40 protein-coding genes (1 of these 40 only partly in view) are annotated in these 44,213 nt (G+C 72.5%); 23 read left to right on the top strand and 17 right to left on the bottom strand.

Going from position 1 to position 44,213, the window contains the following annotated elements; all coding sequences use genetic code 11:
- The first annotated feature begins 424 nt into the window (after positions 1-424).
- Positions 425-1,009 (top strand): TetR/AcrR family transcriptional regulator, encoded by a 585-nt coding sequence (locus ACIBEF_RS16750; protein ID WP_396794162.1) that lies wholly within the window; start codon positions 425-427, stop codon positions 1,007-1,009.
- A gap of 19 nt (positions 1,010-1,028) precedes the next feature.
- On the top strand, positions 1,029-1,691 hold the full coding sequence (locus tag ACIBEF_RS16745) for a lysophospholipid acyltransferase family protein (RefSeq protein ID WP_396794161.1): 663 nt from the start codon (positions 1,029-1,031) through the stop codon (positions 1,689-1,691).
- Between the two features lie 13 nt (positions 1,692-1,704).
- On the opposite strand, the gene ACIBEF_RS16740 is transcribed toward ACIBEF_RS16745, so the two are convergent.
- The 3 genes from ACIBEF_RS16740 to ACIBEF_RS16730 all read right to left on the bottom strand — a co-directional run bounded on the left by ACIBEF_RS16740 (position 1,705) and on the right by ACIBEF_RS16730 (position 4,493).
- On the bottom strand, positions 1,705-2,829 hold the full coding sequence (locus ACIBEF_RS16740; protein WP_396794160.1) for a glycosyltransferase family 4 protein: 1,125 nt from the start codon (positions 2,827-2,829) through the stop codon (positions 1,705-1,707).
- Positions 2,826-4,085: a M48 family metalloprotease gene (locus ACIBEF_RS16735; RefSeq protein ID WP_396794159.1), complete on the bottom strand. Its 1,260-nt coding sequence runs from the start codon at positions 4,083-4,085 to the stop codon at positions 2,826-2,828. Before ACIBEF_RS16735 ends, ACIBEF_RS16740 begins: the two co-directional genes overlap by 4 nt.
- Positions 4,086-4,274: 189 nt before the next feature.
- Positions 4,275-4,493, bottom strand: coding sequence for a hypothetical protein (locus ACIBEF_RS16730; protein ID WP_357234041.1), 219 nt, complete (start codon positions 4,491-4,493; stop codon positions 4,275-4,277).
- Positions 4,494-4,821: 328 nt separating this feature from the next.
- On the opposite strand from ACIBEF_RS16730, the gene ACIBEF_RS16725 reads away from it, so the two are divergent.
- Positions 4,822-5,271 (top strand): hypothetical protein, encoded by a 450-nt coding sequence (locus tag ACIBEF_RS16725; RefSeq protein WP_396794158.1) that lies wholly within the window; start codon positions 4,822-4,824, stop codon positions 5,269-5,271.
- 194 nt (positions 5,272-5,465) lie between these two features.
- On the opposite strand, the gene ACIBEF_RS16720 is transcribed toward ACIBEF_RS16725, so the two are convergent.
- Positions 5,466-6,917, bottom strand: a complete 1,452-nt coding sequence (locus ACIBEF_RS16720; RefSeq protein WP_396794157.1) for an NYN domain-containing protein — start codon at positions 6,915-6,917, stop codon at positions 5,466-5,468.
- Positions 6,918-7,044: 127 nt separating this feature from the next.
- Between ACIBEF_RS16720 and ACIBEF_RS16715 the strand changes: the two genes are divergently transcribed.
- The 5 genes from ACIBEF_RS16715 to ACIBEF_RS16695 all read left to right on the top strand — a co-directional run bounded on the left by ACIBEF_RS16715 (position 7,045) and on the right by ACIBEF_RS16695 (position 12,578).
- Positions 7,045-8,799, top strand: coding sequence for a DEDD exonuclease domain-containing protein (locus ACIBEF_RS16715; protein WP_366608832.1), 1,755 nt, complete (start codon positions 7,045-7,047; stop codon positions 8,797-8,799).
- Between the two features lie 126 nt (positions 8,800-8,925).
- Positions 8,926-10,719, top strand: a complete 1,794-nt coding sequence (locus tag ACIBEF_RS16710; protein ID WP_396794172.1) for a RelA/SpoT family protein — start codon at positions 8,926-8,928, stop codon at positions 10,717-10,719.
- Between the two features lie 53 nt (positions 10,720-10,772).
- The gene (locus tag ACIBEF_RS16705; protein WP_396794156.1) at positions 10,773-11,315 is read left to right on the top strand and encodes an NUDIX hydrolase; all 543 of its coding nucleotides are present in this window, start codon (positions 10,773-10,775) and stop codon (positions 11,313-11,315) included.
- A complete protein-coding gene (locus ACIBEF_RS16700; RefSeq protein ID WP_396794155.1) occupies positions 11,312-12,181 on the top strand; it encodes an NDP-sugar synthase in 870 nt (289 codons plus the stop codon). Before ACIBEF_RS16705 ends, ACIBEF_RS16700 begins: the two co-directional genes overlap by 4 nt.
- Before the next feature lie 109 nt (positions 12,182-12,290).
- Entirely contained in the window at positions 12,291-12,578 is a 288-nt protein-coding gene (locus tag ACIBEF_RS16695; protein WP_124772802.1) for an Lrp/AsnC family transcriptional regulator, read from the top strand.
- 104 nt (positions 12,579-12,682) lie between these two features.
- Here ACIBEF_RS16695 and ACIBEF_RS16690 read toward each other — a convergent pair whose 3' ends face one another.
- The 5 genes from ACIBEF_RS16690 to ACIBEF_RS16670 all read right to left on the bottom strand — a co-directional run bounded on the left by ACIBEF_RS16690 (position 12,683) and on the right by ACIBEF_RS16670 (position 17,828).
- Positions 12,683-13,345, bottom strand: coding sequence for a DUF4142 domain-containing protein (locus ACIBEF_RS16690; RefSeq protein WP_396794154.1), 663 nt, complete (start codon positions 13,343-13,345; stop codon positions 12,683-12,685).
- A gap of 195 nt (positions 13,346-13,540) precedes the next feature.
- Positions 13,541-15,172: a cytochrome b N-terminal domain-containing protein gene (locus ACIBEF_RS16685; protein ID WP_396794153.1), complete on the bottom strand. Its 1,632-nt coding sequence runs from the start codon at positions 15,170-15,172 to the stop codon at positions 13,541-13,543.
- The gene (locus ACIBEF_RS16680; RefSeq protein ID WP_396794152.1) at positions 15,169-16,257 is read right to left on the bottom strand and encodes a ubiquinol-cytochrome c reductase iron-sulfur subunit; all 1,089 of its coding nucleotides are present in this window, start codon (positions 16,255-16,257) and stop codon (positions 15,169-15,171) included. Before ACIBEF_RS16680 ends, ACIBEF_RS16685 begins: the two co-directional genes overlap by 4 nt.
- Before the next feature lie 64 nt (positions 16,258-16,321).
- A complete protein-coding gene (locus ACIBEF_RS16675) occupies positions 16,322-17,158 on the bottom strand; it encodes a cytochrome c (RefSeq protein WP_396794151.1) in 837 nt (278 codons plus the stop codon).
- Between the two features lie 70 nt (positions 17,159-17,228).
- A complete protein-coding gene (locus ACIBEF_RS16670; protein ID WP_112582810.1) occupies positions 17,229-17,828 on the bottom strand; it encodes a heme-copper oxidase subunit III in 600 nt (199 codons plus the stop codon).
- Between the two features lie 108 nt (positions 17,829-17,936).
- Between ACIBEF_RS16670 and ACIBEF_RS16665 the strand changes: the two genes are divergently transcribed.
- The 4 genes from ACIBEF_RS16665 (at position 17,937) to ACIBEF_RS16650 (ending at position 20,961) form a co-directional block, all read left to right on the top strand.
- Complete coding sequence (locus ACIBEF_RS16665) at positions 17,937-18,857, top strand: cytochrome c oxidase assembly protein (protein ID WP_396794150.1); 921 nt, start codon at positions 17,937-17,939, stop codon at positions 18,855-18,857.
- Between the two features lie 107 nt (positions 18,858-18,964).
- Positions 18,965-19,360 carry a hypothetical protein gene (locus tag ACIBEF_RS16660; RefSeq protein ID WP_196925327.1) on the top strand — a complete coding sequence of 132 codons (396 nt, stop codon included), beginning with the start codon at positions 18,965-18,967 and terminating at the stop codon, positions 19,358-19,360.
- A gap of 92 nt (positions 19,361-19,452) precedes the next feature.
- The gene (gene trpD / locus ACIBEF_RS16655) at positions 19,453-20,502 is read left to right on the top strand and encodes an anthranilate phosphoribosyltransferase (protein WP_396794149.1); all 1,050 of its coding nucleotides are present in this window, start codon (positions 19,453-19,455) and stop codon (positions 20,500-20,502) included.
- A 258-nt stretch (positions 20,503-20,760) separates the two neighbouring features.
- Positions 20,761-20,961: a hypothetical protein gene (locus tag ACIBEF_RS16650; RefSeq protein WP_396794148.1), complete on the top strand. Its 201-nt coding sequence runs from the start codon at positions 20,761-20,763 to the stop codon at positions 20,959-20,961.
- A 122-nt stretch (positions 20,962-21,083) separates the two neighbouring features.
- Here the strand turns inward: ACIBEF_RS16650 and ACIBEF_RS16645 are convergent, their stop codons facing one another.
- Both ACIBEF_RS16645 and coxB read right to left on the bottom strand, forming a co-directional pair.
- Positions 21,084-21,509: a cytochrome c oxidase subunit 4 gene (locus ACIBEF_RS16645; protein ID WP_091407506.1), complete on the bottom strand. Its 426-nt coding sequence runs from the start codon at positions 21,507-21,509 to the stop codon at positions 21,084-21,086.
- A 9-nt stretch (positions 21,510-21,518) separates the two neighbouring features.
- Positions 21,519-22,490 carry a cytochrome c oxidase subunit II gene (coxB, locus tag ACIBEF_RS16640; RefSeq protein WP_266304854.1) on the bottom strand — a complete coding sequence of 324 codons (972 nt, stop codon included), beginning with the start codon at positions 22,488-22,490 and terminating at the stop codon, positions 21,519-21,521.
- Between the two features lie 289 nt (positions 22,491-22,779).
- Between coxB and ACIBEF_RS16635 the strand changes: the two genes are divergently transcribed.
- Positions 22,780-23,931, top strand: coding sequence for a cysteine desulfurase family protein (locus tag ACIBEF_RS16635; RefSeq protein WP_396794147.1), 1,152 nt, complete (start codon positions 22,780-22,782; stop codon positions 23,929-23,931).
- Complete coding sequence (locus ACIBEF_RS16630; RefSeq protein WP_396794146.1) at positions 23,928-24,161, top strand: sulfurtransferase TusA family protein; 234 nt, start codon at positions 23,928-23,930, stop codon at positions 24,159-24,161. Before ACIBEF_RS16635 ends, ACIBEF_RS16630 begins: the two co-directional genes overlap by 4 nt.
- A 312-nt stretch (positions 24,162-24,473) precedes the next feature.
- Here the strand turns inward: ACIBEF_RS16630 and ACIBEF_RS16625 are convergent, their stop codons facing one another.
- The 3 genes from ACIBEF_RS16625 to ACIBEF_RS16615 all read right to left on the bottom strand — a co-directional run bounded on the left by ACIBEF_RS16625 (position 24,474) and on the right by ACIBEF_RS16615 (position 27,329).
- A complete protein-coding gene (locus ACIBEF_RS16625) occupies positions 24,474-25,454 on the bottom strand; it encodes a carbohydrate kinase family protein (RefSeq protein WP_396794145.1) in 981 nt (326 codons plus the stop codon).
- A 186-nt stretch (positions 25,455-25,640) separates the two neighbouring features.
- Positions 25,641-26,009 carry an iron-sulfur cluster insertion protein ErpA gene (gene erpA / locus ACIBEF_RS16620; protein ID WP_091407494.1) on the bottom strand — a complete coding sequence of 123 codons (369 nt, stop codon included), beginning with the start codon at positions 26,007-26,009 and terminating at the stop codon, positions 25,641-25,643.
- 180 nt (positions 26,010-26,189) lie between these two features.
- A complete protein-coding gene (locus ACIBEF_RS16615; RefSeq protein WP_396794171.1) occupies positions 26,190-27,329 on the bottom strand; it encodes a glycerate kinase in 1,140 nt (379 codons plus the stop codon).
- 68 nt (positions 27,330-27,397) lie between these two features.
- Between ACIBEF_RS16615 and nadA the strand changes: the two genes are divergently transcribed.
- From nadA to ACIBEF_RS16585, 6 genes are all read left to right on the top strand, one after another.
- Positions 27,398-28,597: a quinolinate synthase NadA gene (gene nadA / locus ACIBEF_RS16610; RefSeq protein ID WP_396794144.1), complete on the top strand. Its 1,200-nt coding sequence runs from the start codon at positions 27,398-27,400 to the stop codon at positions 28,595-28,597.
- Between the two features lie 200 nt (positions 28,598-28,797).
- A complete protein-coding gene (gene murA / locus ACIBEF_RS16605; protein ID WP_247669761.1) occupies positions 28,798-30,165 on the top strand; it encodes a UDP-N-acetylglucosamine 1-carboxyvinyltransferase in 1,368 nt (455 codons plus the stop codon).
- 113 nt (positions 30,166-30,278) lie between these two features.
- Complete coding sequence (locus ACIBEF_RS16600) at positions 30,279-30,872, top strand: DUF3043 domain-containing protein (RefSeq protein ID WP_355007751.1); 594 nt, start codon at positions 30,279-30,281, stop codon at positions 30,870-30,872.
- Between the two features lie 174 nt (positions 30,873-31,046).
- A complete protein-coding gene (locus ACIBEF_RS16595; RefSeq protein WP_357202862.1) occupies positions 31,047-31,607 on the top strand; it encodes an XRE family transcriptional regulator in 561 nt (186 codons plus the stop codon).
- A 383-nt stretch (positions 31,608-31,990) separates the two neighbouring features.
- Positions 31,991-36,691 carry a WG repeat-containing protein gene (locus ACIBEF_RS16590; RefSeq protein WP_396794143.1) on the top strand — a complete coding sequence of 1,567 codons (4,701 nt, stop codon included), beginning with the start codon at positions 31,991-31,993 and terminating at the stop codon, positions 36,689-36,691.
- A gap of 44 nt (positions 36,692-36,735) precedes the next feature.
- Positions 36,736-37,734 carry an aldo/keto reductase family protein gene (locus tag ACIBEF_RS16585; RefSeq protein ID WP_396794142.1) on the top strand — a complete coding sequence of 333 codons (999 nt, stop codon included), beginning with the start codon at positions 36,736-36,738 and terminating at the stop codon, positions 37,732-37,734.
- A 103-nt stretch (positions 37,735-37,837) separates the two neighbouring features.
- Here ACIBEF_RS16585 and ACIBEF_RS16580 read toward each other — a convergent pair whose 3' ends face one another.
- Complete coding sequence (locus tag ACIBEF_RS16580) at positions 37,838-38,635, bottom strand: site-2 protease family protein (protein WP_396794141.1); 798 nt, start codon at positions 38,633-38,635, stop codon at positions 37,838-37,840.
- Entirely contained in the window at positions 38,635-38,835 is a 201-nt protein-coding gene (locus ACIBEF_RS16575) for a hypothetical protein (protein WP_007463228.1), read from the bottom strand. Before ACIBEF_RS16575 ends, ACIBEF_RS16580 begins: the two co-directional genes overlap by 1 nt.
- 270 nt (positions 38,836-39,105) lie before the next feature.
- On the opposite strand from ACIBEF_RS16575, the gene ACIBEF_RS16570 reads away from it, so the two are divergent.
- The 3 genes from ACIBEF_RS16570 (at position 39,106) to ACIBEF_RS16560 (ending at position 43,157) form a co-directional block, all read left to right on the top strand.
- Positions 39,106-41,028: a bifunctional adenosylcobinamide kinase/adenosylcobinamide-phosphate guanylyltransferase gene (locus ACIBEF_RS16570; protein ID WP_396794140.1), complete on the top strand. Its 1,923-nt coding sequence runs from the start codon at positions 39,106-39,108 to the stop codon at positions 41,026-41,028.
- A complete protein-coding gene (locus tag ACIBEF_RS16565) occupies positions 41,018-41,791 on the top strand; it encodes an adenosylcobinamide-GDP ribazoletransferase (protein WP_396794139.1) in 774 nt (257 codons plus the stop codon). Before ACIBEF_RS16570 ends, ACIBEF_RS16565 begins: the two co-directional genes overlap by 11 nt.
- A 67-nt stretch (positions 41,792-41,858) precedes the next feature.
- On the top strand, positions 41,859-43,157 hold the full coding sequence (locus tag ACIBEF_RS16560) for a DUF2314 domain-containing protein (protein WP_396794138.1): 1,299 nt from the start codon (positions 41,859-41,861) through the stop codon (positions 43,155-43,157).
- A gap of 141 nt (positions 43,158-43,298) precedes the next feature.
- Here ACIBEF_RS16560 and gcvT read toward each other — a convergent pair whose 3' ends face one another.
- Positions 43,299-44,213 carry the 3' portion of a glycine cleavage system aminomethyltransferase GcvT gene (gene gcvT / locus ACIBEF_RS16555; protein ID WP_396794137.1) on the bottom strand. 216 nt of this gene lie beyond the right edge of the window, so the window shows 915 of its 1,131 coding nt (coding positions 217-1,131); the start codon falls outside the window, past its right edge; its stop codon occupies positions 43,299-43,301.

The raw sequence follows: 44,213 nt of genomic DNA, 5'->3' as shown, positions 1-44,213 counted from the left end.
TTGGTCGTCTTGAAGGATCGACGCGATGGCCGTCTCTCATCTACGCAACACGCCCATCACGGGCAAGTCGTACACCACTCCCGTGGACGCAACCGGACAGAGCGCGGCCCGGACACTGCGTTGAGTGTGATGCCTGTGAGTCATCTTGATGACTCACAGGCATCATGCTGATCTGGGCACGGCACGGCACGGCACGGCGGCACGGCACGGCACGGCGGCACGGCACGGCACGGCACGGCACGGCGGCACGGCACGGCACGGCACGGCGGCACGGCACGGCACGGCAGGCCGCCGAGACACGCCTGCTTGAGCCAACCCCACCGCCGAGGTGGACGACGTCGCGGCTGGGCACTGCACCAGGCGTCGGAGGGCGACCCCTCACCCCGAGGTAGACACCGTCTACGGCGACTGGTAGACAGTGTCTATGGACGCGGACGAGACGGGGCTGCGGGCTCGGTTGGTGGCCGCCGGGGTGGACCTTGTGCTGCGCGAGGGCCAGTCGGCGGTGTCGCTGCGGGAGATCGCCCGGCGCGCCGGGGTCTCGCACGGCGCACCGCGCCGCTACTTCCCCACCCACGTCGACCTGCTCTCCGCCATCGCCCGGGAGGGCTTCGCCGACCTCACCGCCCAGGTCGAGCGAACGTTGCGCGACGTCGATCCGGACCCCCGTACCCGACTGACCGCGTTGGCCCGGACGTACCTGGACTTCGCGGCGACCCACCGCGGCATGTTCGAGCTGATGTTCCGCCACGACCTGCTGGACAGCGGCCGACTTCGGCTGCGCGAGACGAGCCTGCCGCTGTTCGCCATGCTGGCCGACCTGGTGGCGCAGGGACGCCGGCCCACCGACGCGCCGGCGGCGGTGCTGGCCGGCGCGCTCTGGGCGAACCTGCACGGCATCGCCCAACTCTGGGCCTGGGGCAGCCTGCCGCTGGCCACCGGTGCCACCGACGACGATGCCCTGCTGCACGCCGCGTTGGACGCGCACCTCGGCCCGACGCCCGCCTGAAAACCGACCCGGAGGACACGTGCCCCTGCTGTACGACGTCACCAAGCTGACCGTCGGCACCGCGCTACGAATCGGCTGGCACCCGCGGGTGGAAGGCCTGGAGCACCTGCCCCGACACGGCGGCGCGATCCTCGCCGGCAACCACCTGTCCGTCGCCGACGAGTTGTTCCTCGTCTGCTCGACGCCCCGACACGTCACCTTCTGGGCGAAGGTCGAGTACTTCAACGGCCGAGGTCCGGGCGGCTGGCTCAACCGGCGGATCGTCGCCGGCATGGGCGCCATCCCGGTCGACCGCGCCGACGGCCGGGCCGCCCTGCGCGCCCTCGACGCCGCCGTCCCGGTACTCCGCTCCGGCGGCCTGGTCGCCGTCTACCCGGAGGGCACCCGCTCCCCGGACGGGCGGCTCTACCGGGGCCGGGTCGGGATGACCCGGCTGGCCCGCGACGCCGGGGTGCCGATCATCCCGGTCGGCGTGCTCGGTACCGCCGAGGTGCTGCCGGTCGACGCGCGGCTGCCCCGTCGCCACCCGATCACCCTCCGGTTCGGCCCCCCGATCCCGGTCGCCGAACGGATCAACGGGCCGCGGGACATCCGAACGGTCACCGACGAGGTGATGGCGGCGATCCAGAAGCTCACCGGCCAGGAGTACGTGCCGCACTACGCGCCCGCCCGGGAGAGCTGAACACGGGCGGCGATCAGCCGGCGAGCAGTGCCGCCATGCGGTCCGCCTGCGTCTCCCAACGCCACTCCCGTTCCACCCAGGCCCGGCCAGCCGCGCCCAGCTGACGGGCCAGGTCCCGGTCGGCGAGCAGCCGGGCGAGCCGGTCGGCGAGCTGGGCGACGTCCCGGCCGCCCACGACGTAGCCGGTCTCCCCCTCCCGGACGGCGTCCGGCGCTCCCCCGGAGTCACCGGCCACCACCGGCAGGCCGGTCGCGGATGCCTCCAGGTAGACGATGCCCAGCCCTTCGACGTCGAGACCACGGTTGCGGGTCCGGCACGGCATCGCGTAGACGTCACCGGCCGCGTAGTGCGCCGGCAACTCGACCGACGGCACCGTGCCGGTGAACACCACATCCCGCTCCACACCGGCCTGGCGGGCCAGCTTCTCCAGAGTCGCCCGGTACGGGCCGCCACCGACGATCAGCAGCGCCGCGTCGGGCACCCGGCGGCGGATCTCCGGCAGGGCCCGGATCAGGGTGTCCTGACCCTTGCGCGGCACCAGCCGGGACACACAGACGACCACCGGCCGGTCGGTCAAACCGAGCCGGGCCCGGACCTGTTCACCGTCCGAGCTCGGGTGGTAGGTGTCCACGTCGACCCCCGGCGCGAGGCGGCGCAGCTCGGTCACCCCGTCCAGCACCCGGGCCAACCGGCTGCGGGTGTACTCGCCCAGATAGGTGGTCACGTCCACACCCCGACCGATGCGCCGCAGCGCCGGCCGGGCGGCCGGCACGGCCGCCCAACCGACCTCGTGGCCATGGGTCTGCGCCACTACCCGACGGATGCCGGCCCGCCGCCGCAGGCCGGCCGCGAGCAGGCCCAACGGGGCCGCCGCGCCGAACCACACCGTGTCGCAGTCGTACGCGCGAGCCAACCGGGCCGCCCTGCGGGCGATCAACGGGGTGGGCAACAACACCCTGGTGCGCTCCCGGATCACCTCGTACGGCTGGTCGGCGTCGAACTTCGCCGCCCCGCGCCAGTTCGACGCGTAGACGACCACCGAGCCGGCCGGTTGACGGACCGCGAGGTGGTGCACGAACGACTGGATCCCACCCGGGCGGGGCGGAAAGTCATTGGTGATCAGCAGGGTGCGGTTCATCGGCCGGCCTCCCGGGCGTACGCGCGGGCGGCGGCCATCCGCTCCACTGTGGACGGGTGCGAGGCCGAATAGAGGTATTCCCAGCGGGGCGGGTCGGGGTCACCGAGGTTGACCGAGCCGAGCCGGCGCTGCATCGACTCGAAGGACTCCGGGTCGTTGGTGAGCGCGAGCGCGTGCGCGTCGGCCCGCGCCTCCACCCGTCGGGACATCAGCGCCTGCACCGGAGCGGCAACCAGCCCGGCCACCGTGACCAGGGCGACCAGCAGCGGGAACGCGCGCGGTTGGGCCACCGAGTCGACACCGGCCAGCCGTAGCAGTGGCCCCCACGAGCCGAGCAGGTAGAGCGCCACCACGGCGGCCGCGGCACCCAGCGCACCGGTCAGCGTGCCGGCCGCCACGTCGGAGTCCTTCGCGTGCCCCAACTCGTGCGCCACGACGGCGGTCACCTCGGCCGGGGTCGCCTCGCGCAGCAGCGTGTCGTACACGACCACCCGTCGGGTCGGCCCGAGACCGGAGACGTACGCGTTGACCGCCCTGGTGCGCCGGGAGGCATCGGCGACCAGCACGTCACGCACCGGCACCCCGTCGCGGGCGGCCATGCTCATCAGCTCGGTGCGCAACGGACCCTGCTCCATCGGGGTGAACCGGTTGAACACCGGCTCCACCAGCACCGGCAGCACGAACGACAGCAGCACCACGAGCACGGCGGCGCCGGCCGCACCAAACGCCCACCACCAGCGTGGCGCGAGCCGGATGACCGCGTAGAAGCCGAACAGCGCCACCGCGCCGATCACCGCGCTGACGGCGTACGACTTGAGCAGGTCGACAGCCCAGCCGCTCCAACCGTTGGTGCTCAACCCGTAGCGGGTGAGCACGCTCTGCCGCCACGCGGCGAACGGGAGCGTCACCAGGTCGGCGACGAGCACCACCGCCAGCCCGCCGAGCACAGCCTGCGCTGCCCAGTGCCCACCGAAAGGCCGGCCGACCAGCTCGACCAGGCGACTGCCCAGCGGGGTCAACCCGAGCGCGAGCGCGATCAGCAACCCGACGGCGAGCGCGGCGTAGCCACCGGGACGCAGCGCGGCCCGGAACTCCCGCCCCTTGGCCACCTGCTCGGCCGGCAGGTCGCCCAGCGCGGCGAGCTGGTCAGCCCGGGGTGCCGGCGGGCGGTGCCACGGGATGAGCAGCGCGGCCAGCACGACCAGCACGAGGGCCAGCCCGGCCAGGGTCAGCAGCGCCCAACCCCGCGGGGTCACCGCGTCACCGCCCGGTGGGCCGGATCGCCGCCGCCGGACGCAGCGCCACCGGACGCAACGCCACCGGACGCAGCGCCGCCGACGAGCCCGCCGTCGTCCCGCCGTACCTCGCTCATCGCGCCGCTCCTCCCGCCGTGACCGCTCATCCTATGGCCCGCGAGAAGCCTGCTTCCGGGCGCGGTGTAAGGCTCAGGCGACCCGGCGGGCGGGGCGGCGGGGAGCGACCTCCGGGCGCGCGGGCGCGGCCAGCACCTCCACGTCGAAGCCGGCCCGGGCGAGCACCTCGATGGCCTCGACCTCGGCGGCGACCAACCCGGCCGCCGGGGACGTCTCGTCGAACAGGGCGGTCAGCGGGCAGCCGGAACAGCCGTCGGCCCGCTTCGCGCACCCGTCGCAGTCGATGAGCATCACGCCTCCTGATCGGCTCGCGGCGCACGGGCGACTCCGGTTGTCGCCGACCGAGCACCGTCGGTGACATCGACACTAACCACCGGGTACGACAGCAACCCGATCCGACCGCCTGTTTCAGGGCTAGATCCACTCCAGATCAGCGATATCGGGGTATCCCACCCGACCGGGAGCCCTTGACCAACGAACCCGACGAACTCATGCCGACCGAGCCAACGAGGGGCATCGTTTGGCCGACCGACCACCCGGGCACTGGGCGACCGTGGCCGATCCCGATGCGTCGTCAGTCGTGGACTTCAGGCACTCCCCGCGCCGGGTTCGCCTCGCCATGGCTCTCGCCGTGCTGGTCGGCGCGGCCCTCCTCACCTTCTACACGGTGGTGTTCGACGAGGCGTGGTGGAAGGTGCTGCTGCGCTTCGGCATGATCGGCGGCTGCGTCGGGCTGACCACCAACTGGCAGCTGCGGCATCAGCCTCGCCTGCCGCTGCGGTTGACCGACGAATCGCTGCGCCTGAGCGGACCGAAGGGGACCACACTCAGCATCGACTGGGTCAACGTGGCCAGCGCCCAGGTGCGGGGACGCCTGGACCCACGGCTGGTGGTCGTGACCCGCGACCCGCAGCAGACTAGTCCGCCCATGCGAGCCGGACAGTGGTCGACTCCCGGACGCGGCCCCTACGAGCTGGTCGTCCGGCTGACCTGGATGGAGCCGGGCACCGACGCACTGCGTCACGAGCTGACCCGCAGACTACCAACCACCGGACAGCGGCCCGAGTGAGGGCCAGGTGTCAGCGCTGCGCGTCGAGGTCACGCAGGGCGAAGCGCAGGTGCTGCCACTCCTCGTTCAGGATCACGTGAAGGCAGTGCCGGACGGACACGACTCCCGTCCCTCGGCGGTCGCGGCGATGCTCACGCGCGGATGCGACAGCCTGCGCGGCCACGCAGCGGCGCGGCAGAGCAGGACGTGTCCCCTCAGGAGCGGGCGAGCCGCCGCAGCAGCGAGTCCGCGCCCAGCGGGTACGCGCCGTGGCGGCGTACCCCGTCGGCGACCTCGCGGTCCGACGAGACCACGACCACCGGCCGGCCCGCCGGCTCGGCACGGACCAGTCGCCGGATCAGCTCGTCGGCGGTCTCACCCTTGCGGGAGAAGAGCACCCGTACGCCGCGCGGCGCGGGCGGCAGCCCGTGCATCCGCTCGGCGCCGTCGAAGACCACCGTGACCTCGTCGCCGGTCTGCGCGGCGATCCCGCCCAGCCCGGTGATCAGGCGTTTGCGCTGCTGCTCCAGGGACATCTCGCCGAAGCCACGCTTGGTGACGTTGTAGCCGTCCACCACGAGGTGCGCCCGGGGCAGGGCGAGCAACTGGTCGAGCCGGGCCGGGTCGTCGGTGTCGCGGGCGCGGGCGGCGGGGCCGGCCGGGGCGGTGCCGGGCTGCTCGGCGAACGCGTCGGCGACGAAGTCGGCCGGGAGTTTGTCCACCGGGTCGAGCGCCAACTCCCGGCGCAACCCGACGGCGGCCTGGCCGATGGTCTCCAGGAGCAGCCAGAGCCGGGCGTCGTCGACCGAGCGCGCCTCCTTGGCGCTGGCGCGGGCCACCCCGGCGGCGGCCTCGGCCTCGGCCAGCCGGGCTCGGGCGCGGCGAAGTTCGGCGTCCACGTCGGCGCTGGCGCGGGCCGCCCGGCCGCGCTCGGTGGCCAACAGCTCGGTGGCCTTGCGCTCGCGGACCTGGGTCTCGCGCAGGGTGCGGGCCACCTGTCGGGACTCCTCGCGGAGCTGACCCAGCTCCTCCCGGACGCGGGCCAACTCGTCGCGGAGCTTCTCGGCCTCGACCCGGGCCACCGCACGGTCGTGCTCGGCCCGGGTGGCCCGCTGCTCGGCCTCGCGGACCAACTCGGCGACGACGGCGCTGTCCGCCTCGGCGCGCACTGCCGCGCCGCTGGCGTCGATCAGCTCCCGCCAGCCACGGGGCCGGGCCAGGTAGGCCAGCGCGGCCACCTCGACCGGGTCGGCGGCGGCCGGCGCGGTGCCCTCGACCACCGCCGCACCGAGGTCACCGGCGTCGGCCAGGACCCGCGCGGTGACCCGCTGCCGGAACAGCGGGTCGGCGGTGAGCTGGGCGGCGATGACCGGCGCGCCGAGCCGGGCGCGTCGGTTGGGGGCGAACTTGGCCACCCGGCGCAACGGCACCGGGACCTCGTCGGTGGCGAGGGTGGGCAGCACCGCGGCAGTCAGCGTCACGATCCGCTGCCGGACCGGCTCGGGCAGGGTCGGCTCCGGCTCGGCGGCGGGGCCGTCGCCCGTTGTCGGGTCCGATGTGCCGGATGTGTCGGTGACTACGTTGTCGTCCGGGTTGCCCACAGCACCGTCGAGCGCGACCGGATCCTCCTGCGGGAGGTGGTCGTCGTACGGCTCGGTGAGGGGCATGTGGCAAGTCTCCCACCGCGACCGGGCCCACCGCCCGGTGAGTGAGCCGATCTCTCATCCTAGCCCCATGGTGACGGATGGGACGGCTGCGACGGGAGTGTCGGACCGGGGCGCTAGCGTGCCGCCGATGGCACAGGCGGAGTACGTCCAGGAGTCACTGGCCGGTCTCGACCCGGCGGTGGGCGGGGTGGACCCGGCGCTGCCGCTCTACGCGACGACCTTCGTGGTGGTCGACCTGGAGACCACCGGCGGCGCTCCGGACGGCGGCGGCATCACCGAGATCGGCGCGGTCAAGGTGCGCGGTGGCGAGCAGTTGGGGGTGCTGGCGACCCTGGTTAACCCGGGCCAGCCGATTCCGCCGTTCATCACGGTGCTGACCGGCATCACCCAGGCCATGCTGGTGCCGGCGCCACCGATCGAGCAGGTGCTGCCGAGCTTCCTGGAGTTCATCGACGACGCGGTGCTGGTGGCCCACAACGCCCCGTACGACGTGGGTTTCCTCAAGGCCGCCTGCGCCAGGCACGGCTACCGCTGGCCCAACCCCCGGGTCCTGGACACGGCGGCGCTTGCCCGCCGGGTGCTGACCCGCGACGAGGTGCCCAACCGCAAGCTGGGCACCCTGGCCGCCTACTTCCGCACCGCCACCCAGCCCACCCACCGGGCGTTGGACGACGCGAAGGCCACCGTCGACGTGCTGCACGGGCTGATCGGTCGGCTCGGCGGGCACCGGGTGGACACGGTCGGCGACGCCATCGAGTTCGCCCGCGCGGTCACCCCGACCCAGCGCCGCAAGCGGCACCTGGCCGAGGGGTTGCCCAAGGTCCCCGGGGTCTACATCTTCCGGGCCGCCGACGACCGACCGCTCTACGTGGGCACCTCGGTCGACATCGCCACCCGGGTGCGCAGCTACTTCACCGCCGGCGAGAAGCGCGCCCGGATCTCGGAGATGCTGGGCGCGGCCGAACGGGTCGAGGCGGTGGAGTGCGCCCACTCGTTGGAGGCGGAGGTCCGTGAGCTGCGGTTGATCGCCGCGCACGCCCCGCCGTACAACCGCCGGTCCAAATACCCGGAACGGATGGTCTGGCTCAAGCTGACCGACGGTCCGTACCCTCGGTTGTCGATCGTCCGCGACCTCTCCCCCACCGACACGGCATACCTCGGGCCGTTCACCTCCCGACGGGCCGCCGAGCTGGCCGCCGCCGGTTTCCACGACGCGGTGCCCCTGCGCCAGTGCACGCACCGGCTCTCGCTGCGCACCGTCACGCCGGCCTGCGCGCTGGCCGAGCTGGGTCGCTGCCCGGCACCCTGCGAACACAAGATCACCCCAGAGGAGTACGACGACAGCGCGGCCGCGCCCTTCCGCACCGCGACGGCCAGCGACCCTCAGCCGGTGGTGGACGCGCTGCTCGCGCGGATCGACGTGCTCTCGGCCGACCAGCGCTACGAGGAGGCCGCCGTGGTGCGGTCCCGGCTGGCCGCGGTGCTGCGGGCCACGGTGCGGATGCAGCGGCTGGCCGCGCTGACCGGAATCGTCGAGCTGGCCGCGGCCCGACCGGCCGCCCGGGGCGGCTGGGAGTTGGCGTTGGTCCGGCACGGCCGACTGGCCGGTGCGGGGGTGTCCCCGCCGGGCGTACACCCGCGTCCCACGTTGACCACGATCCGGGCCACCGCCGAGACGGTGTCCGGCGGGCATGGTCCGGTGCCGGCGGCGACCGCCGAGGAGTCCGAGCGGATCCTGTCCTGGTTGGAGCGACCGGAGACCCGACTCGTCGAGATGTCCTCCGGTTGGTCCTCCCCGGCGAGTGGCGCGGCCCGGTTCCGTGACCTGCTGGCGAAGGCCGAGGGCGGTGCGTCCCACCAACTCTCGACCGAACGCTCATGACCAACTGACCGATCGGACTACGTCGACTCGCTTAGGCTGTTAAGGAAGTGCAGTCCTGCCCGATTCGTGGGCCTGCTCCCCCGCCGGGATCCGGCGGTGTGGAGCCGGGGTGAGGAGGTGTCCCTCGTGGACGTCGACGCCGGACACGGCGCCGCCCTGGGGGGCGCCCTGCCGACACAGCCGGGTGAGCTGCCACTCGCCCGCCGGCTGCGGTCGCTGCTCAGCTGGCCGACCACCGACTCGGACCCGGTCACCCAGCTGGTCCGCACCCACCGGGGCATCCACGCCGGCACCGACCCCGCGGTGCTGCGCCGTGCCTACACGATCGCGGAGAACATGCACCGCGGGCAGTTCCGCAAGAGCGGGGAACCGTACATCACCCACCCCCTCGCGGTGGCGCAGATCTGCGCCGAGCTGGGGATGGACACCACCACCCTGGTCGCGGCGCTGCTGCACGACACCGTGGAGGACACCCGCTACACCCTCCAGGCGCTCTCCGAGGACTTCGGCGGCGAGGTGGCCCACCTGGTCGACGGGGTGACCAAGTTCGACAAGGCGTTCTACGGCAAGGCCGCCGAGGCGGAGACGGTCCGCAAGATGATCGTCGCGGCCGCCAAGGACGTCCGGGTGCTGATCATCAAACTGGCCGACCGGCTGCACAACATGCGCACGCTCGGGGTGCGCTCCGCGTCGTCGCGGGAACGGATCGCCCGCAAGACCCAGGAGGTGCTGGTCCCGCTCTGTGACCGGCTGGGCATCCAGACCCTCAAACGCGAGCTGGACGACGTGGTGCTGCTGCACCTCGAGCCCGACGAGCACGCCCGGCTGGCCCGGCACGTGCACGATCGGCCGGGTTGGGATTCGTACCTCGACTCGGTGGTCACCCGGGCCCGGGTGGCGCTGCGCCGCAGCCGGGTCGACGCCGAGGTGAGCCCCCGTCCCCGGCACCTCTACTCGATCTGGAAGGACACCATCGCCGGCGGCCACACCGCCCCGTACGACCTGCCCCGCATCGTGGTGGTGGTCGACGGCCCGGCCACCGACTGTTACGCCGCGCTGGGCGCGATCCACGGCACCTGGCGACCGGTGCCCGGCCGTTTCAAGGACTTCATCGCCTCGCCGAAGAACAACCTCTACCGTTCGCTGCACACCAGCGTCTGCGGCCCCCAGGACCGCACCGTGGAGGTGCTGATCCGCACCGAGGAGATGCACCGCTCTGCCGAGTACGGCATCGCCGCCGACTTCCGTTTCCCCAGCTCCGGCAGCGGCACCGCAGCGGCCCGTGCCGAGCAGTTGGACTGGCTGCGCCGGGTGCTCGACTGGGAGCCGGACGCCGCCGACCCGGCACAGTTCTACGAGTCGCTGCGTTGCGACCTGGCCGAGGGGCAGATCCAGGTGTTCGCCGACGGGCGGCAGGTCGTGCTGCCGGCCGGTGCCACGCCTGTCGACCTCGCGTACGAGCTGGGCAACGACCGGGGCGACCACTGCCTCGCCGCACGCATCAACGGCCGGCTGGCCCCGCTCAGTTCCGAGCTGGACGAGGGCGACGTGGTGGAGATCTTCACCGAGAACGACGGCGACAACGGCTTCGAGGCCGGCGTGGCGCCGCGCGGCCCCCGGCGGGATTGGCTGACCTTCGTCAAGTCGCCGCACGCGCAGATGCAGATCAACAGATGGTTCGCCGAGCACACCGAGCCGGGCATCACGATCAGCGACAAGGTGCGCCTCGGTCGGGCCACCATCGGGCTCGCCCTGCGCCAGCACAACCGGGGCCTCGCCAGTGACCTGCCGTTACTGCGCCTCTCCGAGGAGTTGGGCTACCCCGACCTGGAAACCCTGTTGGTCGCGGTCTTCGACCGGGTGATCGAACCGGACACCGTGGTCCGCCAGCTCATCGACCTGGTCGACCATCGACAGTGACCCGGCCGGCCCCAGCGCGTACGAAGGACATTCGTGACCACTAGCCTGGAGCCATGATCCCCCGCTCCCGCGCCACCGCTCGGGCCCTCTTCTACCAGGCCTTCTACCGGCTGCCACTGCCGGTGCGTCGGCGCCTGGTCCGGTTGGCGGTGCCCAAGTACATCGTCGGCGCGGTGACCCTGGTTCGGGACACCGAGGCGACGGGTGCGGGTCGGTTGCTCATGCTCCGCCAGCCTCCCGGCAAGGGTTGGTCACTCCCCGCCGGCCTGCTCAACCGGGGTGAGGCCCCGGTGGTGGGAGCAGCCCGTGAGCTGTTCGAGGAGTCCGGCGTCCGGCTTCCACCGTCCCGGCTGCGCCCGGCGGTGCCGAACGCGATAGTGCACGCCAAGGGCTGGGTGGACATGGTCTTCGAGACCGAGGTGCCAGCGTCCAGCACCCAGCTGACCGTCGACGGCGGGGAGGTCTTCGAGGCCGCCTGGCACCCCCTGGACGACCTGCCCAAGCTGACCTGGCCGACGGCCCGGCTGCTCGCCTACTACGACATCGGGCCACTCGCCGGGCAGTTCCCGCCGCCGGTGCCCGACGAGACCCCGTGACCGGCACGGCCGGTGTGCCGGCCGAGCTGTGCGCGGTGGTGCTGGCCGCCGGCGAGGGCACGCGGCTGCGCCCGCTCACCGAACGGCTGCCCAAGGCGCTCTGCCCGGTGGGCAACGTGCCCCTGCTGGATCGGGCGTTGGCGCGGCTGGCCGGCCTGGGCCTGACCGGTCCCGACCGCGTCGCCGTGAACGCCTGCTACCTCGGCGACCAGGTGGTGACACACGTCGGCGACCGCGCACACCTGTCGGTGGAGCCGGGCGACCCGCTGGGCACCGCCGGCGGGGTGGCCAACCTGCGGGACTGGATCGACGGGCGTCCGGTGCTGGTCGGCAACGCCGACGCGTACCTCGCCGACCCGGCTGCTCCCCCGGGCCCGGACGTGGCCGCCCTGCTCGACGGCTGGGACGGGCACACCGTACGCCTGCTCGGCCAGCCCGCCGCGGACCCGGCGGCGCCGGGCACCTTCGCCGGGCACTGCTTCACCGGCTTCTCGCTGCTGCCCTGGCGGCTGGTCCGGGACCTGCCGGTCGTCTTCTCGGACCTGGTTCGCGTCGTGTGGCGTCCGGCCGAGGCAGCGGGCGCCCTGACCGTGGTGCCCTACCCGGGCACCTTCTTCGACACCGGCACCCCGGCCGACTACCTGGCGGCCAACCTGCACGCCGCGGCCGGCGGTGTTCTCGTCGAGGAGTCCGCGACGGTGACCGGCCACTGCGTGGAGTCGGTCGTCGGCGCGGGAGCGCGGGTGGACGGTGACGTGTCCCGCACCGTGGTGTGGCCGGGCGCGACCGTGCGGGCCGGCGAGCGGCTGCGAGACGTGATCCGGGCCGGCAGCGACCTGACCGTGCCCTGCCCCGCCCAGGGCTGAGCACCAACGGCTCCCGCCTCCGGTCCCGGACCGGAACATGCTCCCGCCTCCGGTCCCGGACCGGAACATCTAGCATGGGCGACGACGCCGACGAACGGAGAAATGCCCCGTGATCACCGCGATCGTGCTGATCGACTGCGCCACCGATGCGATCCCCGAGGTGGCGGAGAACCTGGCCAACCTTCCCGGTGTCAGCGAGGTCTACTCGGTGGCCGGGCACGTCGACCTCATCGCCATCGTCCGGGTCCGTGAGTTCGACCAGATCGCCCAGGTCATCGCGGGCAGCATCTCCAAGGTCCCGGGGGTGCTCAACACCGAGTCCCACATCGCCTTCCGGGCGTACTCCCAGCACGACCTGGAGGAGACGTTCGCGATCGGTCTGGCCAGCGCCGACTGACCCGTCGCCGTTCCGGGGCCGGTGCCGGCCGCAGGGCGGCGCGTGGCGCACACAGGGCGGCCGGCCCACCGCGAGGGTGGGCCGGCCGTCTGCTTGTGGCTACGTCAGCTCTCGCTGGGAGCCGGTACCTCGGTGCTGCCACCGCCCGGAGCCGGCGACTCGGTGCCGGTGCCACCCGGAGCCGGCGACTCGGTGCCGGTGCCGCCCGGGCTGGGCGTGCCGCTGGCGCTGGTCTGCGGAACCGGGATGCCCAGCTTGTTGGCGAGCGCCACCAACTCGTCGTAGTGCGTCTGCAGCGTCGGAAGCGCCGTCTGCGCCAACTGGACCACCGACTGCTCGGAGCCCTGCGAGATCTCCGTCTGGGTGGCCTGGATGGACTGGACGTGACCGGCCAGCTCACTGGTCACCCAGAGCCGGTCGAACTCCGCGCCGCTGGCGTTGTTCAGCTTGTCGATGACCGCCTGCTGATCGGCGGTGGGCTCGTTCGGCAGTTCCACCCCGAGCTGCGACGCGGTCTGCTGCACCGTCTGGTCGAGCTGGGTGTGGTCGGTCTTCAGCATCGCGCCCAGGTCCTTGACCCCCTGGTCCTGACCCTTCTGCTGAGCCAGGTCACCAGCGGTGATCTCGAACAGGTTGACCTGGTGTACCGCCTGCAGGTACTGGGTGTCCTGCGTTGACGGCTGTGCCGCGGCCTGCGCGGCCGCGGCCGGCGCGACACCGACAAGTACCAGCGCGGCCAACAGGCCGAGGCGTTTGATACCCAACATGCTTCCCCCCCTTGAGACGTTGGACCGCACGCATACCCAGCTCACCGGGGTTATTCCTGCGATCGCCCGTCGCGCGGGGTCTACCGGTCCCGTCGGGGCCGTCCGACTCCTGGCCGGATGGGTCGGGAGGGGTGGATACGAAGGGGCGCCCACCGGAATCCAGCGGGCGCCCCTTTCGATGGTGTGACTGGGCGGTCAGCGGCGGCTCTCGCCGCTGCCGATCTCCTCGCGTTCGGGTCGGGCCTCGACCGGCGGGTGCCCCGGCGAGACCGGGGCCTCGACCGGCCGCTCGATCGGGTAGAAGAAGCCCCGGATGGCCGGGCCGAGGGCCCCCAGCCGGTTCATCTTCTTGGGTACGACCCAGCCGACGTAGTCCAGTTGGCCGTGACCGTCAGCGTGCCCGTTGGACGCGCTGAGCGGCTGGTGCACCTCGACGAACCGGCCGTCCGGCAGGCGCCGGATGATGCCGGTCTCCACGCCGTGCGCGAGCACCTCCCGGTCGTGCTGCTGCAGACCCAGGCAGAGCCGGTAGGTGACGTAGTACGCCAGCGGCGGGACCACCAGCAGGCCGATGCGGCCCGCCCAGGTCATCGCGTTCAAGCTGATCTGGAACTTGTCAGCGATCACGTCGTTGGCGCCGGAGAGCGTCAGCACGATGTAGAACGAGACGGCCATGGCGCCGACGGCGGTCCGGGCCGGAGCGTCCCGAGGCCGCTGGAGCAGGTTGTGGCTCTTGCGGTCCTTGAGCTGCCGGGCTTCCAGGAACGGGTACATCGTCGACAGGCCCACCAGGATGCCGGGCAGCACGACAGTCGGCCAGAACAGCGGCGGGATGACGTACCCGTCGCCGAGCGGGATGTTGATTTCCCAGGCCGGCATGAGTCGGGTCGACCCGTCGAGGAACATGACGTACCAGTCGGGCTGGCTGGCGGCCGAGACCACCCACGCCTCGTACGGGCCGAACAACCAGATCGGGTTGATCTGGAACAGACCGCCCATCAGCGCGATGACGCCGAAGACGACCATGAAGAAGCCGCCCTGCTTCAGCGCGTACCGCGGGAACATCCGCTCGCCGACCACGTTGTTGTTGGTCCGGCCGGGGCCGGGCCACTGGGTGTGCTTCTGCTTGAAGACCAGACCCAGGTGGACGCTGATCAGCGCGACCAGCAGACCCGGGATGAGCAGCACGTGGGCGATGAAGAACCGGCTGATGATGATCGTGCCGGGGAACTCGCCGCCGAAGATCGACGAGGTCACCCAGGAGCCGACGACCGGGATGGACAGCATGATCGCCGAGGCGATCCGCAGACCGGTGCCGGACAGGCCGTCGTCCGGCAGCGAGTAGCCGCTGAAGCCGGCCAGGAAGCCCACCCAGAACAGCAGCGAACCGATGATCCAGTTGGTCTCACGCGGCTTGCGGAAGGCGCCGGTGAAGAAGACCCGCAGCATGTGCACGACGATCGCGGCCATGAACAGCAGCGCCGACCAGTGGTGCATCTGCCGCATCACCAGACCGCCCCGGACATCGAACGAGATGTCCAGGCTGGAGGCGTACGCGGCGGACATCGGGGTGCCCTGCAACGGCGCGTAGCTGCCGTCGTAGACCACCTCGGTCATCGCCGGCTCGAAGAAGAAGGTGAGGAACACCCCGGTCAGCAGCAGCACGACGAACGAGAACAGCGCGATCTCGCCGAGCAGGAAGGACCAGTGGTCCGGGAAGACCTTGTTCAGCAGCTTGCGCAGCGGGGTGGCCACCTGGAAGCGGTCGTCCACTCCCACCGCGGCCTTGCCCGGCGTCGCCGCAAGGTCAAACTTTCGACGCTTCATGGCCGCTCCCAGAAATCAGGCCCGACGGTCTCGGTGAAGTCGGACTTCGCCACGAAGAAGCCCTCGGAGTCCACCTCGATCGGCAGCTGCGGCAGCCGCCGGCTGGCGGGGCCGAAGACTGGCCGGGCGTTGTCGGTGATCAGGAACTGGGACTGGTGGCACGGGCAGAGCAGCCGGTTGGTCTGCTGCTCGTACAGGCTGGCCGGGCATCCCGCGTGCGTGCAGATCTTGGAGAACGCCGCGTAGTTGCCCCACATGTAGTCGCCGTGGCCGATCTTCTCGTTGGCCCGGCGCGACTCCTGCGCGTCCGAGTCGCGGAGGTGGATCAGCAGCGTCGGCGAGTCGGCGTGCCTGTTGCTCACGCCGTGGTCGATGCCGGGGAAGACGGTGATCTGCCCACCGGTGCTGATGTCCGCCGGGCGGATCGGCCGGCCGTCCTCGCGGACCAGGCGGATCCGCTCGCCGCCCTCGGGCGTGGAGAACCCGGTGGTGAACATCTGGTTGTTCTTGTGCGGCTGCGAGATCAGACCGCCGACCAGCGGCGCCGCGGCGACCGCGGCGACCGGCGCGAGACCGGCCAGCAGCGAGATGCCGAGCAGGGGGCGACGCTTCACGCCCAGCTCGTCCGCCATGTAGAGCATGGTCTGGCCGGTGATGGTGCGGCCTTCGGAGTCCACCTGGCCCTCGTGCCGGTCCTGGATCGAGACCTCCTTGGGCAGCAACTTCTTGCCCCAGGTCAGGATGCCGAAGCCGACGGCGAGCAGGGCTACGCCGAGGGTGAAGCCGAGCAGCGGGGTGTAGAACTTGTCGCCGCCCCGGCCCGCCTCGTACTGCCACGGCCACCAGATGTAGATGGCCAGGAAGGCGGTCGCGGCCAGGCCGGTGATCAGGAAGAAGCCGGCGACCACCCGGGTCAGCCGACGCTCCGCCTTGGTGCCCGGCAGCACCTGCGGCTCGTAGTGGACGATCTCGATGTCGTCCCGACGAGCGCCCTCACGAACGATGTCGAACCGGGTGAGCCTGGGGTCGTTCACATCGAGCGGCTCCGGGCCCTCTGAGGCCTGGTGCTCGGGGTGGGTGCTCATGCCGTCACCTCGCTACGGGTGGCGCCGAGCGGCACCACAGCACTGAGTCGGATGGCCTGCTCGATCACGACTTACCCGCGATCCACAGGCTGGCGAAGACGAGCGCGACGATGCCGACCAGGAAGATCGCCAAACCCTCGGTGGACGGGCCGTACCGTCCGAGGTTGAACCCACCCGGGTCCTGGTCGTGCTTCAGCGTCTCCTGGATGTAGGCGATGATGTCGGCCTTCTGCTCGGGCCGGAGCTGGTTGTCGCCGAACACCGGCATGTTCTGCGGGCCGCTCAACATCGCCGCGTAGATCTGGCGGTCGGTCGCGGGGTGCAGGCTCGGGGCGAACTTGCCCGAGGACAGCGCACCGCCGCCGCCACCGAAGGCGTGGCACTGCGAGCAGTTGATCCGGAACAGCTCACCGCCGGAGGCGACGTTGCCGTCCTCGCGGAGGTCGTCGCCCTCGGGCACGACCGGGCCGCCGCCAAGCTCCTGGATGTACTGGGCCAGCTGACGGGTCTGCTCGTCGGTGAAGACCGGGGGCTTGCGGTGCGCCTGGGCCTCCTGGCGGGCCAGCGGCATCCGCCCGGAGCTGACCTGGAACTCGACCGATGCCGCGCCGACGCCGATCAGGCTCGGCCCGCGGCCCTCGACGCCCTGGGCGTTGCGGCCGTGGCAGGTCACGCAGCTCACGTCGAACAGCGCCTTGCCCTCGGCGGCGGCGCCGGTCAGCTGCGGGTTGTCCTGCGCCTGGGCGCCCGGGGCGAAGACGGTGTACGCGCCACCGGCGAGCATCAACGCGGCGATCAGCCGGACCGCGGCGCCCAGCCGGCGGCGGCCCCTGCTGCGCGCGGCGGGCCGCTCGCGCAACCGCGCGAGCAGACCGCGTCGGCGGTCGTTGTCAGAAGTCATGAGCGGTGTCCTTAACCGGTTGGACCTGTCTCAGGGGACGGAGCAGCAGCGCGGAATGTGACGCGCAAGATCACTGGAGCCAGTAGATCATGGCGTACAGCCCGATCCACACGACGTCGACGAAGTGCCAGTAGTACGACACGACGATCGCCGAGGTCGCCTGCGCCGGAGTGAACCGGCCCATGGTCGTACGGACCATGAAGATGATGAAGGCGATCAGACCACCGGTCACGTGCAGGCCGTGGAAGCCGGTGGTCAGGTAGAACACCGACCCGTACCCGTCTTCGTTGATCTTGATGCCGTCGGCGACCAGGTGCCGGTACTCGTTCAGCTGGCCGAGGACGAAGATCAGGCCCATCACGAAGGTGACGGTGAACCAGCGCCGCAGCGCGTGCACGTCACCCTTTTCCGCCGCGAAGACGCCGAGCTGGCACGTCACCGAGGACAGCACCAGGATCACCGTGAAGGTGGTCGCGTACGGGATGTTCAGCGCCTCGGTGTGCTTCTCCCATTGCTCCGGCGCAGCCGCGCGGATGGAGAAGTACATCGCGAACAGCGCCGCGAAGAACATGAGTTCACTGGAGAGCCACACGATCGTCCCGACGCTGACCATGTTTGGTCGGGTCAGAGAGTGGATCCGGCTCTTGTCAATGGCTGGGGCCGCAGTCACGCCGTCATTATTGCCCCTGACCGGGGCCGCCGATCAGCGGGGTGGCAAACCTGCGCCTTCCGTGGCCCGAGCGTCAGGGTCCGGTTCGCCTGGCCTAGCCTGAAAAGCGTGCTGCACGTCGATCCGATCTTCGCCGCCACCTCGGCCCCGCCGCCGTTCACCGTCGGCGCGGTGCTGACCGAGACCCGGCTGGACAGCTGGCTGGCCCTCGGCCTGGTGCTCGCCGCCGGCCTGTACCTCTACGGGGTGTACCGGCTGCGCCTGCGCGGCGACCGCTGGCCGATCGCCCGTACCGTGTTCTTCCTCGGCCCCGGCCTGGGCGGCATCGCGCTCGTCACGGTCAGCGGACTGCACGCGTACGACACCGCGCTGCTGTCCGTGCACATGATCCAGCACATGGTGCTGTCCATGGTGGCGCCGATCTTCCTGGCCCTGGGCGCGCCGATGACCCTGGCCCTGCGCACCCTGCCGGTCGGGCCACGCAAGCGCCTGCTCGCGATCGTGCACAGCCGTGTCGCCCGGGTCTACAGCTTCCCGCTGGTGGCGTTCGCCATCTTCGTGGTCAACCCGTTCGTGCTGTACTTCAGTGACCTGTACCGCTACACCCTCGAGCACGCCTGGGCGCACGAGCTGGTGCACGCGCACTTCATCATGACCGGCTGCGTGTTCTTCTGGCCGCTGCTCGGCCTCGACCCGCTTCCCGGCCGCTGGCCGTACCCGGCGCGTGCGCTGCTGATGCTGCTCTCCGTGCCGTTCCACACAGTGCTCGGCCTCACCATCATGCAGAGCAGCACGCTCTTCGGCGGCGACTGGTACCCGTCGCTCAACCTCGGTTGGGCCGACCCGTGGCAGGACCAGGTGGTCGCCGGCGGCATCCTCTGGGCCGGTGGCGAATTCGTCAGTGTGACCATGCTCGCGGTGCTGGTGGTGCAGTGGGTCAAGCAGTCCGAACGGGAGGCCCGGCGGGTGGACCGCGAGCTGGACCGCCAGGAGGCCCGCGAACGCGCCGCCGACGCCGCGCCCGCGTGAGCTGCCCGGACGGTACGCCCGGCGCGCGACGTCGGGCGGGATGTCGGCTACGTCACGCCGACCGGTACGATCTGCGGGCAGCTACGAGGTGGAAGCGGAGTCCTGGCATGACCGATCGTCTTTGCACCGTGTTGCTCTACAGCGACGACCCGCAGGTCCGTGATCGGATGCGGATGGCCGTCGGCACCCGGCCCGCTCCCGGTCTGCAGATCGAGTTCGTCGAGGCGTCGACCTACGCGGAGACCATCCGGCTGGTCGACGACTACGAGATCGACCTGCTGCTGCTCGACGGTGAGGCGAGCCCGGGCGGAGGCATCGGCATCGCCCGGCAGATCAAGGACGACCGGGACGACGCTCCCCCGACCTGCCTGGTGATCGCCCGCGCCGCGGACCGATGGCTCGCCGCGTACGCCGAGGTCGACGCGACGCTGGTGCACCCGCTCGACCCGGTGACCACCGGCGGCACGGTGGCCGAGCTGCTGCGGACGCACGCACCCGCCTGACGTCCCCCGCTCCTCCGGCACCCCCCACGGCGCCGGATCTCGTCGGCGCCGGTTCCAGCCCACCCGCACTTCGCATGCTCGGGAGGCCCGCCATGGGCGATCGGACCTGGCCGCACCTGCTCAACACGCTGCTGCGCGGCGACGAACTCTCCACCGCCGACACCGCCTGGGCGATGGACGAGATCATGACCGGCTCGGCGAGCGCGGCGCAGATCGCCGCCTTCGCCGTGGCGCTGCGGGCCAAGGGTGAGACGCCCGCCGAGCTGGCCGGCCTGGTGGAGGCGATGCTCGGTCGCGCGGTCCCGGTGGTGCTCCCCGAGGAGCTGCGCCGCACCGCGCTCGACGTGGTCGGCACCGGCGGTGACCTCGCCCACACGGTGAACATCTCCACGATGACGGCGCTGGTGGTCGCCGGCACGGGCGTCCGTGTCGTGAAGCACGGCAACCGGGCCGCCTCCTCCCTGTGCGGCACCGCCGACCTGCTGGAATTCCTCGGCATCCCGCTGGATCTCGGCCCGGAGCAGGTTGCCCGTTGTGTCGAGGAGGCCGGCATCGGGTTCTGCTTCGCGGCCCGCTTCCACCCAGGGATGCGGCACGCCGGCCCGGTCCGCCGCGAGGTGGGTGTGCCCACCTTCTTCAACTTCCTCGGCCCGCTGACCAACCCGGCCCGCCCCCGCGCCGGCGCGGTCGGCTGCTTCGACCTGCGGATGGCCCCGGTCATGGCCAGCGTGTTCGCGGCCCGTGGCGACTCGGCGATCGTGATGCGCGGCGAGGACGGGCTGGACGAGTTCACCACCGCCGCGCCCACCCGGATCTGGGCGGCCCAGGGCGGCACCGTACGCGAGGTCGTGCTGGACGCGACGGACCTGGGGGTACCCCGGTCCACCCTGGCGGACCTGCGCGGCGGTGACGCCGCGTACAACGCGGGTGTGGCTCGTCGCCTGCTAGCCGGCGAGAAGGGCCCGGTCCGGGACGCGGTGCTGGTCAACGCGGCGGCGGCGCTGGCCACCCAGGGCCCGCTGGACGGCGACCTGACCGAGGCGCTGCGCGCCGGCCTGGCCCGTGCCGCCGAGTCGATCGACTCCGGCGCGGCCGCCGCCACCCTGGACCGCTGGATCGCCACCGCCAACGCCGTCGCCTGACCTCAGCACCACCGGACCCGGCGGCACCGTCTCGGGCATGATCACCTCGGATTCCTTGAAGCCGTGGTGTCAGGGCCGCTCCAACGCCCCGACGTCATCGAAATCGGGTGGATCACGCGCGGATGCCGGCGAGCGGACGACGGTGCGCGGAGATTTGTCGGACCCGTCTGGGAAACTACAGCTGAGTAGTTTTCTGCTGCCGTCGGTGCGTCACTGTCGCATCCGGGGGCGGTTCGCCTCACGTGAGAGGAGACGCCCGTGTCGCACCGCGATCTCTACTGCGACGTCTGTGAGGGCGTGGCGCCGTTCGAGCCGCCGCCCTGCGTCGACGGCCACGGCGCCGACTGTCCCGAGCTGATCTGCACCGGCTGCGGTGCCGCCGTGGTGGTCAGCGCGTTCGCCGTCCCGGTCACCCGGTTGGCCGCCCGCCGCCGACCCGCCCACCGCCGCGCCGCCTGACCACAGGCACCGCCCGACCGCAGGCTCACCCCGGCGGGGTGGCGCATGACCGAAGGCCCGCTCCCCCACTCGGGGAACGGGCCTTCGTCGTGCCGGGTCGGTCGCGACGGCGACCGGGTGGGTCAGTGCTCGGCGGTACGCCGGGTGCCGCTGTAGTACTCGAACAGGAGCCCACAGGCGGAGAAGACGACGGCCAGCAGGCCGGCACCGATCAGCCAGTACTGCCAGAACACCATGCCGAGCGCCGCGATCGCGGCGGCCAGCGCCAGACCGAACGGCCAGTAGCTGCCCGGGCTGAAGAAGCCGACCTCACCAGCGCCGTCGGCGATCTCGGCGTCCGGGCGGTCCTCCGGGCGCAGGTCGATGCGGCGGGAGACGAACCAGAAGAAGCCACCGCACATCGAGCAGAGCAGGAACGAGAGCAGCAGGGCGACGGTGCCGACCCACTCGATGCCGCCCGACGCACCGTTCGTCCAGGCACCGTAGAGGATGGTGGCGCCGAAGAGGAACCCGGCGATGATCAGGAAGATACGCCACTCGGTCTTCATGCGGCTGCCTCAGCTTCCCGTGCGGGCCGGAACGTCGTCCGGGTTGAAGTTGTCCTGCGTCCGCCGCGTGTCGAACGGCTGCGTGGTCGTCGCGTACGGCTGCTCACCGATCGCGGACAGCGCATCCTGGGTGGACTTGCCGCTCTGCTTCGCCGCGAGGAACTGGTCGTACTTCTCCGGCGAGACCACCCGCAGCTCGAAGTTCATGAACGCGTGGTAGCTGCCGCACAGTTCGGCGCAGCGCCCGACGTAGGCGCCCTCGGCGTCCAGGCTCGAGACCTCGAACACGTTGCGGATCTTGCCCGGCATGACGTCCCGCTTGAAGAGCAGCTCCGGCACCCAGAACGAGTGGATGACGTCGCGGCTGGTCTCCTCGAACCGGATGGACCGGTTGGTCGGCAGCACCAGCACCGGGATGACCTCACTGGTGCCGAGCGTCGACGCGGTGGTGCGGGCTTCCGTGCCCTGGCCGTCCCGGTAGTTGAACTGCCAGTTCCACTTGAACGCGACGACCTCGACCGTGACGTCAGGGTTCTTCGACAACTTGTCGACGTCGGTCTGCACGATCGCCGTGTAGTAGAAGAGCACGGAGACGATCAGGATCGGCGCGATGGTGTAGAGGAACTCCATCGGCATGTTGTAGCGGGTCTGCACCGGCAGCGCGTTGCCACGCTTGCGGTAGCGCACGACGCACCAGAAGATCAGGCCCCACACGAAGACGCCGACCGCGAGCGCGGCGATGCAGGAGGCGATCCACAGGTCGTACATCCGCTTGGACTCCGGCGAGATGCCGCCCTGCGGCCAGCCGAAGCCGTGGAACGTCTGACCGACGTCACAGCCCGTGAGCAGAACCAGCAACGCCACGCCACCGAGACCGAGCCCGGCCAGGCGACCAGCACCACGCCCCCGGCGTCCACCAACCCCTGGGGAAGCGCTGTGCCGTACGGCCGACGGCCGTACCTCCGAACTCCTTGCGACCACCTGGTCCTGCCTCCCTAGCGCGCCGCGGTGCGTCTTTCCTCAGCACCCGCGGCAAAGGCGTCACCGACGGTCGCAGATTACTCGACCATGACGGACTCGGCCGTGGTGGGGTCACTGTCCGACCCCCATCGGGGGGATCCTAGGCATACCGCCGCGATAGCGTCTTGGTCTGTGAGCGCGAGGAGTGAGCCGGGGTTGCGAGCCCCGCAGTCGCGAACGAAGGCGGGTCTGTGAGCGCGAGGAGTGAGCCGGGGTTGCGAGCCCCGCAGTCGCGAACGAAGGCGGGTCTGTGAGCGCATCCCCGGTCTACCTGGACGCGGCGACCGCCGCGCCGATGCATCCGGTCGCGCGGCAGGCTCTGCTGGCCGCGCTCGACGACGGCTGGGCCGATCCGGGCAAGCTGTATACGCAGGCCCGCCGGGCCCGGCAACTGCTCGACGCCGCCCGCGAGGCCACCGCGGTGACGCTCGGCGTCCGCGCCGACGAGGTCTCCTTCACCCCCAGTGGTACGACAGCGGCCCACGGCGCGGTCCTCGGCGGCCTGGCGGGGCGACGCCGGGTCGGCTCGACGCTGGTGCACTCGGCGATCGAGCACTCGGCGGTGCTGCACGCTGCGGAACGACACGTCGGCGCAGGCGGGACGGCCGCCGCGGTGCCGGTCGACCGGTTGGGCCGGCTGGACCTGACCGCGTGGTCGACCGCCGTTCGGGCCCCTGGGGTCGCGCTGGCCGCGTTGATCACCGCCAGTCACGAGGTGGGGACGGTGCAGCCGGTCGCCGAGGCGGCGGCGGCCTGCGCCGACGTGGGTGTGCCGCTGTACGTGGACGCGGCACAGTCGGTGGGCCGGGTGCCCCTGCCGGCCGGCTGGTCGGTGCTCACGGCGAGCGCCCACAAGTGGGGTGGGCCACCAGGCGTGGGGGTGCTGGCGGTCTGCAAGGGCACTCGCTGGGAGTCACCCTGGCCGGCCGACGAGCGGGAGAGCGGACGTACCCCCGGGGTGGTGAATTTGCCGGCGGTCGTGGCGGCGGCGGCGAGCCTGCGGGCGGCGGCGGCCGACGCGGCGGCCGAGGCGACCCGGTTGGCCGCCCTGGTGGACCGGGTCCGGGAGCGGGTCGCGGCGGAGGTGCCCGACGTGGAGGTGGTCGGCGATCCGGTGCTCCGGCTTCCGCACCTGGTGACCTTCTCCTGCCTGTACGTGGATGGGGAGGCGTTGCTGCACGCCCTGGACCGGCGGGGCTTCGCCGTGTCGTCCGGCTCGTCCTGCACGTCGTCCACGTTGCGTCCGTCGCACGTGTTGGAGGCGATGGGGGTGCTGTCGCACGGCAACGTGCGGGTCAGCCTGCACCGGGAGACGACCGAGGCGGACGTGGAGCGGTTCCTGACCGAACTGCCGGGGATCGTCGCCGGGCTGCGCGCCGAGGCCGGGGTGGTGGGGCTGTGACGATGCCCGACGAGGTGATCGACTGCCGGGGGCAACGCTGCCCGCTGCCGGTGATCGCTGCGGCGCGTCGGATGCCCGAGGTGCCGGTCGGCACCGTGGTCCGGGTACTGGCCGACGACCCGGCAGCGGCGGTCGACTTCCCCGCCTGGTGCCGGATGCGCGGTCAGGAGTTCCTCGGCCCGGTCAACGCCCCCGAAGGCCCCGCCTACGACATCCGCCGAACCCAGTAACCCCACGCTTCCGCCGCGCCCCTACCCGGCACCCCCGCACCCCCGCATTCCCGGACCCGCACCCCCGGACCCGCACCCCGCACCCTCGGACCCCGCACCCCGCACCCCGCACCCCGTACTCCGCACAGGCGGGGCGGCGCGAGCTGAACTCCGTCCCCACACCCCGCCCTACCTCACCCTCGCCCACGCGATCTTGCAGTATCTGCGGGGACTAACGTGCGCAGAAGCCGCGAAACGGCGACAGAAAGTGCAAGATCGCGGGGGCGAGGGGCGAGGGGCGAGGGGCGGGGGCGGGGGCCGAGGGCTGGGCGGCTAGGCCGGGAGGAGGTGGGGGCGGACCTCTTCTGCCGCGGCGTCACCGTAGGACTCGGCGAGGCGCTTGACGAACAGGTCGCGGCGGACGTCGTACTCCTGGGTACCGACGGTCTCCAGGACCAGCGTGGCCAGCAGCGAGCCGACCTGGGCGGCGCGTTCCAGGCCCAGGCCCCAGGAGAGCGCGGCGAAGAAGCCGGCCCGGAAGCCGTCGCCGACGCCGGTCGGGTCGACCGCCCGGATCTCCCGCGCGATCGGTACGTGGATAGGGTCGATGCCGCGCCCGGCGATCTCCACACCGTGCTTGCCCAGCGTGGTGACCCGTACCTTGACCAGGTCCAGCAGTTGGTCGTCGCTGAGCTGCGCCTTGCTCTGCAGCAGCGACTTCTCGTAGTCGTTGGTCATCAGGTACTCGGTGCCTTCGATCAGCGCCACCACGTCCTCGCCGGGCATCCGGGCGAGTTGCTGGGACGGGTCGGCGGCGAAGGCGTACCCGCGGGTGCGGCACTCGGCCGAGTGGCGCAGCATCGCCTCGGGGTCGTTCGCGCCGACCAGCACCAGGTCCAGACCGCCGAGCCGGTCGGCGACCGGGGCCAGCTCGATGTTGCGGGCCTCGCTCATCGCACCGGCGTAGAACGACGCGATCTGGCACATGTCGGTGTCGGTGGTGCAGACGAAGCGGGCGGTGTGCGCCACCTCGCTGATGTGCACCGAGTCGCAGTCCACACCGTGGCGCTCCAGCCAGGAGCGGTAGTCGGCGAAGTCGGCGCCGACCGCGCCGAGCAGCACCGGGCGCAGCCCGAGCTGACCCATCCCGAAGGAGATGTTCGCCGCCACGCCGCCGCGGCGGAGCACCAGGTCGTCCACCAGGAAGGAGAGGGACACCTTGTGCAGTTGATCGGCGATGAGCTGGTCGGCGAAGCGACCGGGGAAACTCATCAGGTGATCGGTGGCGATCGAGCCGGTGACGGCGATCTTCATGTCAACCCTCAGGGTCGGGAGCAGGGCGCGGTCAGCCTACCGGGACGGCAACGCGATGGTCACCGCTCGGTCGGACAACGGCAACCATCCCGCCACGGCCCCTGCGGGACCGGTGCGACAGCCGACCGGTACGGCGATGGGGCCGTCCCGAAGAACGGCCCCATCGTCGCTGATGTGTGGTGTGACTCAGTTGAACGAGTCACCGCAGGCGCAGGAGCTGCCCGCGTTGGGGTTGTCGATGGTGAAGCCCTGGGCGTCGATCCGGTCGGCGAAGTCGATCGTCGCGCCGGACAGGTACGGGGCGCTCATCCGGTCGACGACGACCTCGACACCACCGAAGTCGGTCACGACGTCACCGTCGAGCGAACGCTCGTCGAAGAAGAGCTGGTACCGCAGGCCGGAGCAGCCGCCCGGCTGCACGGCGACGCGGAGCCGCAGGTCGTCGCGGCCCTCCTGCTCGATCAGGGCCTTGACCTTCTGCGCCGCGACGTCGGTGAGGACGACGGAAGTAGGGGCCTTGGCCTCGGTCGACTCGGTCTGCGCTGGCGTGGTCACGTGGAAGTCTCCCTGCGCGGTTTGGGTCCGGACGCACTGGCCAACGTCGCACGCCGTCCAGTGATTCCCGGTTGTGGTCCTCAACCGATCGTACGCCGCCTTGGCCGGGCCCACCCGCGTGGCGTGACCCCCGCCGCAGGTCGACCCCGGTCGGGGCGGGCGCACGGGCGGCCGAGACGCTCAGCGGCTCCACTGCCGGGCCAGCCGGGCCCCCAGCTCGCGCAGCCCCTCCGCGGGCCGGCTCAGCGCCGGGTCGAGCCCGCCGCGCTCCTCGCCGCCGAAGTGCTCCACCAGGCTGTACGCGTCGGTAACCCCGGCCGAGGCGGCCTCCCGCCGGCCGGTGCTCACCTGCCCGGCCACCACCACGCAGGGCACTCCCCGGTCGCGGGCGGCGCCGGCCACCCCGGCGACGACCTTGCCACGCAGCGACTGGTGGTCGAACGACCCCTCACCGGTGATCACCAGGTCGGCGGTGTCCAGCGCGTCGTCGAGACGGGTGGCCCGGGTGACCAGGCCGATCCCCGACTCGCAGTCGCCGCCCAGGGCGAGGAGCGCCGCGCCGATGCCGCCGGCGGCCCCGCCCCCGGGCAGCGTGCCGAGCCCCGCCGGGCAGCCGGCCAGGTCCTTTTCCAGCACCGCCGCGAAACGCTCCAGGGCCGCGTCGAGCAGTAACACGTCGGCGCGGTCGGCGCCCTTCTGCGGGCCGAACACGTTGCTGGCGCCGTGCAGGCCGAGCAGGGGGTTGTCCACGTCGGTGGCCGCGACCAGCCGGACGCCACGCAGTCGGGGCGCGCCGTCCAGCGCGTCGACGGCGGCGAGCGCCGCCCCGCCGTACGGCAGAGCGGCGCCGCCCTGGTCGAGGGGGGTCACGCCCAGCGCGGCCAGCATTCCGGCGCCGGCGTCGTTGGTGCCGGAACCACCCAGCCCGATCACCACGGTGCGGGCACCGCTCTCCACCGCGGCGGCCACCAACAGACCCAGCCCGTACGAGGTGGTGGCCTTCGGGTCGCGCTCGGCCGGGGAGAGCAGGTGCAGCCCGCACGCCTGAGCGCTCTCCAGGTAGGCGGTCGAGCCGTCGGCGGTGAGCAGGATCTCACCGGCCGCCGGCCGGCCCAGCGGATCGACCGTCGACACCGGCACCCGCCGGCCACCGAGGGCCTCGGAGAGCACCTCCACGAAGCCCGGTCCGCCGTCGGCGAGCGGTCGGATCAGCAGATCGTCTCCGTCGGTGACGGTGCGCCAACCGGCGGCGACGGCGGCGGCCACCTCCGGTGCGGACAGGGTGCCGGCGAACTTGTCCGGGCAGAGCAGCACGCGCATGCCGAGCAGTGTGGCAGCCCACACCGAGCGAGGCTGCGTCGCGCTCGCGCTGTGGGACCATGGGCTACGTGACTTCGACCTGGGTGGAACCCTCCAACACGGCGACGGCTCTGCTGCTGCTCGGCCGGGGCAGTGACCCCGACACCGAGCGCGGCGTCGAGTGTCCGGGCGACCTGCCGGCGCCCAGCGATCCGGATCTGGTGGCCCGTGCCACCGCCGCGAAGGCGAAGCTGGGCAGCAAGGTCTTCGTGCTGGGGCACCACTACCAGCGCGACGAGGTGATCCAGTTCGCCGATGTGACGGGCGACTCGTTCAAGCTGGCCCGGGAGGCCGCGGCCCGCCCGGACGCGGAGTACATCGTCTTCTGCGGCGTGCACTTCATGGCCGAGAGCGCGGACATCCTCACCACCAGCACCCAGCGGGTGATCCTGCCGGACCTCGCGGCGGGTTGCTCGATGGCGGACATGGCCGTGCTGGGCCAGGTCGAGGCCGCGTGGGACACGCTGACCGAGCTGGGCATCGCCGGCGACACGGTCCCGGTGACGTACATGAACTCCTCGGCCGACATCAAGGGTTTCGTGGGCCGCAACGGCGGCGTGGTCTGCACCTCGTCCAACGCCAAGCGCGCCCTGGACTGGGCCTTCGAGCAGGGGTCGAAGGTGCTCTTCCTGCCGGATCAGCACCTGGGCCGTAACACCGCGGTGCTGGAGATGGGCCTGTCGCTGGACGACTGCGTGCTCTACGACCCGCACAAGCCCGGTGGCGGGCTCACCCCGGAACAGCTGCGCGCCGCCAAGATGATCCTGTGGCGGGGGCACTGCTCGGTGCACGGCCGGTTCACCCTGGAGAGCGTCAACGACGTACGGGAGCGGGTGCCCGGGGTCAACGTCCTGGTCCATCCGGAGTGCCGGCACGAGGTGGTCACGGCCTCGGACTACGTCGGGTCCACCGAATACATCATCAAGACCATCGAGGCGGCTCCGGCCGGCTCGGCGTGGGCGCTCGGCACCGAGCTGAACCTGGTCCGCCGGCTCGCGCTGGCGCACCCGGACAAGCAGATCATGTTCCTGGACAAGGCCGTCTGCTACTGCTCGACGATGAACCGGATCGATCTGCCGCACCTGGTCTGGGCCCTGGAGGAGCTGGTCGCGGGCCGGGTGGTCAACCAGATCACGGTGGACGCCGACACCGCGCACCACGCCCGGGTGGCGCTTGATCAGATGCTCGCGTTGCCCGGCGCTGACACCCCGCCGCCGACGGCGCCCTGATCACGATCCGTAGCGCTCTTGGTACGCAAAAGTGCCGGATCACCGATTAGTGCCACACACGCCGATGTGACCGAGTCCTTTTTCGTCACCGAGGGCTATGCTGCCCAAGCGACGACACACGCGAGCCGTTTCGATGTGGCCGCATCCGGGGTAGCGACGACGTTCAGGCTCCCCACCATCAACACAGCAGCACCGACGCGCTGGAGGTTGCGTTGACCGACGACGTCCTGGTTGTGCACGGCGGCACTCCGCTCGAAGGGCGGATCCGCGTGCGCGGCGCGAAGAACCTCGTTTCGAAGGCGATGGTCGCCGCGCTCCTCGGCGACAGCCCGAGCCGATTGTTCGACGTGCCGAAGATCCGCGATGTCGAGGTGGTGCGAGGTCTGCTCGGCCTGCACGGCGTCAAGGTCACCGACGGCACCGAGGACGGCGAGCTCGTCTTCGACCCGGCGAACGTGGAGAGCGCCAGCACCGACCAGATCAACGTGCACGCCGGTTCCAGCCGGATCCCGATCCTGTTCTGCGGCCCGCTGCTGCACCGCCTCGGGCACGCGTTCATCCCGGATCTGGGCGGCTGCCACATCGGCCCGCGCCCGATCGACTTCCACCTTCAGGCGCTGCGCGAGTTCGGCGCGACTGTCGAGAAGCGGCCCGAGGGGTTGCACCTGTCCGCGCCGAACGGGCTGCACGGCACCAAGTTCGCCCTGCCGTACCCGAGCGTCGGCGCCACCGAGCAGGTGCTGCTGACCGCCGTGATGGCCGAGGGCGTCACCGAGCTGCGCAACGCCGCGGTGGAACCGGAGATCATCGACCTGATCTGCATCCTGCAAAAGATGGGCGCGATCATCAAGGTCCACACCGACCGGGTGATCGAGATTCAGGGCGTGCCCAAGCTGCACGGCTACACCCACCGGCCGATCCCGGACCGGATCGAGGCGGCGAGCTGGGCGGCCGCCGCCCTGGCCACCCGTGGTCACGTCGAGGTCCTGGGCGCTCAGCAGGCCGACATGATGACTTTCCTGAACATCTTCCGCTCGGTCGGCGGCGAGTACGAGGTCACCGACGCCCGCGCGCCGAAGCTGGGCGACCCGGGTCAGGAGGGCGGCATCCGCTTCTGGCACCCGGGTGGCGAGCTGAACGCGGTGGCGCTGGAGACCGACGTGCACCCCGGCTTCATGACCGACTGGCAGCAGCCGCTGGTCGTGGCGCTGACCCAGGCCCGTGGCCTGTCGATCGTCCACGAGACGGTCTACGAGCAGCGGTTGGGCTACACCGAGGCGCTCAACTCGATGGGCGCCAACATCCAGGTCTACCGGGACTGCCTCGGCGGCACGCCGTGCCGCTTCGGCCGGCGTAACTTCAAGCACTCCGCCGTGATCGCCGGGCCGAGCAAGCTTCACGCCGCCGACCTAGTCATCCCGGACCTGCGGGCCGGGTTCAGCCACCTGATCGCGGCGCTCGCGGCCGAGGGCACCTCCCGGGTGTACGGCGTGGACCTGATCAACCGGGGCTACGAGGACTTCGAGGCGAAGCTCGCCGACCTGGGCGCGCACGCCGAGCGTCCGTAACGTCGCTCACCCATCGTTCGGCTACGACGGCTCCAGGTCGCGCTGCGACCTGGAGCCGTCGGCCGCTGTACCGCGATGTGCACCGGGCGCGGACCGTTGGCTACCCTTGCCGCGTGCCGTCGCTCTTTCGCCGCAAGTCCACCGACCTCGTCGACGAGGCCGTCACCTCGGTGACCCCCGAGGAGACCGCTGAGCGTTCCCGGGGTTACACCCCGGCCAAGGGTCGGGAGACGCCCAAGCGGCCGACCGTCGGCCGTCGGCCGGCCGGCCCCACCCGTCCCCTCACCAAGGAGGAGGAGCGGGAGCGCCGCCGGCAACTGCGCGCCGAGGCGGCGTCGGAGTTCCGCCGCGAGGGTGGCCCCCGCGACCGTGGCCCGGAACGGCTGCTGGCCCGCAACGTGGTCGACTCCCGGCGTACCGTCGGCACCTGGTTCTTCGGCGGCGCGTTGATCGTGCTGGTCGGGTCTAACGCGGCCATGCCGCCGGTGGTCCGGCTGATCTCCAACGTGCTCTGGGGAGCGCTGGCGCTGGGTGTGGTCGTCGACTCGGTGCTGATCTGCCGCAAGATCAGCAAGTTGGTCCGGGAGCGCTTCCCGAAGACCGACCAGCGGATGGGCTCGCTCTTCCTCTACGCGGTCATGCGGTCGATCACCTTCCGCCGGATGCGCGCTCCGGCGCCCCAGGTCAAGCTGGGCGACAAGGTCTGACCCGCGGGAGGGCCGTCCCACAGCTCCACGATCCGCGCACCATCAGCGAAACTGCTGCCTCAGACATCTGCGGGGCAGCAGTTTCGCCGTAACTGCGCTGATCTTGTCGTGCGTTCTTCATGCTGAACGGGTCGTTGTTCGACAGACCGAACATGTGACCAATGGAGCGAAGGCATGCCTTCGGAACCGGCTGCCCCCCTGGCCACCATCGCCGCAGCCCTGCGCCGGGAGCGGGAACGGGTCGGCATCTCGCTGACCGAGCTGGCCCGCCGAGCGGGGGTGGCGAAGTCCACCCTCTCCCAACTGGAGTCGGGCACCGGAAACCCGAGTGTGGAGACACTCTGGGCGCTGGGCGTCGCCCTCGGTGTGCCGTTCAGCCGGCTGGTGGAGCCCGTCGACGACGGCGTACGGGTCATCCGGGCCGGGGACGGGCCGCACGTCCGCTCGGAGCAGGCCGACTTCAGCGGAACGCTGCTCAGCGCCGGTGCGGCGCACCTGCGCCGGGACGTCTACCTGATCAGGCTCGAGCCCGGCGCGGTGCGGGCCGGGCCCGGACACACCCCGCGCAGTATCGAGCACGTGGTGGTCGCCGCCGGCCGGCTGCGGGTGGGGCCCGAGGCGGCACCGGTCGAACTCGAACCCGGCGACTACGCCACGTTCCCCGGCGACGCCCCGCACCGTTACGAGGCGCTCGCTCCCGGTACGTTCGCCGTCCTCGTCATGGAGCACCCCTGAACGAGGACGGCGATCCCGCCGCAGCCAGCTGGTCCTTCAGTGCGGTAAGGTCGAAGTCCAGATTCGCTTATAGGACCAAATGTCCGAAACCAATGGGATAACGTTTGCGCCGGTGGGCGGCACCACAGTGGCGGTGAGCGAGCCCACGCCGTTACCCTCCATCCGCAGCCACGGCCTGCCGGATCGGCGATCTGACCGGCGCGTGTGGCCCCAGCGCGACAATTTGCAACGAGGTGACAACGCGTGAGCGAGCGGACGCGAGCCGGCCACCGGGGCGTGGCAGGCGGCGACCGGACGCCCAGCGGTCACCCGACGGCGGCTGCGGACACCTCACCCCCGGCGAGAATCGGCCGAGCGGCCGGGTGTGGCGACGGGCTCGACGGATGAACGGCCGCTACACCGACCGGTGGTCAGACCCGAACGAACCGTCCTGGGTGGTCGAGCCGACCACCGAGTGGCACCCCCAGTTCCCCGGCCAGCGTTACGCCGGCGACATCGGCTTGCCGCACCAACCACCACCGCGCGGACGCGCGACGGTGTCCGGTCGCGCCGAGGTGCCGCCGCTGGCGCCCACCCGCCCGGACGGCACCTACCTCGGCCGGTCCTGGTCGGACGAACCACCGGCGGAACAGGCACCTCACGGCCGTTCCTGGGCCGACGACGAGCCGGGCGAGGCGTCGGCATACAGCCGACTCCGCAGCGACGAGCTCGCGGCCGACGCGTCCACCTACGGCCGGCCCGACAGCGCTGACTCCCGCCACTACGACCACGAGCCGTACCGTCGTCCGCTGCCCGAGCCACCCCGCCGCGACGACCGCCGCTCGCCCGAGTCGGACCGACGGACCGCCTGGTCCGACCGACGCCCCGCCGACGAGCGAGGTCCCGCTCGGGAAGCCGCCTGGCATCGGGACCAGCCCAACCCCGAGCGGTACGACAGCCGCGGCCCCCGGCAGGAGCCCGCCGAGCGGGATCGGGGTTACCGGGGATCTCCGCCGGTCTCCCCCGCGCCCCGACCCGAACCCGGCTGGGTGCCCGAGCCGGACGACACACCACGTCGGCGCGGCACGCCGGAACGGCCCGCCGCTGGTCACGAACGGCACACCGCCGACGGGTACGGCGTCCGACCCAGCCGCGACCACGACGGCCGCGTCGCCGACGGGGTCGACCCGTGGGCATCAGTGGACGGCCGCACGCGATACCGCGCCGACGGGTACCCGGACCGGGCCGCAGACGACCTGCGCCGCCCGGAGCCGCGCTACCGCGCGGACGAGGGGATCGGCGCAGCGCCCTCACCCAACGGTGGGCGACGGCGTCGCCCCGAGCCGGACCTGCCCGACCAACCACGCCTCGACGACGACCGGCGGCGGCCCGACACCGACCCGCACCGGCAGCAGCCCCGGGAGGCGGCGGCCCGCGCCGAGGCGTACCCGGACCGGCGACCCCGCGAGCAGGCCCGCCCGGACGGGTACCGCGACAACGGGTACCGCGACGACGCACCCCGTGAGGACGCGTACCGCGAGCCCCGGCCGCAGCCGGGCCAACGGTCGGACGGCAGTCTGCCCTGGCCAGCACCGGGGCCGGTGCGCCAGGACCGCACCTCGGACCGCACCCGGGAGCCCGGCCACCGCACCACGGACCCGCACCGCACCGACCCATACGGCAGCCCCGACCCGCACCGCAGCACGGACCCGCACCGCAGCACGGACCCGTACCGCAGCACGGACCCGTACCGCAGCACCGACCCGTACCGCGGCGCCGAGCCGGGCATGTCGCCGCGCCCGGCCGCCCGGCCCGACCGGCCGGCGGCCACGCCGTCCCGGCCTGACGAGCGCCCGACGGCCACTCCGGCACGGTACGACGAGCGACAGGTACGCCCGGCCGCCACGGCGCCGCCCGCCTCCGACCGCGCCATGCCGGTCTCCCCGGAGCGACCGGTGTCGCCAGCACCCGACTCCCCCGCCAGCCGTGGCTGGGACCGACCGGTGTCAGCCGCCCCGGCCTCCCCGCAACGACCGGTGTCGCCAGCACCCGACTCCCCCGCCGCCCGCGGCTGGGACCGACCGGTGTCGGCCGTCCCGGTCTCGCCCGCCTCCGACCGGCCAGTCTCGGGGCCACCCGCCGCGCGCCTGCGGTTGGAGTACCTGCCCGCGCCGGTGGACCCACCCGGTGCCGACGAGCGCTCGGACGCCCCACCAGCATCGGGACGCCGGCCGCTGGCCGAACCGCCACCGGCATCCGGACCGCATCCCGCTCCGCCGCCGCGTTACCCCGGGCCGGACAGCCGGGACCGTCCGGCGGACCAGCGGCGCGGCGAGGAGCCGGGCCCGGACCGCCGTCGGGTCGGCGACCCGTTGGCCGGTACCCCACCGACCGACCGACGGCCGACCTCCCCGGACCGCTCGCCCACGGCCGAGCGGCCGCACCCCGCCGATCGACCGGCCGCGCCGGATCGACCGGCCGCGCAGCAGCGCCCGTACCCACCGGAGCGACCGGCAGCGACGGCGGACGCCCGCCCGTCGGTGGCCCCGCCGCCCACCTGGCAGGCACCTCCGCCGTCGGCGACGCGGTCCGACCCGCCTCCGGCCGATCCGACCCCGGTGGCTCCGCCACCGGCGGCCCCGCAGCCACCGGCGGCGGAGGTCGAGCCGGTGCTCCCGCCGGCCCCCGGTACGCCGCGCCGCTACGTACCCCCGCCGCCCGTGGAAGAGCCGGTGGCGCCCGTTCACGAGCCGGACGACGTCCCGGATACCCGCGGGCCGGAGGCGTGGTTCAGCCCCGCTCAGCCCGCCGAATCCGACCACGCCGAGCCTGCGACGGACCAGCGGTCGTTCGACCCGGTCGACGACGTGGCCGGCGACCCCGACCTCTCCTCGACACCGGACGCGCAGACGTCGACGCCGGCAGCCGACACCCATCTCGATGTGGCCGACGAGCACGCCAGCGGGTCGGCACCGGACGACGCGTTCGACCCGGTCTCCGCGCCGCCCGCCCACCCGGTCTCCGGTGCCCCGCGGCTCTGGGCGGACGACCTGGACGACGACCCGCAGCCCGGCTTCGACACGGAAGCTGTGGATGGCGACCAGCCCGTCTCCGGCGTACCTGTCGCGATGCCCCATCAGCGAACCGAAGCCGACCTCGACGCCGACCGGCAGCCCTTCGCCGCGTCGCCCAGCGCGGACACCGAGTCGGTCGAGCACGACCCGACGGACGAACTCGCGCCACCCGCCGAGCCGACGGACGCGATCGACGACCCGAGCGCGAGCCCGGCGGACGGCTCGCCAGTCGACGAGTGGCGGGGCGACGCGGCGACGCATGTCACGGCTGCGGACGACACGAGCCCGCCCGTCTCGGCACCGCCGTTCTCCGCACCGCCGATCTCGGTCACACCGGTCTCCGTACCTCCGGCCCCACCGGTATCGGCGCCACCCGCGGCACCCGTCTCCGCACCGCCGGCATCGACCGCAGCTCCGGTGTCCGCACCACCCGCCTCACCGCAGCAGTACTCCGTAGCGCCCGTATCCGCGCCACCGGCCTCGACAGCACCGCCCGCCGCAGCGCCGGTCTCCGGACCGCCGGCGTCGGTGGTGCCGACGTCCGGACCGCCAGCGTCGGTGGCGCCGGTCTCCGGACCGCCAGCGCCGACGTCCGCGCCGCCGGCGTCGGCAGCGTCGGCCTCCGAGCCGCCGGCGTCGGCCCTACCCGGCCCGAGGAGCGGCCCGGACGGGGAGCACGAGCAGGTGTCCCCGCCACCCGACGAAGCACCGCCGGTGGTGACCCGCCCGTCGCTGGCCGACCCGGGCGACCCGGAGCAGGTGCTGGCCGCGTACCGGTGGCGGTTGGACCCGGTCTCCCTGCGCGAGGAGCTGACGGAGCCCGACGACCTGCGGGCCATCCGTCGGCGGCTGACCGAGAAGTTGGGTTCGGCGGTCGACAACCGTGCCCGGGCCCGGCTGCTCAGCCTGCGGGCGGTGACCTCGCGGATCCTCGGCGACCTGGACGACGCGCTGGCCGACGGTCGGCTCGCCCTCACCTACGCCGAGGCCACCGGCGAGCTGCGCCGGACCGCGCTGGCCCAGGCCCGGCTGGCCCACGTGCTGCGCTGGCGCGGCGACTTCGCCGAGGCCGACCAGCTCTTCGCCCAGGCCAACTCGGTCGAGTTGCCCGACCGGCTACGGGCCGCGCTGCACGAGCACGCCGGGCGGTCGTGTTACGACCAGGGGCGGCTCATGGAGGCGTGCGAGCACTTCGAGAAGGCGCTCGACCTGCGCGGCGCGAGCGACGCCGAACTGCTGGACCGGGTCCGGGTCGCCCTCGACGCGGTCACCGTCCGGGCCGAGGCGGATGGCTTCGGGGCGTACCCCCGGGGTCGGGACGAGGTGCTCGACCGGGACCGGCCCCCGTTGCCGGACCGGGACGGGTCGCTGTGGGGTTACACCAGCCAGGACGGCGACGTGGTCGTCCCCGCCCGGTACGCCGAGGCGCAGCCCTTCCACGACGGGTTGGCCTGGGTCCGCCGGCCGGACACCGACCGCTGGTCGCTGATCAACCTGCTCGGTACGACGGTGATCCCGCCGTCCTTCCGGGCCGCGCAGCCGTTCAGCGACGGCCTGGCGTGGGTGGTCGGCGAGGGTGGTTGGACGGCGATCGACGCGACCGGGGCGGTGCAGGTCGCGCCGAACTTCGCCGAGGTACGACCGTTCCGGCGTGGGCTGGCCGCGGTGCGCCGCGAGGGTTGGGGGGCGGTCGACCGGACCGGTCGGGTCGTCGTGCCCACCCGCTACCACGGCTTCGTCACTGAGTTGGCCGACGGCCAGAAGATCGACGGTTTCACCGACGAGGGGCTCGCCGTGGTCGACGTGGCGGGTCGGCGGGGCGTGGTGGACCGCACCGGCACGGTGCTGGTCCCGCCGGCGCACCCGATGCTGGTCATCCACCCGGTGGCGTTCCTGGTCGAGAGCGACAACGGGCGGTGGGGCGCGCTGGACCGGCGCGGCGTGCCGCTCATCGATCCGGTGCACCGCGATCGCGCCGAGGTGCTGGAGGAGATCGACCGGCTACTCACCGACGCCAACCCGGTACTCTGAGTCGCCGGTCGCCGGTGTTGATCCACTGGGGCTAGGGTCGGTACATGGAATTCCGACACCTGGGCCGTTCCGGCCTGATGGTCAGCGAGATCTCGTACGGCAACTGGATCACCCACGGTTCGCAGGTCGAGCAGGACGCGGCGTTCGCCTGCGTCCGGGCCGCTCTCGACGCGGGGATCACCACCTTCGACACCGCCGACGTGTACGCCGGCACCCGGGCCGAGGACGTGCTCGGCCGGGCGTTGCAGAACGAGCGCCGTGAGGGCCTGGAGATCTTCACCAAGGTCTACTGGCCGACCGGGCCCGGCCGCAACGACCGTGGCCTGTCCCGCAAGCACATCATGGAGTCGATCAACGGCTCGCTGCGCCGACTGCGCACCGACTACGTGGACCTCTACCAGGCCCACCGCTACGACAGCAGCACCCCGCTGGAGGAGACGATGGAGGCGTTCGCCGACGTCGTCCACTCCGGCAAGGCGCACTACATCGGCGTCTCCGAGTGGACCGCCGCCCAGCTGCGCGCCGCCCACCCGCTCGCCCGGGAGCTGCACGTCCCGCTGGTGTCCAACCAGCCGCAGTACTCGCTGCTCTGGCGGGTCATCGAGACCGAGGTCGTGCCGGCCAGCGAGGAGCTGGGCATCGGGCAGATCGTCTGGTCGCCGATGGCGCAGGGCGTGCTCTCCGGCAAGTACCTGCCGGGCCAGCCGCCGCCGGCTGGTTCCCGGGCCACCGACGAGAAGTCGGGCGCGGGCTTCATCTCCCGGTTCATGAACGACGACGTGCTGACCCGGGTCCAGCAGCTCAAGCCCCTCGCCGAGCAGGCCGGGCTCAGCATGGCCCAGCTCGCCGTGGCGTGGGTGCTGCAGAACCCGAACGTCTCGTCGGCGATCATCGGCGCGTCCCGCCCCGAGCAGGTGCACGACAACGTGAAGGCCGCCGGGGTGAAGCTCGACGCCGACCTGCTCACGGCGATCGACGACATCGTCGACCCGATCGTCGAGCGGGACGCGGCGAAGACCGAGTCCCCCGCGCAGCGTCCCTGACGTTGTTCCGGCCCGGCCGGCGCGAATCCCCTCGCGCCGACCGGGCCGGGTCAGCGCCGCCCGGTCGCCGGGACGGTCAGCGCCGCCCGGTCGCCGGGCCCCGTCAGCTCTGCCAGAAGCGGATCAGCTCCAGGCCGGTGGCGTAGAGCCACGACGGCAGACCGAGCAGGTCACCGACCGCGAAGACGGCGTCGAAGAACCAGCCGCCGATGCGCGGGTTCCACAGCAGCGCGAAGAGCAGGATGAAGCCGTACGGCGCGAACAGGTCGTACATCTTGCGCCACTGCGGGGTGAGCCACGGCTGGATCATGTTGCCGCCGTCCAGGCCGGGCACCGGCAGCAGGTTCAGCACACTGGCGGTGAGCTGGAGGAAGGCGAGCAGCGCCACTCCGGCCCAGAACTCCACCGGACCATCCGACCGGGTGCCGACCTGCACCGCCGCCACCAACACCAGCGTGAACAGCACGTTCGTCGCCGGGCCGGCGAGGCTGACCAGGGTGTGCCGCAGTCGACCCGGGATGGCGTGCCGGTCCACCCAGACCGCGCCACCCGGCAGGCCGATGCCGCCGAGCAGCACCACCACCACCGGCAGCACGATCGACAGCAACGGGTGGGTGTACTTGAACGGGTTGAGCGTCAGGTAGCCGCGATGGGCGATGCTCCGGTCGCCGGCCCGGTAGGCCACCACCGCGTGGGCGTACTCGTGCAGGCAGAGCGACACCAGCCAGCCGGACACCACGAAGAGGAACACGTTGAACCGGACGCTGCCGTACCCGTTCCAGGTCAGCACCCCGCTGACCGCGAAGAGCGCGACCAGACCGAGGAAGACCGGGCTGGGCCGGAACGCCGCCTTGGGCACGCCGAGGACCAGCCCGTCACCGCCTGGGCGGTCGTAGGCCATCACTCGGCCGTGGGCAGCAGGCTCATCCGGTAGTCCACCCGGTCGTCCTCCACGAGCGCGACCGAGGTGACGCCGGACGCCGCGAGCTCCCGCCAGGTCTGACCGATCCAGGATTCGGCGTCGGCCTGGCTGCCGAACGACTCCGCCGGTCCCTCGACCGTCTGGCCGTCCGTGCCCTCGTACCGCCAGCTCCACGCCATGCCGCGTCTCCCCTCGCCGCTGAAGTCCCCGTGGGACGAACCCTCGCCAGCGTAGTCGGCCCGGCGCGCAACGGCCGCTCGCTCGCCCCCTGCGGGGCCGACGGGGTGGATCAATCCGATCGACGCCGGCCGGTACGGTGGCTCGGGTCGCCCCGCATTCGGGTGGGGGAACTGGGCGCTTCCCCGCAATGGAGGCGGAACGGACTTTCGATCTTCGGCAGGGTCGGGGCGACGTGCCCGGCCCCGAAGGATGAGAACTAAGGTACGGGCATGTCCGTAGACGGGTGGAACACGGTCCTGGTGCTCGGCGGTATCCGGTCCGGCAAGTCCGAGTTCGCCGAGTCCCTGGTCAGCGACGCGCCGGTGGTCCGCTACGTCGCCACCGCGCCCGAGGGCGACCCGGAGGACACCGAGTGGGCGACCCGGCTGGCGGCGCACCGCGCCCGACGCCCGGGGAGCTGGACCACCGAGGAGACCACCGAGGACCCGCGCCGGCTGGCAGACGTGCTCGGGTCCGCCGAGCCCAACGAGTTGTTGCTCGTCGACGACCTGGGCGGCTGGGTGACTGTGCTGCTCGACCCGGACCACCAGCCCGCCGACGACCTGGCGACCATCGCCGAGCTGGCCGAGGCGATCCGCGGGTGTGCCGCCCGGGTGGTGCTGGTGAGCCCCGAGGTGGGGCTGTCGCTGGTGCCGACCACCCCGCTGGGCCGGGCGTTCACCGACGCCTTGGGCGCGGCCAACCGCGCGGTCGCCGACGCCTGCGACGCGGTCGTCCTGGTCGTCGCCGGTCAGCCGGTCTGGCTCAAGTCGCCCGCCACCGCCACCGCCACCGAACCGTCCGCTCCCGCCACCGTGACCGCGTCGCCGGCCGCCGCCGCACCGGTCGTGGCGAGCCTGGCCGACACCGAGCCCACCCCCGAGGTGCAACTCCCCGACGTGCTGACCCCCACGCCGCCGGCCGCCCCGACCGCGGAACCGGGCAACCCGTGGGCCGCGCCGACCATGGCGCTGCCGATGGTGTCCACCGGGCTGGTCATCCAGCCCGGCATGGAGCTGCCGATGCCCGACGAGTACGCCGGCCCACAGGCGGTCGACCGGCTGGCCACGCTGGACGTACCGGGTGCCGGGCTGGGCGTGTTGGACCGGGTGGTGGGCTTCGCCGCCGCCACCCAGGGCACCTCGACCCCCGCCGCCTGGGGCTCGGCGCGGGTGCTGCTGCTGCACGGCGACCACGCCGGCGGGGCCGCGGCCGGCACCGTCGCCGGTGAGTCGGCACGCCGCGCCGCACAGGCCCGCGCCGGTCGGGGCGCGTTGGCACGGCTGGCCGCCGAGAGCGGCGCGAGTCTCCAGGTGGTGGACACCCCGGCCTCCGCGCCGATCGAGGACGAGCCGGCCCTCGCGCCGGAGCAGGTGGAGTCCGCGCTGCGTTACGGCTGGCGGTTGGCCGAGCAGGCCGCCGACGCCGGCGTACAACTGCTGGTGCTCGGCGCGTGCGGCGCCGGCACCGAGGCGGCGGCCGCGGCGGTGCTCGCGGCGACCGCGGGCGCGGAGCCGCCCGCCGTGCTGGGCCGGGTGATCACCGAATCCGGCGAGATCGACGACGCGGCGTGGATGATCCGCTGCGCGGCGGTACGCGACGCGCTGCACCGCACCCGACGCTCGTCTCGCGGCGCGAAGGACATCCTGGCCGAGCTGGGCGGCGGCGACGTGGCGGTGGCCACCGGCGTGCTGCTCGGCGCCACCGCCCGCCGGGTGCCGGTGCTGCTCGACGGTCCGGTCGGGATGGCCGCCGCCATGGTGAGCCGTGACCTGGCCGGGCAGGCCCGGCACTGGTGCCTGCTGGCCGACCACGGCGGGCACCCGGCCGTGCGGCTCGCCGCCGACGTGCTGGGCCTCACCCCGCTGCTCGACCTGCGGATGGATCTCGGCGAGGGCGCCAACGCGCTGGTCGCGCTGCCGCTGCTGCGCTCGGTGCTGGCGTTGTCCGCCGCGCTGCCGGTGCACCCGTCGCTGGGCGGCACCGACCCGCCCGCCGACGAGCCGGAGTCCACCGACCCGAGCTACGCGGACCCGGATCTCACCGAGCCCGACTCGACCGAGCCCGACTTCGCCGAGCCGGAGCCGGCCGGGCCGGGACCGGCCAGCACCGGGGTCGACGAGCAGCCGGCGTCGGGCTGGCGTGCCGGCTGAGCCACGGCTGCTCGCGGGAGCCCGGCTGGCGGTCACCACGTTCACCACGCTGCCGGTGCGGGCCGGGCGCATCGACCGACCCGTCGCGGGCACGGCGATGGCCCTCGCCCCGGTGGTCGGCGCGCTACTGGGCGCCCTGCTGGCCGGTGTGCTGCTGCTGACCGGGGCGCTCGCACCGCCGCTGGTGGCGGCCGGCGTGACCGTCGCCGTCGCCGCGCTGCTCACCCGGGGGCTGCACCTGGACGGGCTGGCCGACACGGTTGACGCGCTCGGCTCCTACCGGCGGGGCGCGGCGGCCCTGGAGATCATGAAGAAGCCGGACGTCGGCCCGTTCGGGGTGGTCGCCCTGGTGGTCGTACTCCTGGTGCAGGCGGCGGCGCTCGCCGACCTCGCCGGTCGGTCCTGGCCGGCTTGCCTCGCGGCGGTGGTCGCGGCGACCGCGGCCGGGCGGCTCGGTGTCACGGTGGCCTGCCGGCGGGGCGTGCCGGCGGCCCGGCCCGACGGGCTGGGCGCGCTGGTCGCCGGCACGGTCGGCCCGGCGGCGGTGGCCGCCGGCGCGGTCGCCGTCGTGCTGCTGGCGGTGCCCGCGGTGCCGGGCCGTCCATGGCAGGGGCCGCTGGCCGTCGTCGCCGCGACCGCCGTCGCGCTACCGCTGCTCAACCACGTGGTACGCCGCCTCGGCGGGATCACCGGCGACGTCCTCGGCGCGACCGTCGAGGTGGTCACCACGCTGGTCTACCTGGGTCTGGTGCTGTCCGGCTGAACCAGGCCCGGCGGGCCGGGTAGCGTTCGGCTCGACAACACCGGCGCGGCCACCGGGGGATCCCACAATGCTCATCACGGACGACTTCCTGCCCGTTCCGGTGCCGGAGTCGCTCAGCGCGACCTACCTGGTGCCAATGGCGGGGCTACCGAAGGTCAGTGCGAAGACCGCGGTGGCGGCCCTGACCGGCCGACTGGCCGAGCCGGTGCACGGGCTGGCCCGGCAGATGCTCGACAGCCCACTGATGAGCGTCGACACGCGGCCGATCGCCGAGTTCCCCGAGCTGCCACCGGACCTGCTCACCGCGTTCGGTGCCACCAAGGAGCAACTGGACCGGCTGGCGGCGGCGACGCACCTGGTGGTCGTACAGGCCGAGTACCGGCCCGGTTGGCCACCCGCGCACGAGTGGGCCGCGCGGGCGGTCGCCGCAGCCGTCGCGGAATCCGTCGACAGCGACGTGGTGGACGTCTTCGGCCTCCAGTTCCTCGACCCGGCGACCGCGCTGCGCTCCCTCCCCGACGAGCAGGGCCGGATCCGACTTGTCGACTGGGTACTGGTGCCGTACTCGTCGGACACCGAGGGCCTGTGGTTCACCACCAAGGGGCTGCGCCGCTTCGGTCTGCTGGAGTTGCAGACCCAGGGGGTGCCCGACCACCTCACCCGGGCCTGGGGTGCGGTGATGACCGGGGCGGCCCGCCGACTGCTGCGGGACTGGACCGACGGGCTCACCGGCGAGGAGGTGCCGGCGTTCGTGCAGCTCCCGGTGCTGGCCACGGTCACCGGGCACGACATCGCTGTGGCGTACGGCAACCCGGAGCAGCACGGCGCCACCGCCCCGGTGCTGCTGCGCCTCGAACTGGACCCGGCGACCGACCCGGAGGCCGACTCGTTCCTCAGCCTGCGCCCGCCGGCCGGGCACCCCGGCCCGGACGGGCGCTACTACGCCGCCGCCTGCGCGACCCTGTTCTCCGGCATCCAGCTGGACGTGCGCTACGCCCGCTCCGGTGACGCGATGAGCCGTGCGGTCGCCACCGCCCGGGCCGCGCTGGACGACGCTCGGGCCCGGTTCGTCGCAGGCCAACTCCCCACCGAGTCACAACTGGTGGTGAAGTACGGCCTGCCCGGAGACGACGGCCCGGAGTACGTCTGGGCGGGCGTCACCTCCTGGGAGACCCCGGAACGCATCGTCGGCGTGAGCGCCAGCGACGCCAACACCGACCAGAGCGTGCGCATCGGCGCCCCCGTGGTCGTGGAGACGTCCGACGTGGTCGACTGGGCCGTCCTGGACGCCACAGGCGTCATCGAAGGCGGCTGGACCCAGGCAGTCCTGGACTCCGGCGAACCCCCAACCCCCAAAACCCCCTAACCCCACCCAGCCCCAGCCCCAGCCCCAGCCCCAGCCCCAGCCCCAGTTGATCATGGGGTTAGCGGGGGATCTGATCTCTCAACGTCCCGTCAACCTCATGATCAACGCCGTGGGTGGGGTGGGGTGGGGTGGGGTGGGGGGTTACTTCACTGAGGGGTTTACGAAGGGGGGTTTGGTCAGGGTCAGGGGGGCTCGGCGGCCTCGGATGTCGATCTCGACCTCGTCGCCGTCGGTCAGGTTGGCGTCGGTGTTCAGCAGGGCCAGCGCGATGCCCTGCTTCCTCGTCGGGCTGAAGGTGCCGCTGGTCACGGTGCCGACCTGGGTGTCGCCCACGTGCAGGGTCATGCCGGGCCGTGGGATCGCCCGGTCGACGGCCACCAGGCCGCGCAGCGTACGCCGGGGGCCGGCGGCCTTCTCGGCGAGCAGCGCGTCGCGGCCCCAGAAGGCCGGCTTGTCCCAGCCGACCGCCCAGCCGGAGCGGGCCTGCACCGGGCTGATGTCCAGGGAGAGGTCCTGCCCGTGCAGGGGGTAACCCATCTCGGTCCGCAGCGTGTCCCGGGCGGCCAGCCCGCAGGCCCGCAGCTCGAAGGCCGCGCCGGCAGCGAAGAGCGCATCCCAGACGGCGACGGCGTGCTCCGCCGGCACCACCAGTTCGTAGCCCAGCTCACCCGTGTAGCCGGTACGGCAGACGGTCAGTTCCACCCCGGCGAGGCTCGCGGCGGAGAAGCTCATGTAGCCGTGTTCGGTGGGCAGGTCCAGGGCGGCCAGCAACTCGGCCGAACGGGGACCCTGCACGGCCAGCACCGCGTACGCCTCGTGCTCGTCGGTGACTGTCACCTGCGCGGGAGCGGCGGCGCGCAACCGGCGCACCACCTCGGCGGTGTTCGCCGCGTTCGGAATGAGGAAGACGTGGTCGTCGGCGTAGAGGTAGGCGATGATGTCGTCCACCACACCGCCGGTGGCGTCGTCGCAGCAGAGCGTGTACTGCGCCCGGCCCGGGCCGATCCGGCCCAGGTCGTTGCTGAGGCAGGAGTTGACGAAGTCGGCCGCGCCGGG

The sequence above is a fragment of the Micromonospora sp. NPDC050795 genome, from assembly GCF_044456785.1.
GTDB lineage: Bacteria > Actinomycetota > Actinomycetes > Mycobacteriales > Micromonosporaceae > Micromonospora.
The sequence above is the reverse complement of the archived record's forward strand: the minus strand, read 5'-3'. Positions and strand labels throughout refer to the sequence as shown.

Excerpts from the sequence above, each read along its gene's own strand:
- ACIBEF_RS16750 (WP_396794162.1), top strand. The coding sequence starts at position 425 with ATGGACGCGGACGAGACGGGGCTGCGGGCTCGGTTGGTGGCCGCCGGG.
- ACIBEF_RS16740 (WP_396794160.1), bottom strand. The coding sequence starts at position 2,829 with ATGAACCGCACCCTGCTGATCACCAATGACTTTCCGCCCCGCCCGGGT.
- ACIBEF_RS16730 (WP_357234041.1), bottom strand. The coding sequence starts at position 4,493 with ATGCTCATCGACTGCGACGGGTGCGCGAAGCGGGCCGACGGCTGTTCC.
- ACIBEF_RS16725 (WP_396794158.1), top strand. The coding sequence starts at position 4,822 with ATGGCTCTCGCCGTGCTGGTCGGCGCGGCCCTCCTCACCTTCTACACG.
- ACIBEF_RS16720 (WP_396794157.1), bottom strand. The coding sequence starts at position 6,917 with ATGCCCCTCACCGAGCCGTACGACGACCACCTCCCGCAGGAGGATCCG.
- ACIBEF_RS16715 (WP_366608832.1), top strand. The coding sequence starts at position 7,045 with ATGGCACAGGCGGAGTACGTCCAGGAGTCACTGGCCGGTCTCGACCCG.
- ACIBEF_RS16705 (WP_396794156.1), top strand. The coding sequence starts at position 10,773 with ATGATCCCCCGCTCCCGCGCCACCGCTCGGGCCCTCTTCTACCAGGCC.
- ACIBEF_RS16690 (WP_396794154.1), bottom strand. The coding sequence starts at position 13,345 with ATGTTGGGTATCAAACGCCTCGGCCTGTTGGCCGCGCTGGTACTTGTC.
- ACIBEF_RS16685 (WP_396794153.1), bottom strand. The coding sequence starts at position 15,172 with ATGAAGCGTCGAAAGTTTGACCTTGCGGCGACGCCGGGCAAGGCCGCG.
- ACIBEF_RS16680 (WP_396794152.1), bottom strand. The coding sequence starts at position 16,257 with ATGAGCACCCACCCCGAGCACCAGGCCTCAGAGGGCCCGGAGCCGCTC.
- ACIBEF_RS16675 (WP_396794151.1), bottom strand. The coding sequence starts at position 17,158 with ATGACTTCTGACAACGACCGCCGACGCGGTCTGCTCGCGCGGTTGCGC.
- ACIBEF_RS16660 (WP_196925327.1), top strand. The coding sequence starts at position 18,965 with ATGACCGATCGTCTTTGCACCGTGTTGCTCTACAGCGACGACCCGCAG.
- trpD (WP_396794149.1), top strand. The coding sequence starts at position 19,453 with ATGGGCGATCGGACCTGGCCGCACCTGCTCAACACGCTGCTGCGCGGC.
- ACIBEF_RS16645 (WP_091407506.1), bottom strand. The coding sequence starts at position 21,509 with ATGAAGACCGAGTGGCGTATCTTCCTGATCATCGCCGGGTTCCTCTTC.
- ACIBEF_RS16625 (WP_396794145.1), bottom strand. The coding sequence starts at position 25,454 with ATGAAGATCGCCGTCACCGGCTCGATCGCCACCGATCACCTGATGAGT.
- ACIBEF_RS16615 (WP_396794171.1), bottom strand. The coding sequence starts at position 27,329 with ATGCGCGTGCTGCTCTGCCCGGACAAGTTCGCCGGCACCCTGTCCGCA.
- ACIBEF_RS16595 (WP_357202862.1), top strand. The coding sequence starts at position 31,047 with ATGCCTTCGGAACCGGCTGCCCCCCTGGCCACCATCGCCGCAGCCCTG.
- ACIBEF_RS16590 (WP_396794143.1), top strand. The coding sequence starts at position 31,991 with ATGAACGGCCGCTACACCGACCGGTGGTCAGACCCGAACGAACCGTCC.
- ACIBEF_RS16585 (WP_396794142.1), top strand. The coding sequence starts at position 36,736 with ATGGAATTCCGACACCTGGGCCGTTCCGGCCTGATGGTCAGCGAGATC.
- ACIBEF_RS16580 (WP_396794141.1), bottom strand. The coding sequence starts at position 38,635 with ATGGCCTACGACCGCCCAGGCGGTGACGGGCTGGTCCTCGGCGTGCCC.
- ACIBEF_RS16575 (WP_007463228.1), bottom strand. The coding sequence starts at position 38,835 with ATGGCGTGGAGCTGGCGGTACGAGGGCACGGACGGCCAGACGGTCGAG.
- ACIBEF_RS16570 (WP_396794140.1), top strand. The coding sequence starts at position 39,106 with ATGTCCGTAGACGGGTGGAACACGGTCCTGGTGCTCGGCGGTATCCGG.
- ACIBEF_RS16560 (WP_396794138.1), top strand. The coding sequence starts at position 41,859 with ATGCTCATCACGGACGACTTCCTGCCCGTTCCGGTGCCGGAGTCGCTC.